The sequence below is a fragment of the Mycobacterium szulgai genome, assembly GCF_002116635.1.
Lineage (GTDB): Bacteria > Actinomycetota > Actinomycetes > Mycobacteriales > Mycobacteriaceae > Mycobacterium > Mycobacterium szulgai.
Window position 1 is genome coordinate 1 of the sequence record NZ_LQPW01000173.1, and the last position, 57,671, is coordinate 57,671.

The window sequence follows — 57,671 nt, forward strand, 5'->3', positions numbered from 1 at the left end:
CCTGCACACCAGAATCATCAACGACAACACACGACCACACCCGACCGCCACGCCGATTTATTCAGCGGACTCATATCAACTTTCAGACGGCACTATGGCCGGCCGAACGAGTCGAGGTCCGGCGCTGAGCGTTCAACTCGATGGCCTCGTTGATGAGTCCTTTGAACGCTTCGTCATCGAGCGTGTCGTCCTCGTGGATGTCGATGGCACGCCTGGTATTGCCCTCGAGGCTCGAATTGAACAGCCCGGCCGGGTCGTCCAACGAGGCGCCTTTGGCGAAGGTCACCTTGACGTGGTTTTGGTAGGTCTCGCCGGTGCAGATCATTCCGCCGTGCGACCAGACCGGAACCCCGCGCCACTTCCACTCTTCGACCACATCGCAGTCGACCTGCTTGATGAGGGTGCGGATCCGGGCGAGCATGTCGCCCCGCCAATCGGACAGTTCTTTGATTCGGGCATCGATCTTCTCGCCAGCGCTAGCGTGGCTCACGGCACCTCCTGGATGCGGACCATGTTGCCGGCGGGATCACGCAGGGCGCAGTCACGAACCCCATACGGCTGCTCCGTCGGCTCCTGGACCACCTCGGTATCGCCGGCCTGCAACCGCTCGAAGGTGCCGTCGAGGTCTTTGGTGGCCAGCAGCAGCGTGCCGTAGGTGCCCTTCGCCATCATCTCGGTGATGACGCGGCGCTCCTCGTCGGTGAGGCCGGGAGTGGCCGTGGGCGGGTACAAGACGATGGAAGTGTCGGGCTGGTCCGGAGGGCCAACGGTAACCCAGCGCATCCTGTCCTTGCCGACGTCGAGCCGCACCTCGAAGCCCAGGGTGTCGCGATAGAACGCCAGGGATTCTTCGGGGTCCTCGTGCGGAAGGAAGCTCGAGTGAATGGTGATGTTCATGACTCCCACGCTAGGTGGAGCCCGGTGCAGGGCGCTTCTCGATTCCTGATCGGTCTGGTCACCTGCTTTTCCACACAGGACGGTATGCCCTCGGTGACGTGCGCCGTCTGTTCCCGATAGGTGCTGGGAGGCATGCCAACGAGCTCGGTGAATCGGGTGCTGAAGGTGCCCAGGGACGAGCAGCCGACCGCGAAGCACACGTCGGTTACCGAGAGATCGCCACGGCGCAACAGTGCCATCGCACGCTCGATGCGTCGCGTCATCAGATACGAATACGGCGATTCCCCATAGGCGATCTTGAACTGGCGACTGAGGTGCCCGGCCGACATGTTCACCCCGCGGGCCAGCGCCTCGACGTTTAGCGGCTTGGCGTACTCCCGGTCCATCCGGTCACGCACCCGCCGCAACAGCTTGAGGTCACGCAGATGCTGGGCGTCCGCGGGTGTGCTCACGTGGCTACGAGGCTGATCAGGCCCGCTTGACTTCGAACGTCTCGCCGCACACCACTGCGTGTACGGGGCCGTCGAATTCGGCCTTGGCCTCGGTGATCACATCCTCACGAGAGGTCCACGGCGGGATATGAGTCAGCAGCAATTCGCGGACGCCGGCCTGCGCCGCGGCCCGCCCAGCCTCCGTGCCGGACAGATGCAGATCGGGCGGATTCTTCGGCGAATGCGTCCATGAGGCCTCGCAGAGAAAAACGTCAGCGCCACGGGCCAGCTCAACGAGTTGATCGCAAGCTCCGGTGTCGCCGCTGTACACCAGGCAGGCACCGCTGGGATCGGTGAACCGCATGCCGTACGACTCGGTCGGGTGCGCAACCACCCTGGGCATCACGGTGAGCGCACCCACCGTCACCGGCTCACCGTCGACCCAGTGGTGGATGTCGAAGATGTCGGAGCAGTCGTCGATCTCGCCGCCGTACGGCGAGGACGCCGCCCCCAACCGCGACCAGGTGTCGCTCGGCCCGTACAACAACACCTTGCCGTCCGGGCGCGATGGGTGATAGCGACGCCACACAAATAGTCCCGGCATATCCAGGCAATGGTCGGCATGCAGATGAGACAACAGCACGTGCACCGAACCCGGATCAGTGTGCCGTTGCAGCGCGCCGAGCACTCCCCCGCCGAAGTCGATCACGATCGGCGGCGTGTCCGGAGCGCGGAGCAAGTAGCCGGACGCAGGCGAATCCGGACCCACCACACTGCCCGAGCAGCCGAGTACGGTTATTCGCACGGACACTACTGTGCCATGCCCGATACCACGATGGTAAAAACATCGCCGCATTGGGTGACCAGAATCATTCCCATACCTATAAGACGTGGGTGTGACGCACAGGTTCAACGTTGGTAACAGCGGGCCCCAGGAAGCGTGCCGCCAGTCTTGTGAAGGCTTCGGGATCTCCCGTGGCTTCGAACACCCGCGTCGCCGGCGGCGCATCATGCGAACGCAGTAGGTCGGCTTCGGTGAGTACCCGGACCACTTGTTTAGCGGTCTCTTCGGCGCTGGAGACCAGCGTGACGTCCTCGCCCATCACCAGCTGAATCAGTCCCGACAGCAGCGGATAGTGCGTGCATCCGAGAACCAGTGTGTCGACCTCGGCGCGCTGCAGCGGCTCCAGATAACCCTCGGCCAGGCCCAGCACCTGACGTCCACTGGTGACGCCGCGCTCGACGAAGTCGACGAACCGTGGACACGCCACCGCGGTGATCTCGGTGTCGCGGGCAGCGGTGAATGCGTCCTGATAAGCGTGCGAGGCGATGGTGGCCTGGGTGCCGATAACCCCGATGCGGCCATTGCGGGTCGCCGCGACCGCTCGCCGTACCGCCGGCAGGATCACTTCGACGACGGGAACGTCGTAGCGTTCACGTGCATCACGCAGGCACGCCGCCGACGCCGAATTGCAGGCGATCACAAGCACCTTGACGCCGCGGTCCACCAAGTCGTCACCGATGGCCAGCGCGTGCGCCCGAATCTCGGGGATGGGCAGCGGTCCATACGGTCCGTTGCCGGTGTCGCCGACGTAGATGATGTCCTCGTCCGGCAGTTGGTCGATGATCGCGCGGGCAACCGTCAGTCCGCCGACGCCGGAGTCGAATACTCCGACGGGTGCCAACGGCGAGTTCATGTCTTGACGTGCGACGAACGGAGGGCCTTCTTCCGTTCGCGAGCCTTGCGCTCCGGGCCGGACAGCAGATACGCCGCGACCACACCCGCGATTGCCCCGCACAGGTGGCCCTGCCACGACACTCCCGGGGTGCCGGGCAGCACGCCGAGCAGGACGCCGCCATAGATGAACAACACGACGATGCCGACGACGATCTCCCACACCTTGCGGGTGAAGAACCCGAACACGATCAGGAACGCCAGCCAGCCGAAGATAAGGCCCGACGCGCCGATGTGATTGCTCTCGCAGTGCACGCCGACGTACGGGCAGTGCATCCCGACATTGCCGATCAGCCACGTGCCGAAGCCACCGAGAATCCAGACGATGGCCGTGGCGAAAACGAACCGCGACAAGCCCGCGAGCGTCATCAGGAAACCGAGCACCAGCGCCGGGACGGTGTTGGCGATCAGGTGATCCCAGTTCGCGTGGAGCAGCGGCGCGAGGAGGATGCCCCACAGCCCGTCGGCCTCCAGCGGTCGGATGCCGTTGTGGTCGAGGCGATGATTGGTCAGGCTGTCCCACAGCTCGATGACCCACAGCAGCACGACGAACGTGAGGATCGTGGCCCCGCCGACCATCCAGCGTGGCCGCTTCTCCGGCCGCGTCACCGGTGTGTTCGGGTGTCCCGTTATGCCCATAGCTGCCCTTCTAGCGCGTTTTCGGCATCATCCAGGCTACCGGCGTAGGCACCGGTGGACAGATACTTCCATCCGGCGTCGGCGACCACGAAGGCAATGTCGGCGCGCTCACCGACTTTGGCGGCGGCGGCCCCGACCGCGAGCGCCGCGTGCAGCACCGCACCGGTGGAGATGCCCGCGAAAATTCCCTCGGCATCCACCAGCTCGCGGGTGCGACGCACGGCGTCGGCGGCGCCGACCGAATACCGCGTGCTCAAAACCTCTTCGTCGTATAACTCCGGGACGAATCCCTCATCGATGTTGCGCAGCGCGTAAACCCCTTCGCCGTAGCGCGGTTCGGCCGCCACGATAGTCACATCGGGGACCCGCTCACGCAGAAACCGCCCGGTACCCATCAGCGTGCCGGTAGTGCCCAAGCCCGCGACGAAGTGGGTGATCTCGGGCAAGTCGGCAAACAGCTCGGGTCCGGTCCCGCAGTAATGCGATTCGGTATTGGCCGGATTGCCGTATTGGTACAACATCACCCACGACGGGTTCTGCGCGGCGAGTTCCTTGGCCGTGGACACCGCGGTGTTCGACCCGCCCTCGGCCGGGGAGAAGATGATTTGGGCGCCGTAGAGTTCCAAGAGCTGACGCCGTTCCACCGACGTGTTCTCCGGCATTACGCAGATCAGCCGGTAGCCCTTCAGCCGCGCCGCCAGGGCCAGCGAGATACCGGTGTTTCCGCTAGTGGGCTCCAGAATCGTGGCGCCCGGAGCCAGCTGGCCGTCCCGCTCAGCCTGTTCGATCATCCGCAACGCGGGTCGGTCTTTGATCGACCCGGTCGGATTGCGATCCTCGAGTTTGGCCCACAGCCGCACATGCGGCTCACCATCCCACTGCGGCGACAACCGCTGCAGACCGACCAGCGGCGTGTTGCCCAGGGCCTGCAACAGGGAGTCGTATCGCGTCATGCGCTCCCGCTTATCCGCCCGCCACGGCGGGCAGGATAGTGACCGAGTCGCCGTCGGCTATTGCGGTGTCCAGCCCGCCGGAGAACCGTACGTCCTCATCGTTGACGTAGACGTTGACGAAGCGGTGCAGCTTGCCGTTATCGATCAGGCGCTCGGAGATTCCTGAGTAGTTGGCCTCCAGATCGCTGATGACGGCGCCCAGCGTGTCGCCGTTCGCCGAGACACGCTTCTCGCCGCCGGTGTGGGGACGCAGGATGGTCGGAATTGAGACTGTGACGCTCATGACGGCCTTTCTCGGTCTGGTCAGTATTGCTCGGCGATCTCAACCGGTTCCTCGGTGACAACGCCGTCGACGATGCGGTAGCTGCGCAGCTCGTGCTGGTCTGGGTCGCGGGTGGACACCAGCACGTAGTGCGCGTCCGGTTCAGCGGCCAACTTTACGTCCGTACGACTCGGGTAGGCCTCGGTCGCGGTGTGTGAGTGATAGATGACGATCGCTACCTCGCCCGCCTCTTCCAGCGCACGCCACACTTTGAGCTGCTCGTGTGAGTCGAAGCGATAGAAGGTGGGCGAGCGCTCGGCGTTGGCCATCGGGATGTGCCGCTGGGGACGGTCGGAACCCTCCGGGCCGGCCAACACACCGCAGGCCTCGTCGGGATGGTCTCGGCGCGCGTGGGCGACCATGGCATCCACCAGATCGGCACGGATCACCAGCACCTCAACCATCGCCCTCTGTGGTCGTGGACAAGAATGCTCCGGGCAACATGTCGCGGTACGTCGGTATTCCGGCTACCGACTCGGCCGCGATCACTCCACCCAGGACGGCGCGGGCCAGGCAATCGGCCGCCGCCGCACCGACCGCGGTGACCAACTCCGTCTCCGGAGAAAGCGCAGCCGGCGTACCGACCGCCGGGGGCACCTCGACCGCGCCGGTCGCCAACGCGAACACGGTATCCCCGTCCAGCGGCGTGTGCGCGGGCCGGATCGTGCGCGCCAACCCGTCCTGCGCTGCGATAGCAACCCGTCGACACCCCGCGGGACTCAGCGCGGCATCGGTGGCAACCACCGCAATCGTGGTGTTGAGCGGCCGCAACGTGGACGGCAGCTGTGCCAGCGCGCTTATCTGCTCGGGCGGCGGGACGGTCAATCCGAACGTTTCGATCAGTTCCGCCATCCAAGGCAGGCCGGTGGCTGGGTCGACGACGTCGCCGACGGCGTTCACCACCACCACCGCGCCGACGGTGACGCCGGAAGGCAACGTCGTCGATGCGGTTCCGACACCTCCCTTGAGCGCACCGGCCCGGGCTCCCACTCCGGCGCCGACGGTTCCGACGGCGACGTCGGTGACACGACCGGCGGCGCTTTGCGCGGCCACACACGCCGCATAGCCGAACTCGCCCGTCGGCCGGCAATCCCAGCCGCCGACCGGCAGGTCGAAGATGGCCGCCGCAGGCACGATCGGCACCACACCGGCGCCCATCGCCACCCCGCGCTGCTGTTCTTCCAGCCAGCGCATGACGCCGTCGGCAGCGGCCAGACCGTAGGCGCTGCCACCCGCGAGCAGTACCGCGTCGACGTACCGCACGCTGTTGACCGGATCCAGCAGATCGGTCTCCCGAGTTGCCGGCGCGCCGCCGCGGCAGTCGACCGCACCAACCGTCCCGGGCGGCGTCAGCACCACCGTCACCCCGCTGGCCCAGCCGGAGCCGAGGGACGCATCGGGGGCCAGCCGCTGATAGTGGCCGACTCGGATGCCGCCGACATCGGTGATGCAGTTCATCTCGCCGCCATCAGGATGACCGAGACCCCATCAACACCAAGACCAGATACTCCTGCAACACGGTCAGCCACTGGTACACGTCGAAATGCGCGGCCAGCGGGTGGTCAGCGGGCAACCGCTCCGGTCCCTGCGGCCCGATCTCGAGCATGACCCCCAGCGTCAGCCGAAGGTCGTTGACCGCCGCGATCCAGGCGTTGGCGGCTTCTTCGGTCAGCTCGAACCGCCCGCCGTTAGGCGGCACCGTATCCAATAACAGCTGTGCGGCACCACGTTTGGCCTCGATGATCTCCGGCTCGTGCAGGCTGCGCAGGGCGGCGTTGAGGCTTTCGGCGCTATCGAGGGCCAACGGGTTGTCGTCGTCCTCGGGTTTATGGAAATCCGGCAGTAGTCGACTCAACGTGGGGTCGCCCGGGCGTTGCGCATGTCCGGTCCGTATCCCGGTGATCTCCTCGAGTTCGTCTGAGGGAGAGGAGGATTGGCGCTCGTCGAGCAACCCGATCATGGCGCCTACCAGGTTCTTGAGCAGGGCCGCCTCGTGTGCGGCCAACGAAGACCGAAAACGGGGACCGTTGCGGGTCTCAACGCGCTTCCATTTGCGCACGGTGGATCCGGATACCCTCGAATCTCACCGGTCCTGCTGCATCGTCGCCCACAAACCGGCGGCGTGCAGTTTGGACACGTCGACTTCCATGGATTCCCTGCTGCCCGCTGACACCACTGCCTTACCTTCGTTGTGCACCTGAAGCATCAGCTTGGTGGCATGCGGCTCGCTGTAGCCGAACAGCTTCTGGAATACATAGGTCACGTAGGTCATCAGATTGACCGGGTCGTCCCACACGATCGTGACCCATGGGGTGGCCGTCACGTCGACGGGCGCAGACTCGCGCTGGCCGGTAGAGCCCGGCTTGGCAGGCGCTGACGCCGCAACAACCATGGCCATAGGATACCGAGCCCCAGGCGTGGATACCGAGCCCACTTCGGCAACCGGATACCGTTGCCCGGTGAATGACTGGACCTCGGCTGGCCTGCTGACCGACAAGTACGAGTTGACGATGCTGGCCGCGGCCCTGCGCGACGGCACTGCCGAGCGAGCGACCACCTTCGAACTGTTCGCCCGCCAGCTTCCACCGGGCCGCCGCTACGGGGTGGTCGCCGGGACTGGCCGGCTGTTGGAGGCCTTGCCGCAGTTCAGGTTTGACAACGAGGCGTGTGCGCTGGCGGCGCAGTTCCTCGATCCCGATACCGTCGGCTATCTGCGCGACTTCCGGTTCAGTGGCGATATGGACGGCTACGCCGAGGGCGAGCTGTACTTCCCGGGTTCTCCGGTGCTGTCCGTGCACGGCAGCTTCGCTGAGTGCGTGGTGCTCGAAACGCTGGTGCTGTCGATCTTCAACCACGACACCGCGATCGCGTCCGCCGCCGCGCGCATGGTCAGCGCCGCGGGCGATCGGTCGCTGGTCGAGATGGGTTCGCGGCGGACCCACGAACACGCCGCTGTCGCGGCGGCCCGGGCGGCCTATATCGCTGGCTTCACCGCGTCGTCGAATCTGGAAGCGCAGCGACGATACGGCGTACCCGCCCATGGCACATCAGCGCACGCATTCACCATGGTGCACATCCAGGCCGGCGGGTCCACAGCGGCGGCCGAACTGGCCGCGTTCCGCGGCCAAGTCGATGCGCTGGGCCCGGACACCACGCTGCTGGTAGACACCTATGACGTCACGACCGGCGTGGCCAACGCCGTGGCGGCGGCCGGCGCAGCGCTCGGCGCGGTCCGCATCGACTCCGGGGAACTCGGGGTGCTGGCCCGCCAGGCGCGTGAACAGCTCGACCAGCTGGGCGCCACGCAGACCCGCATCGTGGTGTCCGGGGATCTCGACGAATTCAGCATCGCCGCGCTGCGCGCCGAACCCGTGGACAGCTACGGCGTGGGCACCTCCTTGGTCACCGGATCGGGTGCGCCGACGGCCAACATGGTCTACAAATTGGTCGAAGTGGACGGTATCCCGGTGCAAAAGCGCAGCAGCCACAAGGAATCCCGCGGTGGCCGCAAGGAGGCGCTGCGGCTTGCCCGGGAGACGGGCACCGTCATCGAGGAGATCGTGCATCCCGCGGGCCGCCCGCCGGCCGTCGACGAGCCGTGCCGCGTGTTGACGGCGCCGCTGGTCCGTAGCGGCCAGGTAGTAGGCGATACCGACCTGGGCGCGGCCCGGCAGCTGGTGGCCTCCGGATTGCGTAGCCTGCCCTGGGAGGGCCTGAAATTGGCCCCCGGCGAGCCGGCCATTCCCACCCAGACCATCCCGGCCTGAGCATGAGCATGAGCATGAGGAAGTAATCACGTCCGAGGTGTCTGACTCCGTCCCCGAGCTGCTGACCATTGCGGTGGCCGCGCTCGGTGGCAGCGAACGCCCCGGCCAGGTGCAGATGGCCACCGCGGTGGCCAACGCCTTCGAAACCGGTGAGCACCTTGTGGTGCAGGCCGGTACCGGGACCGGCAAGTCGCTGGCGTACCTGGTTCCAGCGATCGTCCGGGCGATCGGTGCCGAGGGACCGGTCGTGGTATCGACGGCGACAATCGCTTTGCAGCGCCAACTTGTCGATCGGGATCTGCCCCGCCTGGCCGACGCGCTTGCCGACGCGCTGCCCCACCCACCGCAGTTCGCACTACTCAAGGGCCGGCGGAATTATCTGTGCCTCAACAAGATTCACGGTGGCGGTGCAGGCAGCGGCGACTCCGAGGACGCCGACGAGCGGCCCCAGGAGGAACTCTTCAACCCGATGGCGGCCACCGCGCTGGGCCGCGACGTACAGCGCCTCACCGAGTGGGCATCGACAACCGGCACCGGGGACCGCGACGACCTCAAGCCCGGCGTACCGGACCGGTCCTGGTCCCAGGTGAGCGTTTCGGCGCGAGAATGCATCGGCGTGGCCCGGTGTTCCTTCGGCTCTGAATGCTTCTCCGAACGGGCGCGCGGGGCTGCCGCCCGCGCCGACGTTGTCGTCACCAACCACGCATTGCTGGCCATCGACGCCGTCGCCGACTCGGCCGTGCTGCCCGAACACACGCTGCTGGTCGTCGACGAAGCGCACGAGTTGACCGACCGGGTGACGTCGGTGGCTACGGCGGAATTGACGTCGGCCGCCCTTGGTGTTGCCGCGCGGCGCATTGTGCGATTGGTGGACCACGAACTCACCGAGCGGCTCGAGGCAGCGTCGGCCACCTTCTCCTCGGCAATCCACGACGCGACAGCCGGCCGTATCGACTATCTGGACCCGGAGCTGGCGACGTATCTGGCCGCGCTGCGCGACGCAGCGAGTGCGGCGCGCTCGGCGATCGACAGCACCAGCGACGCGAAGGCGGCCGCAGCCCGTGCCGAGGCCGCCGCGGCACTGACCGAGATCTCCGATACCGCTGCACGGATTTTGGAATCGTTCACCCCCGCTATCCCCGATCGCACCGACGTGGTTTGGCTCGACCACGAGGAAAACCGCGGTTCACCACGGGCCGTACTGCGGGTGGCTCCGCTGTCGGTGGCCGGGCTGCTGGCCAAGGAGGTGTTCTCCCGTTCGACCACGGTGTTGACGTCGGCGACGCTGACCGTCGGCGGCTCGTTCGAAGCCATGGCCGCGGCATGGGGCCTGACCGGAGAAACGCCCTGGCGCGGGCTTGACGTCGGATCGCCGTTTCACCATGCCAAGTCCGGAATCCTCTATGTCGCAGCACATCTGCCACCACCGGGACGCGACGGAAGCGGGTCGGCCGAGCAGCTGGCTGAGATCGCCGAACTGATCACCGCGGCCGGTGGACGCACCCTTGGCCTGTTTTCGTCGATGCGAGCTGCCCGGGCGGCCGCCGAGGCCATGCGCGAGCGGCTCTCTACACCGGTGTTGTGTCAGGGCGACGACAGCACCTCGGCTCTGGTCGAACAGTTCAGCGACGACGCCGAGACTTCGCTGTTCGGCACGCTGTCGCTGTGGCAAGGCGTCGACGTGCCGGGCCCGTCGCTATCGCTGGTCCTGATCGACCGCATCCCGTTCCCCCGACCGGACGACCCCCTGCTCAGCGCCCGCCAGCGTGCGGTCGCGGCACGCGGCGGCAACGGGTTCATGGACGTAGCGGCCGCCCATGCCGCTCTGCTGCTGGCCCAGGGATCCGGACGGCTGCTGCGCCGTGTCACCGACCGCGGAGTGGTCGCCGTGCTGGATTCGCGGATGGCGACCGCTCGCTACGGCGGTTACCTGCGTGCCTCGCTACCGCCCTTCTGGCAGACCACCGATGCCGCGAAAGTCCGTGCGGCGCTGCAGCGACTGTCTACCGGGGCGGACGCTAAGCCAGTGTGACCAGGCCGAGTTCGTTGCTGGCGGCCAGCATGGGATGGCGAGGAAGTACCCGCACGGTGTAGCCGAGCGCGCCCGCTAACGGCAGCGGCGTAGTCGTCGAGAAGACCTGACTGCCGCCTTCGGCGGTGCCGGCGTACGACATTTCGACGGTGACCGGATCCAGCAGCACATCGCTGGCATCGACCCGGCCCAGCACCGCCTCCACTATCACTTCGTCCGGCGATAGCCCGGCCAGCGCAACGGTGGCCGTCAGCGTCAGCTTGGACCCCAACAGCGGAGTATCGGGCAGGCCGGTGCTGTCGACATCGGTGATGTCGATCTTCGGCCACGCTTCTTCCACCCGCTTGCGGTACCCGGCCAGTTCCCGCGCCACGTCGAATTCGCTTCCTTCAGGCGGTATTTCCACAGTCTTGCGCAGCGACTGTGCGGCCGGTGTGTAGTAGTGCTCGACGTAGTCGCGCACCATCCGGGAGGCCAGCACCTTCGGGCCCAACGTCTGCAAGGTATGCCGCACCATCTCGATCCACCGCGGCGGTACCCCGTGCTCGTCGCGTTCGTAAAATTTCGGCGCCACCGCCTGCTCCAGCAGGTTGTAGAGCGCGGTGGACTCCAAGTCGTCGCGACGCGTCTCATCGACGATCCCGTCGGCAGACGGTATCTCCCAACCGTTTTCGCCGTCGTACCACTCGTCCCACCAGCCGTCGCGGATGGAGAGGTTCAGCCCGCCGTTGAGCGCGCTCTTCATTCCCGAAGTGCCGCAGGCCTCCAGCGGCCGCAGCGGATTGTTCAGCCAAACGTCGCAACCCCAGTACAGCAGCCGCGCCATCGACATGTCGTAGTTGGGCAGGAACGCGATGCGATGGCGCACCTCTGGCCGGTCGGCGAACCGCACCACCTGCTGAATCAGCGCCTTGCCGCCGTCGTCGGCCGGGTGCGACTTGCCGGCAACGATCAGCTGGACGGGCCGTTCGGAGTCCAGTAGCAGCTGTTCGAGCCGATCGGGGTCACGCAGCATCAGGGTCAGCCGCTTGTAAGTGGGAACCCGTCGCGCGAACCCGACGGTGAGCACGTTAGGATCGAATGCTGTTGCGATCCAGCCTAATTCGGCATCTGATGCACCGCGCTCCAGCCATGATTGACGGAGCCGCTTGCGGACGTCCTCGACGAGCAGCTCGCGCAATTGTGAGCGGATCCACCACAAATGCCCGGAATCGACCTGCTGTAGCCGCAGCCACACCGCGGGCTCGCTGAACGAGTCCTCTCCGGCCAATTCACGACCGAGCTGCAACCACTGTGGCGCCGCCCAGGTCCGCGCGTGCACGCCGTTGGTGATCGACCCGATCGGCACCTCCTCGGGGTCGAATCCCGGCCACAGCTCGTTGAACATCGCCCGGCTCACCCGGCCGTGCAGCAGCGAGACGCCATTGGCCCGTTGCGCCAGCCGCAGGCCCATGTGGGCCATGTTGAACTTCGTCGGATCGTCCTCGACGCCCAGAGCCATGACCCGTTCGGTCGGCACACCCGGCAACAGCGTGGACGCGCGTTCGCCGCCGTTGTCGTCGAAATAGCGCTGCACCATCTCCACCGGGAACCGGTCGATACCGGCGGGCACCGGCGTGTGCGTAGTGAACACCGTGCTCGACCGCACCACCGTCAGCGCGGTATCGAAATCCAATCCCGATTCGGTGATCAGCTCACGGATGCGCTCGGCTCCCAAAAACCCGGCGTGCCCCTCGTTCATGTGGAACACCTCGGGAGCGGGCAACCCCTGGACGGCGGTGTAGGCGCGGATCGCCCGCACTCCCCCGATCCCGGCCAGGATCTCCTGTTTGATGCGGTGTTCCTGATCGCCGCCATACAAGCGATCGGTGACGCTGCGCAATTCATGCTCGTTCTCCGGAACATCGGAGTCCAGCAGCAGCAACGGCACCCGGCCCACCTGCGCGACCCAGACCCGCGCTCGCAGCTGAGCGGAATCCGGCAGCGCCAGATCGACCAGCACCGGGTCCCCGGTGGCCATGGTGAGCAGCCGCAACGGCAGCCCTTGCGGGTCCAGCGAGGGATATGTCTCGTGCTGCCAGCCGTCGGCCGTCAGCGATTGACGGAAGTATCCGGACCGGTAGTACAGGCCCACCGCGATCAGGGGCACCCCGAGATCGGACGCGGCCTTCAGATGGTCGCCGGCCAGAATGCCCAAACCACCCGAGTAATTGGGCAATACCTCGGCGACCCCGAATTCCATCGAGAAATACGCAATACCGGTCGGCATCGCGACACCGGCTTGTTCCTGCTGCTGGTACCACAGCGGACGGTTCAGATAGTCGTCCAAGTCGGCCGCCAGCTCGTCGAGCCGGCGCAGGAACTCCTCGTCTAGCGCCAACTCGTCGAGGCGCGCGGGCTTTACCGCACCCAGCAGCGCCACGGGATCGTTGCCGCATTGCGACCAAAGGCTTGGGTCGATGGACGCGAACAGGTCCTGCGTGGGCTTTTCCCATGACCAGCGCAGGTTGGTAGATAGCTGGTTCAGCGCGGCAAGACGGTCGGGTAGGTGTGCACGGACAGTAAACCGGCGGAGGGCTTTCACGCAGCCTTAGCTTACTTAGGTTTCGGCCGCGCGCAGGGGTTGTCGGGTGACAGCTTTGGTGCCGTCGGTGTGGCAGGCCACTAGGGTGGGTATGGGGCGCAAAGAGACGAGCAGACAACGACACACGAAGGACACCCTGAACACGACCGCTGTAGCGGCCCGGGGTGATACCCAGAAACCAGAAACGGAGTGGTGTGTGCCCGGTCGTGTCGAGATCGATAACGTCCAGCCCGTCGTGTCATGCGGTGCGTACCCCGCCAAGGCGGTGGTCGGCGAGGTAGTCCCGGTCAGCGCCGCGGTATGGCGCGAAGGCCACGAGGCGGTGGCAGCGACCCTGGTCGTGCGTTACCTCGGGACGGACTACCCGCACGTCGGCGACGTGCGCCGGCTCAAGGCCGTGCAGGCCCCCGAGGCCAGCGCGGTTGCCAGGGTCGACGACCACCAACGCGTCAAGCCGCTGCTGCTGCCGATGACGCTGGGCGAGGAACCCTACGTGTTCCATGGCTTCTTCACGCCCGACCGGGTCGGATTGTGGAGCTTCCGGGTCGACGGCTGGGGTGACCCGATCCACTCTTGGCGTCACGGGCTGGCCGCCAAGCTGGACGCCGGGCAGGGCGAGACCGAACTGTCCAACGACCTGCTGGTTGGCGCCGCGCTGTTCGAGCGGGCCGCCGCCGGTGTGCCGCGTCAGCAACGCCACCCGCTGCTGGAAGCCGCGACGGCCTTGCGCACTCCCGGCGATCCGTTGACCCGCACCGCACTGGCGCTCTCGCCGGAGATCGACGAACTCCTGACCGAGTTTCCGTTGCGCGATCTGGTCACCCGGGGCGAGCAGTTCGGGGTGTGGGTGGACCGGCCGTTGGCTCGTTTCGGCTCGTGGTACGAATTCTTCCCGCGCTCCACCGGCGGCTGGGACGCCGACGGCAATCCCGTGCACGGGACCTTCGCCACCGCTATCACCGCACTGCCCCGCATCGCCGAAATGGGATTCGACGTGGTGTACCTGCCACCCATCCATCCGATCGGAAAGGTGCACCGCAAGGGGCGCAACAACAATCCCACCGCCGCTCCCGGCGACGTCGGATCGCCGTGGGCGATCGGCAGTGACGAGGGCGGTCACGACGCGGTCCATCCGAGCCTGGGCACCATCGACGACTTCGATGACTTCGTCGCCGCGGCGCGTGAGCTCGGCATGGAAGTGTCCCTGGATCTAGCGCTGCAGTGCGCGCCGGATCATCCGTGGGCGCGCGAGCATCGCCAGTGGTTCACCGAATTGCCCGACGGCACCATCGCTTACGCAGAGAACCCGCCGAAGAAGTATCAGGACATCTACCCGCTCAACTTCGACAATGACCCGGCGGGGCTTTACGACGAAGTGTTGCGCGTGGTGCGCCACTGGGTCGACCACGGGGTTAAGTTCTTTCGAGTCGACAACCCGCACACCAAGCCGCCGAACTTCTGGGCCTGGCTGATCGATCAGGTGAAGTCGGTCGACCCCGACGTGCTGTTCTTATCCGAGGCCTTCACCCCACCCGCCCGGCAGTACGGACTGGCCAAACTCGGCTTCACACAGTCATACAGCTACTTCACCTGGCGCACGGCCAAGTGGGAGCTCACCGAATTCGGCAACGACATAGCCGAACTCGCCGACTTCCGCCGTCCCAATCTGTTCGTCAACACTCCCGACATCCTGCACGCCATCCTGCAGCACAACGGTCCGGGGATGTTTGCCATCCGGGCGGTGCTGGCGGCGACCATGGGCCCGGCCTGGGGAGTGTATTCCGGCTACGAGCTGTTCGAGCACCGCGCGGTGCGCGAAGGCAGTGAGGAATACCTGGACTCGGAAAAATACGAACTGCGTCCGCGCGACTTCGCCGCGGCGGTATCCGAAGGCAGATCATTGGAGCCGTTCATCGCCCGGCTCAACGCAATTCGCCGGCTACACCCCGCCTTGCAGCAGTTGCGCACCATTCATTTCCACACCATCGACAACGATGCGTTGATGGCCTACAGCAAGTTCGATCCGGCCACCGGTGACTGCATCTTGGTCGTGGTGACACTCAATGCATTCGGCCCCGAGGAAGCGACGCTGTGGTTAGACATGGCCGCTTTGGGTATGGATTCCTATGAACGATTTTGGGTTCGCGATGAGATCACCGGCGAGGAATACCAGTGGGGTCAGGCCAATTACATTCGTATCGACCCCGGGCGCGCGGTGGCGCACATCATCAACATGCCGCTAATTCCGTACGAGGCCCGAACCGCGCTGCTGCGCAGGAGGTGACCCATGAGCCGAACCGACCAACTCGCCGGGACGCACCTGGCGCCTGACCCGGCCGAGCTCGCGCGCCTGGTAGCCGGCGCACACCACAATCCGCACGGCATTCTGGGCGCTCACGAGTACGGCGACCACACGGTGATCCGGGCTTTTCGCCCGCACGCGGTGAGTGTCGTCGCATGCGTCGGCGACGAGCAGTTCCCCATGCAGCACATCGATGCCGGGCTGTTCGCCGTGGCGTTGCCGTTCGTCGATCTCATCGACTACCGGTTGAAGGTGAGCTACCAGGGCGTCGAGCACACGGTCGCCGACGCCTACCGCTTCCTGCCCACACTGGGCGAAATGGACTTGCACCTGTTCAACGAGGGACGCCACGAACGACTCTGGGAAGTATTGGGCGCTCACCCTCGTTCATTCACCACCGCCGACGGCATCGTAGCCGGCGTCTCGTTCGCGGTGTGGGCGCCGAATGCCAAGGGCGTCAACCTGATTGGCGAGTTTAACGGGTGGACCGGAAGCGACGCCCCAATGCGGGTACTTGGCTCCTCGGGGGTGTGGGAGTTGTTCTGGCCCGGGTTCCCCGCCGACGGTCTGTACAAGTTCCGGGTGCATGGCGCCGACGGCGTGGTCAGCGAACGGGCCGACCCGTTCGCATTCGGCACCGAGGTCCCCCCACAGACCGCATCGCGGGTTAGTGTGAGCGACTACACCTGGGATGACCACAAGTGGATGCAGCGGCGGGCGCAGGTCAATCCGGTGTTCGAGCCGATGAGCACCTACGAGGTCCATCTGGGTTCCTGGCGCCCCGGTCTGACCTATCGTCAGCTTGCCACCGAACTCACCGATTACGTTGTGGAGCATGGGTTCACCCATGTCGAACTGCTACCGGTCGCCGAGCACCCATTCGCCGGATCGTGGGGGTATCAGGTCACGTCCTACTACGCGCCGACCTCACGCTTCGGCACGCCCGACGAATTCCGGGCGTTGGTCGACGCGCTGCACCGAGCCGGTATCGGCGTCATTGTGGACTGGGTACCGGCGCACTTCCCGAAGGATGCGTGGGCGCTGGGCCGCTTTGACGGCACGCCACTGTACGAGCATTCCGATCCCAAGCGCGGCGAGCAACTTGACTGGGGCACTTATGTATTCGACTTCGGCCGCCCGGAGGTGCGCAACTTCCTGGTAGCCAACGCGTTGTACTGGCTCGAGGAATTCCACATCGACGGGCTGCGGGTGGACGCGGTGGCCTCGATGCTCTACCTGGACTACTCGCGTCCGGAGGGCGGCTGGACCCCGAACATCTACGGCGGCCGGGAGAACCTGGAGGCAGTGCAGTTCCTGCAGGAGATGAACGCAACGGCGCACCGCGTGGCGCCCGGCATTGTCACCATCGCCGAGGAGTCGACGTCATGGCCAGGAGTTACCCGGCCCACCAACATTGGCGGCCTTGGCTTTTCGATGAAGTGGAATATGGGCTGGATGCACGACACGCTCGACTACATCAGCCGCGACCCGGTTTACCGCAGCTACCACCACCACGAGATGACGTTCTCGATGCTCTATGCCTTCAGCGAGAACTACGTGCTGCCGCTCAGTCACGACGAGGTGGTGCACGGCAAGGGAACGCTGTGGAGCCGCATGCCAGGTAACAACCACGCCAAGGCGGCCGGGCTACGCAGCCTGCTGGCCTACCAGTGGGCACACCCGGGCAAGCAGCTGCTGTTCATGGGCCAGGAATTCGGGCAGCGCGCCGAGTGGTCCGAGCAGAACGGCCTGGACTGGTTCCAACTCGACGAAAACGGTTTCTCCAACGGCATTTTGAGACTGGTGCGTGACATCAACGGCATCTACCGCAGTCATCCCGCGCTGTGGAGTCAGGACACCACTCCTGATGGCTATTCTTGGATCGACGCCAACGACTCGGCCAACAATGTCTTGAGCTTCCTGCGGTACGGCAGCGACGGCTCGGTGATGGCGTGTGTGTTCAACTACGCTGGATCCGAACACAGCAACTACCGACTCGGCCTGCCAGTCGCGGGCCACTGGCGTGAGGTCCTCAACACCGATGCAACGGTCTACAACGGCTCTGGCATAGGTAATCTCGGCGGTGTCGACGCCAGCGAGGATCCGTGGCATGGCCGCCCCGCTTCCGCGGTGATGGTGCTGCCGCCCACTTCGGCGCTGTGGCTGGAGCCCGCCGCCGAACCGCCTCAGTAAAAGACCGCCTCAGTAAAGGGCGTTAGCGAGGTTGCGCCGCCCGGCGATGACCTCGGGGTCAGCCGGATCGAAAAGCTCGAACAGCTCGATCAGCCGGGTGCGCACCGCGTTACGGTCGTCCCCAGATGTCCTGCGCACCAATGCGATCAGTCGTTCGAACGCGGCATTGACTTCCTGGTTGAGGATTTGCACGTCGGCGGCGGCAAAGGCCGCCTCGACGTCGCCCGGTGCGGCGTCAGCCACCCCAACGGCGTCGGGCCGCTGTGCGGTTGCACGCGCCAGGAATTCGATCTGCCGGATGGCCGCCTTCGCCTCCACGCTGGCCGGATTCGCTTCGAGCACCGCCTGATAGGACTCGCGGGCGGCGTCGAAGTCGCCGGCCTCCAACTCTTGTCGCGCCTGCGCCACGATCGGATCGACTTCGGCCACTTCCTCGGAATCCATTGGGCCCTTGAGCTTTCCGGCCGTCGCAGAAACGAGGGAGTCCACCCAGCGGCGCAACTGGTCGGCGGGCTGTGGACCCTGAAAGCTCGAGATCGGTTGCCCTGCAGCCAGAGCCACCACAGTCGGTACCGCTTGCACACCGAAGATCTGAGCCACTCTAGGTGCGGCGTCGACATTGACAGAAGCCAGTGCCCACGTGCCGTTGTCCTCGGCAGCTAGGGCGGCCAGCGTGTCCAGCAGCTCGACGCAGGCGTCGCTGCGCGGCGACCACAGCAACACCACGACCGGCACTTCGTCGGACCGGACGATCACCTCGTCTTCGAAATTGGCTTCGGTGATCTCGGCCGCCCCACCCGGCTGGGCCGCCGTCGCCCGGCGGGCATCCCCATCCGGCGCAGCCTGCTGCTGCGCTCGCTGCTTGAGGCCGGAAAGGTCGACCGCACCGGCCATGGCAGGCCCGATCGGGGGTCGCGGACGCGTCACGGCATCAAGTTTGTCACGAGGCCTCCGTCAGCGATGCACCCGGTGGCAGGCCGGTGCCGCGACAGATATGACCAATCTCACACCAGCGCCCACCATGCCGCGCCCCAGCAACTTCGCCGGGCCTAACCGGCACGCAGGATCAGCGCGTCGCCCTGGCCACCTGCCCCGCACAAAGCGGCAACGCCGTAACCCGAGCCGCGGCGCGCCAACTCCAGCGCGACGTGCAGCGTAATTCGCGCTCCGGACATGCCGATTGGATGCCCCACGGCAATCGCACCGCCGTTGGCGTTGACGATGTCGGGGTTTATTCCGAGCTCCTTGGTGGAGGCCAGCGCCACCGCAGCGAACGCCTCGTTGATCTCCACCACATCGAGCTGGTCGGCGGAGATGCCCTCACGGTCAAGCGCCTTCTTGATCGCATTGGCCGGCTGCAATTGCAGGGTCGAATCCGGCCCCGCAACCACGCCGTGCGCACCGATCTCGACCAGCCACGACAGGCCCAACTCCTGGGCCTTCTCCTTGCGCATCACCACTACTGCGGCCGCCCCGTCGGAGATTTGCGAAGCCGAGCCGGCGGTGATGGTGCCGTCCTTGCGAAACGCCGGCTTGAGCCCGCCCAACGAGTCCGCCGTGGTGTTGGCGCGAATACCCTCGTCCTCGCTGAACTGCAGCGGATCACCCTTGCGCTGCGGGATCGTCACTGGCACCACCTCGTCGGTGAAGACACCGTCCTTCCACGCCGCGGCCGCCTTCTGGTGCGACTGAGCAGCGTATTCGTCCTGTTCCTGACGGGTGAATTTGTCGACATCGTTGCGCTGTTCGGTCAGCGCGCCCATCGGCTGGTCGGTGAACACGTCGTGCAGGCCGTCGTATGCCATGTGGTCCAAGACCGTGACGTCGCCGTACTTGTAGCCCGACCGGCTGTCCATCAGCAGATGGGGCGCCTTGGTCATGGATTCCTGACCGCCGGCCACCACCACATCGAATTCGCCGGCCCGGATGAGCTGGTCCGCAAGGGCGATAGCGTCGATGCCCGACAGGCACATCTTGTTGATCGTCAGCGCCGGCACATCCCAGCCGATTCCTGCCGCGACCGCCGACTGACGCGCAGGCATTTGGCCCGCGCCCGCGGTCAGCACCTGGCCCATGATCACGTACTCGACCAGCGACGCCGGGACATTCGCTTTCTCCAGCGCGCCCTTGATCGCAACGGCACCCAGATCGCTGGCGCTGAAATCCTTCAGCGAACCCATTAGCTTGCCTATCGGCGTGCGAGCTCCAGCAACGATCACCGATGTCGTCATGACTACCTCCTCAGCGCACGGAACGGCCAATCCGGCCAACCCGGAGAAGCAGATTCTCTCCCGTCAGGTTACCGTTGTGTGATGACGACCGATCAAGTTGACGCCCGTCACGTTCTAGCCACCGCCTTGGTGACTGGTTTGGATCACGTCGGCATCGCGGTCGCCGACTTGGACGCCGCAATCGAGTGGTACCACGATCACCTGGGGATGATCCTGGTGCACGAGGAAGTCAACGACGATCAGGGGATTCGCGAGGCGATGCTGGCGGTGCCCGGCTCGACCGCCCAGATCCAGCTGATGGCCCCCAGCGACGAGTCGTCGGCTATCGCGAAGTTTCTGGAAAAACGAGGACCGGGCATCCAGCAGCTGGCCTGCCGCGTCACTGACCTCGACACCCTCTGCGAGCGCCTGCAAAGCCAGGGTGTGCGGCTGGTCTACGAAGCGGCCCGGCGCGGTACGGCAAACTCCCGGATCAACTTCATCCATCCGAAAGACGCCGGCGGCGTGCTGATCGAGTTGGTCGAACCGGCGCCCTAGGACCACTTCCGAGTCGGCCCGCGATTGGCGCGATTTGCCCAACACGGCGTGTGCCAGTGCCGCCGGTCTTGCACGGCTTCCGCGGATTCGGCCAGCCATACCACCACATGCGCCGTGCCGGAACGGATTTCGTGGTCACACCCAGGGCAGCGGTAGGTCTTGACGGCGCGGGCCGCCGCGATCGGCCGCACTTCATAGGGATGACCATCGGGCCCCGTCTCCACCCGGCTCAACAGCGGCGCCGGCGATACCGGCAGTTGCGCCCGCGGCGGCTTGCGGCGCCGGCCCATCAGAACAGCCGGTACTCGTCGCTGTCCATACCCCGCATCTGGTCGTAATCCAATGTCACGCAACGGATTCCACGATCGGTAGCCAGCGTGCGGGCCTGTGGCTTGATCTGCTGGGCGGCGAAGACCCCTTTGACCGGAGCAAGGACGCTGTCCCGATTGAGCAATTCGAGGTATCGGGTGAGCTGCTCCACGCCGTCGATCTCGCCCCGGCGTTTGATCTCGACCGCGACCGAGGCACCTTGTTCGTCGCGGCACAGTAGGTCGACCGGACCGATCGCGGTCATGTACTCGCGGCGCACCAACGTGTACCCCGGGCCCAGCAGCGAGACATGCTCGGCGAGCAACGCCTGTAGGTGAGCCTCGACGCCGTCTTTGACCAACCCGGGGTCTACGCCCAAGTCGTGGCTGGAGTCGTGCTCGACCCCCTCCACGGTGATGCGCAGCTGTTCTCCGGCCTTGTTCTGCACGACCCATACAGGTATGTCAGCGGCGAGCTCTTCGGTCATCCAGCACGGCGGACTCATCCAGTTCAGCGGCTTGTAGGCACGGTCGTCGGCGTGCACGCTGACCGACCCGTCGGCCTTGAACAACAGCAGCCTGCGCGCGGACGGAAGGTGAGCGGTGAGCCGGCCGACGTAGTCGACAGTGCATTGGGCAACAACTAGACGCACCCGACTCACCTTAGAGCGTGGTCGACGAATGTAGGCTGACGCCACCATGTCGCCCCAAGAAAGCATGGCGCACCGACTGGGCCGCGTGCTCGAGAAGGTGACCCGGCAAAGCGGCCGGCTGACGGAGACGTCCGAGTATGGCTCATGGCTGCTCGGGGGCCTCTCCGATAGCCTGCCGCGCCGGCGGCGGCGCATGAAGCTCATCGTGAACAGCTATATCCTGCTGTCGAATCTGACCGGCATCGGCGTCGCGGTATTGATACTCACTTTCGCCTTCCCGGCACCCAATATTTACACCGATGCACCGTGGTGGGTCACCTACGCTGTCTCGCCGGCCTACGCCACGTTCGCGCTGGCTCTGGGGACCTACTGGATCACCACGCGCATCGTCAACCGCTCCATCCGGTGGGCCATCGAGGAGCGCCCGCCCACCCAGGCCGACGAACGCAACACCTTGCTCGCCCCGTTCCGGGTGGCTGTTATCCACATCGTGTTATGGGATGTCGGAGCGATATTGCTGGCGACGCTCTACGGCATGGCGAACCGCCTGTTCATCCCCTTCATGTTGTTCACCGTATCCATTACCGGCGTCCTGGTGGCCACCAACAGCTACCTGTTCACCGAATTCGCGCTGCGGCCGGTGGCCGCGCAAGCCCTCGAAGCCGGACGAACGCCACAGCGTTTCCTGTCGGGAATCATGGGCCGGACGATGACGGTGTGGACCCTGGGTTCGGGCGCACCCCTGGCCGGCATCGGCCTCACGGCGCTCTTCACGCTTTTGGTGCGCGACCTGACCGAGACCCAGTTGGGGGTGGCGATCCTCATCCTGGCGACGGTAACCCTGATCTTCGGGTTTCTGGTGATGTGGATCGTGGCATGGCTGACCGCCACACCCGTTCGGGTCGTGCGCGCTGCACTCAAGCGCGTCGAGCAGGGCGATCTTCAGGGCGACTTGGTGGTCTTCGACGGAAGCGAACTCGGCGAGCTGCAGCGCGGTTTCAACGCGATGGTGAACGGCCTGCGCGAGCGCGAACGGATCCGCGATCTTTTCGGACGGCACGTCGGACGTGAGGTTGCTGCGGCCGCCGAACGCGAGCGACCGAAGCTGGGTGGCGAAGAACGCCATGTCGCCGTCGTCTTCATCGACATCATCGGCTCCACGCAGTTGGTCCGCAGCCGCCGGCCGGCCGACGTAGTGCACCTGCTCAACCAGTTCTTCACGATCGTCGTCGAGGAGGTCGACCGTCACCGCGGGCTGGTCAACAAGTTCGAGGGCGACGCCTCGTTGGCGATCTTCGGGGCCCCGAACCGCCTCGACTGTCCCGAAGACGCAGCGCTGGCCGCCGCACGGACCATGGCGCAGCGGCTGACGAGCCAGATGCCCGAGTGTCAGGCCGGCATCGGTGTGGCAGCCGGACAGGTCGTCGCCGGCAACGTGGGCGCGCACGAACGATTCGAGTACACCGTGATCGGCGAGCCCGTCAACGAGGCCGCCCGGCTGTGCGAACTCGCGAAGTCGCACGCGGACAGGCTGCTGGCGTCAGCGGCAACGGTGCACGGCGCAAGCGAAAACGAGCGCGCCCGTTGGTGTTTGGACCAGAGAGTCACACTGCGCGGTCACGACGAGCCCACCCAACTGGCCTGCCCTCGAAAAGAATTAGGCTGACGCCACGATGTCTCCCAAGCAGCCCGCCAAGAAAAGCACCGCGCAGCGCTTAGGCCGGGTGCTCGAGCGGGTTACCCGGCAAAGCGGCCGACCGGACACCCCAGCGTACGGATCGTGGCTGCTTGGGCGGGTCGCGGAGAGCCAGCAACGCCGGCGCGTCCGCATCCAGATCATCCTGACCGTGATGGTTGTCGGCGCCAACCTGCTCGGGATCGGCGTCGCCCTGCTGTTGGTAACTGTGGCCATTCCGGCTCCCAGCGTGTTCGACGACGAACTGTTGTGGATCACCTTCGGCGTCTCCCCGGCATACATCGTGCTTGCCCTCGTCGTGGGCACTTATTGGATCACTCGGCAGACCGTCCTCGCGCTGCGTTGGGCCATCGAGGAGCGCACCCCGAGCCATGACGACGAGCGCAACACCTTCCTCGCACCCTGGCGGGTCGCAATAGTCGATCTCATCCTCTGGGGAGTCGGGGCGGTGCTGTTGGCAACGCTCTACGGGATGGCCGACCGCTTGTTCATCCCGCGGTTTCTGGTCGCGGTGAACTTCTGCGGCCTGCTGGTCGCCACCGGCAGCTACCTGCTCGCTGAATTCGCCCTCCGACCGGTGGCGGCGCAGGCCCTCGAGGCGGGACCACCGCCCCGCCGACTCGCGCCGGGCATCATGGGCCGGACCTTGATGGTGTGGCTGTTGGGTTCGGCCGTGCCGGTGATCGGCATTGGGCTGCTGGCGTTCTTCCAACTCGTGCTGAGAAACCTGACCGAGACCGAGTTCGCGGTGGGAGTGCTGATCATCTGCGCGGCGACGGTGATCTTCGGCTTCATGCTGATGTGGATTCTCGCCTGGCTGACGGCCACCCCGGTTCGCGTGGTCCGCGCGGCGCTCAAGCGCGTCGAACAGGGCAATCTACGCGGGGACCTGGTGGTCTTCGACGGAACCGAACTTGGCGAGCTGCAGCGCGGCTTCAACGCGATGGTCGACGGCCTGCGCGAACGTGAGCGGGTACGCGATCTGTTCGGCCGGCACGTCGGGCGCGAAGTGGCCCTCGCCGCCGAGCGCGAAAGACCGAAACTGGGCGGTGAAGAACGCCATGTCGCGGTGGTATTCATCGATATCGTGGGCTCCACCAAGCTGGTGACCAGTCAGCCTCCGGCGGATGTCGTCAAATTGCTCAATCGGTTTTTCGCGATAGTCGTCGAGGAAGTCGATCGTCACCACGGGTTCGTCAACAAGTTCGAGGGCGATGCATCGCTGGCGATCTTTGGGGCCCCCAACCGACTCGACAGTCCCGAGGACGCGGCGCTGGCCGCCGCGCGAACGATCGCCGACCGGCTCGTCAACGAAATGTCCGAATGCCCCGCCGGTATCGGAGTGGCGGCGGGGCAGGTCGTCGCCGGCAACGTGGGCTCCAAGGAGCGGTTCGAATACACAGTCATCGGTGAGCCGGTCAACGAAGCCGCCCGGCTGTGCGAGCTGGCCAAATCGCGTCCGGGCAAGTTACTGGCTTCGGCGCAAACCTTAGAGGGCGCAAGCGAAACCGAGCGGGCCCGTTGGACTTTGGGCAGACACGTCAAACTGCGCGGGCACGACCAGCGGACCCGGCTCGCGTCCCCGGCCGAACCGGCCAAGCCAGCTCGGTAGCCAGCGAGGGCGCGCCACAGCGCGGCGATCGCCTCGGCTTGTTCGCGCGAGATCGTGGCGCAGTGGGACGAGACCCAAAATCGCTGCTGCCCCTAGCTCGCCCTACCAGCCGTCCACATTGATGTCGTTTTTCCGCCAGTCTTGTCGGTGGTCAGGTGTAACTGTGGAAGCGTGCATGACGATTTCGAACGCTGCTATCGGGCCGTCCAGTCCAAGGACGCCCGATTCGACGGCTGGTTCGTCATCGCGGTGCTGACCACCCGGATCTACTGCCGGCCCAGTTGCCCCGTCCGCCCGCCGTTCGCCCGCAACGTGCGGTTCCTGCCGACCGCTGCGGCCGCGCAACGGGAAGGCTTCCGGGCCTGTAAACGCTGCCGTCCGGATGCATCCCCAGGCTCACCGGAATGGAATGTGCGTGGCGACGTGGTCGCGCGGGCAATGCGGCTTATCGCCGACGGCACGGTGGACCGCGAGGGTGCCACCGGACTCGCCGCCCACCTCGGTTACACCACCCGTCAACTGGAGCGGCTATTGCAGGCCGAGGTCGGCGCCGGCCCCCTCGCGCTGGCCCGCGCTCAGCGCATGCAATCCGCCCGCATCCTCATCGAGACAACCGACCTGCCATTCGGCGACGTCGCGTTCGCGGCCGGGTTTTCCAGCATCCGCCAGTTCAACGACACGGTGCGCGTGGTGTGCGACAGCACGCCCACCGCGTTACGCGAGCGCGCAACCGCCCGGTTCGGGGCCGATTCCACTTCTGCGGGCACCATTTCGTTGCGTCTGCCGGTCCGAACGCCGTTTGCCTATGAAGGCGTATTCGGTCATCTGGCTGCGGGCGCCATACCAGGCTGCGAGGAAGTCCGCGACGGTGCATACCGCCGCACACTGCGGCTCTCCTGGGGCAACGGGCTGGTCGCTCTGACGCCGGCACCCGATCACGTGCGGTGCGTGCTGGTACTCGACGACTTCCGAGACCTCGCTGCGGCCACCGCGCGATGCCGACGACTGCTGGATCTCGATGCCGACCCGGAAGCCGTGGTCGAGGCGCTGAGCCGAGACCCCGAGCTGAATCCGGTAGTGGCCAAGGCTCCCGGCCAGCGCATTCCCCGCACTGTCGACGAGGCCGAGTTGGCGATTCGCGCGGTACTGGGCCAGCAGGTGTCGACCAAAGCCGCACGAACCCACGCGGCGCGGTTGGTCACCGCTTACGGGAAGCCGGTGCACGATGCCCAGGGTGCGTTGACACATACCTTTCCGTCAGTTGAGGACCTCTTGGAGAATGGGGCGATCGACCCCGCCCATCTGGCCGTTCCCAAGGCGCGGCAACGGACCCTGACCGCCCTCGTCGCCGGACTTGCTGACGGCAATGTCGTATTGGACCCCGGCTGCGACTGGACCCGCGCGCGCAGCCAATTGGAGTCGCTGCCCGGCGTCGGCCCCTGGACAGCGGAGATAATCGCGATGCGCGCGCTCGGCGACCCGGACGCCTTTCCAGTCACCGACCTCGGCGTAAAGCTGGCCGCCCGGCGACTGGGTCTACCCGAACGCCAAAGCGCGCTCACCGGACGCGCCGCGCAATGGCGTCCCTGGCGCTCTTACGCCACCCAACACTTGTGGACCACCCTCGATCACCCCGTGAACGTATGGCCCCCCTCGAAGGAGATTGCATGACTAGCTACCGCACCATCGATAGTCCGATAGGACCGTTGACACTGGCCGGGCAGGGCACGGTGCTGACCAACTTGCGGATGGTCGACCAAACCTACGAGCCGAGCCGTACCGGCTGGGCGCCAGACAACGAGTCATTTGCAGAGGCCGTCGATCAGCTCAACGCCTATTTCGCGGGCGAACTCGTGGAGTTCGATGTGCAACTCGATCTGCGTGGCACAGAATTTCAGCGGCGGGTATGGAAGGCGTTGCTCACCATCCCATACGGCGAGACACGCTCCTACGGCGAAATCGCCGAACAGATCGGGGCACCCGGCGCTGCACGTGCCGTGGGATTGGCGAATGGCCACAACCCGATCGCAATCATCGTGCCGTGCCATCGTGTCATTGGCGCCAGCGGCAGACTCACCGGCTACGGCGGTGGGCTCGAGCGGAAACAAGCCCTGCTCGAATTGGAAAGACGCCCGGCGCCGGCCGATTTGACACTATTCGACTAGAAATTCACCCCGAAAGCAAAAACACCCCCGGAGAACCGGGGGTGTTTTTGTATGTTCGGCGGTGTCCTACTTTTCCACCCGTGCGGGCAGTATCATCGGCGCTGACAGGCTTAGCTTCCGGGTTCGGAATGGGACCGGGCGTTTCCCTGTCGCTGTGGCCGCCGTAACTCTATTTAAATTTGTACTGGTGGCGGGGTGCGGTGTTTTACGGCTATAAGCCGTGAAATGGATTGTGGTTGCGATTTGTTGTGTTGGTAAGTTTTCGGCCGGTTAGTGCCAGTTCCCTTCACTCATTGCTGAGCTTCCAGGTCTGGCCTATCGATCCCGTGTTCTGCGGGGGGCCTTATCCCTCTAAAAGGGTGAGAAGCCTGATCTTGGAGAAGGTTTCCCGCTTAGATGCTTTCAGCGGTTATCCTGTCCGAACGTAGCTATCCAGCAGTGCTCCTGGTGGAACAACTGGTGCACTAGAGGTTCGTCCGTCCCGGTCCTCTCGTACTAGGGACAGGTTTCCTCAAGCTTCTGACGCGCGCGGCGGATAGAGACCGAACTGTCTCACGACGTTCTAAACCCAGCTCGCGTGCCGCTTTAATGGGCGAACAGCCCAACCCTTGGGACCTGCTCCAGCCCCAGGATGCGACGAGCCGACATCGAGGTGCCAAACCATCCCGTCGATATGGACTCTTGGGGAAGATCAGCCTGTTATCCCCGGGGTACCTTTTATCCGTTGAGCGACACCCCTTCCACTCGGGGGTGCCGGATCACTAATCCCGACTTTCGTCCCTGCTTGACTTGTAAGTCTCGCAGTCAAGCTCCCTTGTGCATTTACACTCAACACCTGATTGCCGTCCAGGTTGAGGGAACCTTTGGGCGCCTCCGTTACATTTTAGGAGGCAACCGCCCCAGTTAAACTACCCACCAGGCACTGTCCGTGAACCGGATATACGGTTCGACGTTAGGTGTCCAATACGATCAGAGTGGTATTTCAACAACGACTCCGCCCCAACTAGCGTTGGAGTTTCACAGTCTCCCACCTATCCTACACAAACCGTACCGAACAACAATACCAAGCTATAGTGAAGGTCCCGGGGTCTTTTCGTCCTGCCGCGCGTAACGAGCATCTTTACTCGTAGTGCAATTTCGCCGAGTCTATGGTTGAGACAGTTGAGAAGTCGTTACGCCATTCGTGCAGGTCGGAACTTACCCGACAAGGAATTTCGCTACCTTAGGATGGTTATAGTTACCACCGCCGTTTACTGGGGCTTAAATTCTCCGCTTCACCCTTACGAGTTAACGGGTCCTCTTAACCTTCCAGCACCGGGCAGGCGTCAGTCCGTATACATCGTCTTGCGACTTCGCACGGACCTGTGTTTTTAGTAAACAGTCGCTTCTCACTGGTTTCTGCGACCGGTTTCCGCTCCCACCGAAAAGGTGTTCACGGCATGCCGGTCCCCCTTCTCCCGAAGTTACGGGGGCATTTTGCCGAGTTCCTTAACCATAGTTATCTCGTACGCCTTGGTATTCTCTACCTGACCACCTGTGTTGGTTTGGGGTACGGGCCGTGTGTGAACTCGCTAGAGGCTTTTCTTGGCAGCAGAGGATCACCGAATTCGCCTCAATCGGCTATGCGTCACCTCTCAGGATTAATGAGCGACGGATTTGCCTATCGCTCTCCCTACGGGCTTGCCCCAGTATTACCACTGACTGGTACGGCTGCCTTCCTGCGTCACCCCATCGCTTGACTACTACCAACCCGGGTCCCACGCAGCCGGCGATCCTCGCACCCCGAAGGGATTGATAGACCACCATTTGGGTGGTTAGCAGAATTGATTCATCAGGGACGCGCACACACGGGTACGGGAATATCAACCCGTTGTCCATCGACTACGCCTGTCGGCCTCGCCTTAGGTCCCGACTCACCCTGGGCGGACTGGCCTGGCCCAGGAACCCTTGGTCTTTCGGCGGGCAAGGTTCTCACTTGCCTTATCGCTACTCATGCCTGCATTCTCACTCCCCCACCCTCCACCACCGGTTACCCGATGGCTTCGCTGAATGAGGGACGCTCCCCTACCCAACCTTGCGGTTGTCGCGGCTTCGGCGGTGTGCTTGAGCCCCGCTACATTATCGGCGCACAATCACTTGACCAGTGAGCTATTACGCACTCTTTCAAGGGTGGCTGCTTCTAAGCCAACCTCCTGGTTGTCTCTGCGACTGCACATCCTTTCCCACTTAGCACACGCTTTGGGGCCTTAGCCGGCGATCTGGGCTGTTTCCCTTTCGACGTACGGAGCTTATCCCCCGCCGTCTCACTGCCACGCTATACACCACGGCATTCGGAGTTTGGCTGACGTCAGTAACCTAGTAGGGCCCATCGGCCATCCAGTAGCTCTACCTCCGTGGTGAAACACGTAACGCTGCACCTAAATGCATTTCGGGGAGAACCAGCTATCACGGAGTTTGATTGGCCTTTCACCCCTACCCACAGCTCATCCCCTCAGTCTTCAACCTAAGTGGGTTCGGGCCTCCACGCGGTCTTACCCGCGCTTCACCCTGGCCATGGGTAGATCACTCCGCTTCGGGTCCAGAACATGCCACTACACCCCTTACGGGGATACGCCCTATTCAGACTCGCTTTCGCTGCGGCTACCCCACACGGGTTAACCTTGCGACATGTCCCTGACTCGCAGGCTCATTCTTCAAAAGGCACGCCATCACCCCACAAGGAGGCTCTGACGGATTGTAGGCACACGGTTTCAGGTACTCTTTCACTCCCCTCCCGGGGTACTTTTCACCATTCCCTCACGGTACTAATCCGCTATCGGTCATCGAGAAGTATTTAGGCTTACCGGGTGGTCCCGGCAGATTCACAGCAAATTCCACGGGCTCGCTGCTACTCGGGAATTGATACAAGGCAGGTGACGGGTTTTAACGTACCGGGCTCTCACCGTCTACGGCGGACCATCCCAGGCCACTTCCGCTAACCACGACACTTTTTGACTGCCCCTCAGCCAGGTAGAGCTGAGATGTATCCTCCCACGACCCCGCACACACAACCCCTACCCGGTTACACATGTGTGCGGTTTAGCCATATTCCGCGTTCGCTCGCCACTACTAGCGGAATCACTTTTGTTTTCTTTTCCTACGGGTACTGAGATGTTTCACTTCCCCGCGTTCCCTCCCGCACCCTATATATTCAGATACGGGTAACACGACATGACTCGTGCTGGGTTTCCCCATTCGGAAATCCTCGGATCCACGCTCGGTTGACAGCTCCCCGAGGCATATCGCAGCCTCCCACGTCCTTCATCGGCTCTCGATGCCAAGGCATCCACCATGCGCCCTTAGACACTTACAAACACAAAAACCAAAGAATTAAAATTGCACAAAAGAACACGCCACCACGAGGGCAGCGCATCCAATTGATGCTCGCAACCACTATCCAATTCTCAAACACCACACCCCACCACCAAGATGGTGGGACAACAGCTCTGGCCAAGCCTGAGTGTTGCCTCAGGACCCAATAGTGTGTCTGGCTTGTTCGTTGCCGCGCACCCGGCCCTCGTCCACTACAGACGAGAACCCCTCACGGCTCGCACCCCACCAGTTGGGATGCTTTTCGTGGTGCTCCTTAGAAAGGAGGTGATCCAGCCGCACCTTCCGGTACGGCTACCTTGTTACGACTTCGTCCCAATCGCCGATCCCACCTTCGACAGCTCCCTCCCAAGGGTTAGGCCACTGGCTTCGGGTGTTACCGACTTTCATGACGTGACGGGCGGTGTGTACAAGGCCCGGGAACGTATTCACCGCAGCGTTGCTGATCTGCGATTACTAGCGACTCCGACTTCACGGGGTCGAGTTGCAGACCCCGATCCGAACTGAGACCGGCTTTAAAAGGATTCGCTTAACCTCGCGGCATCGCAGCCCTTTGTACCGGCCATTGTAGCATGTGTGAAGCCCTGGACATAAGGGGCATGATGACTTGACGTCATCCCCACCTTCCTCCGAGTTGACCCCGGCAGTCTCTCACGAGTCCCCGGCATTACCCGCTGGCAACATGAGACAAGGGTTGCGCTCGTTGCGGGACTTAACCCAACATCTCACGACACGAGCTGACGACAGCCATGCACCACCTGCACACAGGCCACAAGGGAACGCCTATCTCTAGACGCGTCCTGTGCATGTCAAACCCAGGTAAGGTTCTTCGCGTTGCATCGAATTAATCCACATGCTCCGCCGCTTGTGCGGGCCCCCGTCAATTCCTTTGAGTTTTAGCCTTGCGGCCGTACTCCCCAGGCGGGGTACTTAATGCGTTAGCTACGGCACGGATCCCAAGGAAGGAAACCCACACCTAGTACCCACCGTTTACGGCGTGGACTACCAGGGTATCTAATCCTGTTCGCTCCCCACGCTTTCGCTCCTCAGCGTCAGTTACTGCCCAGAGACCCGCCTTCGCCACCGGTGTTCCTCCTGATATCTGCGCATTCCACCGCTACACCAGGAATTCCAGTCTCCCCTGCAGTACTCCAGTCTGCCCGTATCGCCCGCACGCTCACAGTTAAGCCGTGAGATTTCACGAACAACGCGACAAACCACCTACGAGCTCTTTACGCCCAGTAATTCCGGACAACGCTCGCACCCTACGTATTACCGCGGCTGCTGGCACGTAGTTGGCCGGTGCTTCTTCTCCACCTACCGTCAATCCGAGAAAACCCGGACCTTCGTCGATGGTGAAAGAGGTTTACAACCCGAAGGCCGTCATCCCCCACGCGGCGTCGCTGCATCAGGCTTGCGCCCATTGTGCAATATTCCCCACTGCTGCCTCCCGTAGGAGTCTGGGCCGTATCTCAGTCCCAGTGTGGCCGGACACCCTCTCAGGCCGGCTACCCGTCGTCGCCTTGGTAGGCCGTCACCCCACCAACAAGCTGATAGGCCGCGGGCCCATCCCACACCGCAAAAGCTTTCCACCCCAAGGCATGCGCCTCGGGGTCCTATCCGGTATTAGACCCAGTTTCCCAGGCTTATCCCGAAGTGCAGGGCAGATTACCCACGTGTTACTCACCCGTTCGCCACTCGAGTACCCCCGAAGGGGCCTTTCCGTTCGACTTGCATGTGTTAAGCACGCCGCCAGCGTTCGTCCTGAGCCAGGATCAAACTCTCCAAACAAAAACCCCTCGATAGCGAGGTGAATTTACAATCAGAGAAAATCTGACCTAACAAAAAGACACCAAAACTGGCATCTGAAAATACGACTACACCCACACACGGGGAGTGGTAGGTGCAGTCAAAAAAACAACAACAAACAAAAACACCAAACACACTATTGAGTTCTCAAACAACACGCACTTGCTTGTTTTTGCCCGATTCGGGGCAACCCTGCCAGCTTAATACAGCTCCGGCAGAGGTGTCAAGCCCCGGTTTTCGGTCAGTTTTCGTGATCGAGCCCGTCGGGCGTTGTTAGGAGCATACCCTCTCGATCTCAGCGCCCAAAATGCCCAGGTTCTCAACGAATAACGGGTAGCCACGGTCGATGTGGAAGACGTCGTGCACCTCGGTATCGCCGTCGGCAACCAGCCCCGCAAGCACCAGACCGGCACCGGCTCGGATGTCTGAGCACCACACCGGCGCGCTGGAAAGCTGCGGCAGTCCCCGCACCACGGCGTGGTGCCCGTCGGTGCGGGCGTCGGCGCCGAGCCGGATCATCTCCTCTACGAACCGGAACCGCGCTTCGAAGACGTTCTCTGTGATCATCGACGTACCGTCGGCGATCGAGGCCAGGGCGATGGCCATGGGCTGCAGATCCGTCGGGAATCCCGGAAAGGGCAGTGTCGCAACATTGACGGCCTTCGGCCGCTCGTACTGCACCACGCGGAAACTGTCGTCGGTCTGGGTGACAGTGGCGCCCGCATCGTGCAACTTGTGCAGGACCAACTGCAGGTGAGACGGGTCGATGCCGGTCACGGTGATGTCACCGCGGGTCATGGCGGCGGCGATGCCCCACGTGGCCGCGACGATGCGGTCCCCGATCACGCGGTGCTCGGTCGGGTACAGCCGCGGAACACCGGTGATAGTCATGGTCGGCGAACCTGCACCTTCGACCTGGGCGCCCATTTGGTTCAGCATCGTGCAGAGGTCCACCACGTCGGGTTCGCGCGCCGCGTTATGAATCGTGGTGACACCCTCTGCGACCACCGCGGCCATCAGAATGTTCTCGGTGGCGCCAACCGAGGGGAACTCCAGCTGAATCTCCGCTCCGCGCAACGTTTCTGCCTGAGCCACTACGCAGCCATGCTCGATATTGCACTGTGCGCCCAACTGTCGTAGCCCTGCTTGGTGCATATCGAGCGGGCGCGACCCGATCGCGTCCCCACCGGGAAGTGCGACCCGGGCCTGCTTGCACCGCCCCACCAGCGGCCCCAGCACACACACCGAGGCCCGGAACTGTCGCACCGCCGCGAAATCGGCGTCGTACTTGGGTTCGTCGGGTGAGGTGATGCGGGCCACGTCACCGTCGAGCTCGACGGTGGCGCCCAGGCCTCGCAGTACCTCCGCCATCAGCGGCACGTCGAGGATGTCCGGGCAGTTGGTGATCGTGCTGGTGCCCTCGGCGAGCAGGGTCGCGGCCATGAGTTTGAGCACGCTGTTCTTGGCGCCCCCGACGGCGACTTCGCCTGACAACCGGTTCCCGCCGGTCACCACGAAACGCTCCGCCACCCGGGTCAGTGTAGTGAAGCAGTTTCGGCTTGTCAGTCAGCCAAGACATGACCCCTGCCCAGGCAGCGGTACGGTTTTTGCTCATGGGAATCCATCTGACCCGCATCTATACCCGCACCGGCGACGACGGCACCACGGGACTGAGCGATTTCTCACGGGTTTCCAAGACCGATCCGCGGCTGGTGGCTTACGGCGACTGTGACGAGGCCAACTCCGCGATCGGTGTTGCCATTGCATTGGGTGGCCCTGACGAGCAGGTCGCCGCGGTACTGCGCCACATTCAGAACGACTTGTTCGACGCCGGCGCGGATCTCTCGACGCCGGTGGTGGCAAATCCCGAGCATCCACCGCTGCGTATCACCCAGTCCTACATCGACCGGCTGGAAGGCTGGTGTGACACCTACAATGAGGACCTGCCTGCGCTGAATTCCTTTGTGTTGCCAGGCGGTTCGCCGCTGTCGGCGCTGTTGCACGTCGCCCGCACGGTAGTCCGGCGGGCCGAGCGCTCGGCGTGGACGGCGGTCCAGGCCCATCCGGACGGGGTCAGCGACTTGCCGGCGAAGTATCTGAACCGGTTGTCGGATTTGCTCTTCATCCTGTCGCGGCTAGCGAACCCCGCCGGTGACGTGCTATGGCGTCCCGGCGGCGGCAGCCCGAGCGAAAAGGCCTGACATGAAGCACAATCGGTCGATTCCTCCGGCTGCCGTGATTCCGGTGCTCGTCTATCCCGATGTGCGTGCGGCAGTGGGGTGGCTCACCGCAGCGTTCGGTTTCATCGAGCGCACGCGGATCGGAGAGAGCCACCGAGCCCAGATGAGCATCGGGGCGGAGGCGGCGATGATCGTCGCGGACATCGCCGGTGAGCGGCAACCGCCGACTGCCGGCATCGTCACGCACGAAATCAAGGTGCGGGTCGGCGACGTGGACGCTCAGTATGAGCGTGCCCGGGCGGCGGGGGCCAAGATACTGGAGCCGCCCGTCGACCGCGAGTACGGAGAACGGGAATGCACCGTCGAAGATCTCGCCGGCCATCGCTGGCAATTCAGCGAAACGCTGCGCGACGTCGCGCCCGAAGAATACGGATGCCAGACCGTTACGCCATGGCCCGGCGAGAGTTAGACGCTGCGGCGACGGGCCCGCGGCGACGGCCGTGACTCCAGCCACGATTGAAATGCGGTCAATGCGCCTCTGTCCAAAGCGATTTCGTAGCCGACCCGCCGCTCCTGTGTGGTATCGCGCAATTCCAGCACCACGATCTCGTCGGTCATGATGTCGAATTCGTCGCCCCGTGGCGCGCGCCGGCCCACCACCTCCAAGCCCCGCCTGCTGAGCCGGCGGTCCGGCCACAGCCGCAGACTGGACAGCCGGTAAAACGCGGCTTCGCCGCCGCGATAGCGGATTACTCCGTGGCGCCAGCCGTGACCTCCGACGGCCGGGATATCGCGCATGATTCCGGCCGTTCCACCTTGCCGTAGCTTCCACAACCGGTAGCTCAGCGCTAGGACGGCGACGCCCAACAGGACGACGAGCACGACCATGCCGACCATGGGCGCGCTCATCGGGTTACTTAGTCGATCGCGCCGACGGCGCGCAATCTGGCGCGGCCCCTGGCGGCGATCTTCGGGTCATCGGACTCGGCGTCCTCTTTGGCGGCGTGCTCGTCGATGTCCTTCTCGAACTCGGCGGACTCGGCAAGGATGCTGACGCCGTCTTCGGTTACCGAAAGAAACCCGCCGTCCACCGCGATGCGAAGATCGTCATCGCCTTCGCGCGCCACCCGGACCATCGCGTCGTCGACCAGCTGCGCTACCAACGGAATGTGGTGGGGCAAAATGCCGATCTCGCCAACGGTGGTGCGGGTGAAGAGAAACGTCGCCTCTCCCGACCAGATCTTCCGATCGACAGCCACGATCTCAACGTTCAATTCGGCCATGCCACACCACCTTTCGCCTCTGCAGGATCCTCTTTAGAGCTTGACGTCGAAGCTCTCGGCCTTCTTGGCCAAGTCGTCGAGGCCACCGATCAGGAAGAAGGCCTGCTCGGGCACGTGGTCGAAGTCGCCCTTGGTCAAGCGGTCGAACGCTTCAATGGTCTCCTTGACCGGAACCGTCGAACCGGGCTGACCGGTGAACTGCTCGGCCGCCATCATGTTCTGCGACAGGAACCGCTCGATGCGTCGCGCCCGGTTGACCAGCTGCTTGTCTTCTTCGGACAGCTCGTCGATACCGAGAATGGCGATGATGTCCTGAAGGTCCTTGTAGCGCTGCAGGATTCGAATGACTTCCTGCGCGACGCGGTAGTGCTCGTCGCCCACGACGCTGGGGTCCAGGATGGTCGAGCTGGACGCCAGCGGGTCCACGGCCGGGAAGATACCCTTGGAGAACACCGACCGGGAGAGTTCCGTGGTGGCGTCCAGGTGGGCGAACGTGGTCGCCGGTGCGGGGTCGGTGTAGTCGTCGGCGGGCACGTACACCGCTTGCATCGACGTGATGGACCGGCCGCGCGTCGAAGTGATGCGCTCCTGCAGTTCACCCATCTCGTCGGCCAGGGTGGGCTGGTACCCCACCGCCGACGGCATACGACCGAGCAGCGTGGAGACCTCCGAACCGGCCTGGGTGAACCGGAAGATGTTGTCGATGAACAGCAGAACGTCCTGTCCGGCCTCGTCACGGAACCACTCGGCCATTGTCAGCGCGGACAGCGCGACCCGCATACGGGTGCCGGGCGGCTCGTCCATCTGACCGAACACCAGCGCGGTGTCTTTGAGCACATCGGCTTCCTTGAGCTCGACCCAGAGGTCGTTGCCCTCGCGGGTGCGCTCCCCCACCCCGGCGAATACCGAAGTGCCACCGAAGTTTCGAGCGATACGGTTGATCATCTCCTGGATGAGCACCGTCTTGCCGACGCCGGCACCACCGAACAGGGCGATCTTGCCACCACGCACGTAGGGAGTCAGCAGGTCGACGACCTTAAGACCGGTTTCGAGCATCTCGGTGCGAGGCTCCAGGTCCTCGAAGGCCGGCGGCTTGCGGTGAATCGACCAGTGCTCGAAGTCTTCTCCGTATCCCGGCTTGTCCAGGCAGTACCCCAGCGCGTTGAACACGTGGCCCTTGACCGCCTCACCGACCGGCACTGAAATCGAGTTGCCGGTGTCGGTGACCTCGACGCCGCGCACGAGTCCGTCGGTGGGCTGCAACGAGATCGTGCGCACCAGGTTGTCACCCAGGTGCTGAGCCACCTCAAGCGTCAGGGTCTTGGCAAGCGCCTCGAACTTGATTTCCGCGTGCAGCGCGTTGAACAGCTCTGGGACGGATCCACGCGGGAACTCGACGTCAACGACGGGTCCGGTGACCCGAACGACGCGACCGCTGGTGTCCGAGTTTGTCTTGTCGGTCTTTTCGGCTGTGGCAGTCATAGTCTTTCGCTTCCTCGTGGGCCTATTACTTAGCGGCGTCGGCGAGCGCATTTGCGCCACCGACGATTTCGCTGATTTCCTGGGTGATCTGGGCCTGACGCTCGCGGTTTGCTTCCAGCGTCAGGGCTTTGATGAGGTCGTCGGCGTTGTCGGTGGCCGACTTCATCGCGCGTTGGCGTGAGGCCAACTCCGATGCCGCCGACTCCAGCAGCGCCGCGTAGACACGGGTGGTCAGATACCGCGGCAGCAGCGCCTCGAAGAGCGTCGTCGCATCCGGTTCGAACGAGTACAGCGTGTGCGGCCCGGTGTCTTCCTCGACGTACTCCACCACCAGCGGAGCGATCCGGTGGGCCACCGCCGTCTGCGACATCATCGACTTGAACTCCGAATAGACGATGTGCAATTCGTCAACACCCTGGTCCTCATCGGAGGGACTATCCTCCTCGCCCGCGCCCTTCATGAACGTTTCGACCAAGGTCTCGGCAATCTCTGCGGCGTTCTCGGCCTTGGGCTGCTCGGAGAAACCCGTCCAGGACTCGGTGATGTTCCAGTTGCGGAACTTGAAGTAGTTCAGCGCCTTACGGCCCACTGTGTACAGAACCGGCTGCTTTCCTTCCTCCCTCAGCAGGGAGAACAGCTCTTCGGAGCGACGGAAAATGCTGGAGTTGTATGCGCCGCACAGACCACGGTCGGACGACACCACCAGTACGCCGGCCCGCTTCGGTTCGGCCCGCTCGACCAGCAGCGGATGGTCCAGAGCAGCCTCGGCGGACAGAGTGGTGAGCATCCTGGTGATCTCGAATGCATAGGGCCGCGCGGATTCCAGCCGAGCCTGCGCCTTACCGATGCGCGATGTAGCGATCAGCTCCTGGGCCTTGGTGATCTTCTTGATCGACCCCGCCGAGCGAATCCGACCGCGTAGTTCGCGAAGTGTGGCAGCCATTGTTAGCTACTTCTTGTCCTTCTTCTTGGAATCCTTGTCCTTGGGCTTTTCCTTCTTGACCTTCACGGATTCCTTGCCGACCTCGTCCTCGTCCATCGCCTCGACATGCTCATCGGGCACCACCGAGCCGCCGCCACTGGCGGCGAAGCCCTTCTTGAAGTGCTTGATGATTTCGACCAGCTTCTCTTCGTCTTCCTCAGAAAGCTTCTGGGTCTTACGAATGCCTTCGAGGAACTTCTCCTCGGAAGCTCGCATGTGGTCAAGGATCTCGGATTCGAATCGCTTGACGTCTTCGACCGGCACCGAGTCCAGGTGACCGCCGGTGCCCAAGAAGATCGAAATCACCTGCTCCTCAACGGGCATCGGCTGGAATTGCGGTTGCTTGAGCAACTCCACCAGCCGCTCACCGCGCTCCAGCTGTGCCTTCGATGTGGCATCCAGGTCAGAAGCAAATGCTGCGAAGGCTTCCAGTTCGCGGTACTGGGACAGGTCCAGACGCAGCGAGCCGGCCACCTCCTTCATTGCCTTGATCTGCGCGGCACCACCCACCCGGGACACCGACACACCGACGTTGATGGCGGGGCGGACACCCTGGTTGAACAGGTCGGTTTCCAGGAAGCACTGGCCGTCGGTGATCGAGATGACGTTGGTGGGAATGTAGGCCGAAATGTCGTTGGCCTTGGTCTCGATGATCGGCAGCCCGGTCAGCGAGCCCCCGCCCAGCTCGTCGGACAACTTGGCGCAGCGCTCGAGCAACCGCGAGTGCAGATAGAAGACGTCGCCCGGGTAAGCCTCGCGGCCGGGCGGACGGCGCAGCAGCAGTGAAATCGCGCGGTACGCCTCGGCCTGCTTGGTCAAGTCGTCGAACACGATCAGCACGTGCTTGCCCTCGTACATCCAGTGCTGGGCAATCGCCGAACCCGTATAAGGCGCAAGCCATTTGAACCCGGCGGAGTCCGAAGCCGGGGCAGCGACGATCGTGGTGTAGTCCATCGCGCCGCCTTCTTCCAGCGCGCGCTTAACCGACGCGATCGTGGTGCCCTTCTGGCCGATGGCCACGTATACGCAGCGCACCTGCTTCTTCTCGTCGCCGGTTTCCCAGTTCTGCCGCTGGTTCAGAATAGTGTCGACGCAGACCGCGGTCTTGCCGGTCTTACGGTCGCCGATGATCAGCTGACGCTGACCACGGCCGATCGGGGTCATCGCGTCGATCGCCTTGATGCCGGTCTGCAGCGGCTCTTTCACGCTCTGCCGCTCCACCACCGACGGTGCCTGCAGCTCCAATGCCCGGCGGATATCGGTGTCGATGTCGCCGCCCCCGTCGATCGGCTGGCCGAGCGGGTTGACCACGCGGCCCAGGAAGCCGTCGCCCACCGGTACCGAAAGGACTTCGCCGGTGCGCTTGACCTGCTGGCCTTCTTCGATGTTCTCGAAGTCACCGAGGATGACCGCGCCGACGCTGTGCTCATCGAGGTTGAGGGCGACGCCGAGCACGCCGCCGGGAAATTCGAGCAGCTCCTGGGTCATCACCGACGGCAGACCCTCGACATGCGCGATACCGTCCCCGGCATCGACGACGCTGCCGACCTCCTCGCGAGCGGTGTCCGAGGTGAAGGAACCTACGTACTCTTCGATCGCGCTCTGAATGTCATCAGCGGAGATTGTCAACTCGGCCATGGCTTTTCGTCTTCCTACTTCGGGGTTTGGTGATGACTAGTTCGGGTGTTTCAGTGGGGCTTAATCCGGCAATTGGGCTTCGGCAGCGGCCAACCGGGACTTGAGCGTGCCGTCGATCACCTCGTCGCCGACCGAGATCAAAAGGCCACCCAGCAGCTCGTCGTCGATCTGCAGCTGGACCGCCACCGGATGACCGTAGATGCGGCTGAGGACATCTGTGACGCGTGTGCGCTGTGCGTCGCTGAGCTCAGCGGCGGCGCTGACCTGGGCCACGACTTCGCCGCGCCGGGCCACCGCGACTTCGGCAAGGAACAGCGCGGCCTCTTCGGCCGGCTCACCCCTGAGCAGCTCGACTGTGTGCGACAGCAGGGACACGACTACCGGGTTGACCCTGGCGCTCGAGCTTTCCAGCACCTTGCGCAGCAAGCCGACCCGGCCCTCGGCGGGGCTCGTGTATTCGCCCAGCAGAATCCCGAGGCGGGGCTGGGCGTCGAGAATGCGGGAAAACCGGAACAACTGGTCTTCGACTTCGTCGACCTTGCCGTCACGTTCGGCGACTTCGAGTAAGGCCTGCCGGGAGACGTGCTCTATTGCATCAACCAGATCGGAGTTCGCCGACCAGCGTTCAGAGACAGCGGCGCGCATCACGTCCAGCGTGGCATCACCGACCTTGCCGTTCAGCAGACGTTCGATCAACTTGACCCGGGGTGCCGAATCTTCCGCGGGCACAGTGAGATAACGCGTGACGACGATTTCGTTGTCCAGCAGCTTGGCCACCGAGACCAGCTCGTCGGCCAGCGTCGACAGACCGTTGGTGTCGAGGTCCTTGGCTATGGTGTCGAATCGACCCACCAGGCCGGCCAACGCCCGCCGGCTCGCCGAGCGCATCTTTGCCTGTAGCGGGTATTCGACATCAACCGCCTGCGGCGCCATTTCATCGAGCTCGTCGAGGAACCGATCGACGGTAGCCGACTGCTGCTGGTCGTCGGCGATGTAGTTGCGCACCAATTCGCCTGCCTGGCGCACTGATTCATGGCCCAACTCGAGTCGGAGCTGACGGGTCAATTGTGCCCGCAACAGCTCGACCTGACGGTCGCCCTGCACCTTGATGCGTTCCGCCTCGACTTCGGCCTGCGCCTGCAACTGCTCGGTGATGCGCTCGGCATCGGCCTTGGCCTCTTCGACGAGGCGCTCGGCTTCCTCCTTGGCGGTTTGTACGGCCTTGCTGTGCGCCGTAGTCGATTCGGTGAGCCGCTTGGCGGCGTCGGCCGAATCCTTCAACTGCTGACGCACCGTTTCTTGCCGGGCGGTCATCAGCCGGCGCACCGGTGGCACCACATAACGCCACACCAGCAACACGATGGCCGCGAAGCCCACCAACTGTCCGATGAAAGTCGACATTGTTCAGCTACCTCGTCTACCTCGTCGCAGCTGATTGGCTGACGTCGACACCGAGGATCCGACTGGCCAGCGTGGCCGACATGTTTCCAACGTTGGCGCGCAGATCCATTTCCACGGCGTCCCTCTCCCGCTTCAATTGCTCGCTGGCAATTTGCACTGTCAATGCCACCTGCTGCTCGGCACGGGCGCGCGCGTCATCGATGACCTTGCGGCCCTCGGTACGGGCGTTGTCACGGAACGACCCCGCCTGAACGCGAGCTTCCTTCATGGCTTCTTCGTAATCGGACTCGGCGGCGGCGAACTGCTCAGCCGACTTCCTGTTGTCGGAGGCCGTCTTGGCAACCATCGCATCGCGTTCCCGCAATACCCTCAGGATCGGCGGCACCACAAAAGTACCGATGACACCGAGTACCACCAGGAAGATGGCCAGCACGAAGAAAAAGGTGCCGTTGGGTATGAGGAAGTTGCTGTTCTTGCCACCTTCCTCTGCTGCCTGGCTCGAGGCCAGAACAATAGAGTTCAGGTCACCCATCGCAGCGAATTACTTGACGGGGGTTGCGAAGACGAATAGCGCCATGAACGCCAGGTTGATGAAGTAGGCCGCCTCGACCAGACCGACGGTGATGAAGAACGGCGTGAACAACCGTCCCTGTGCCTCGGGCTGCCGGGCGACGCCGGAGATCAGCGCGTTACCGGCGACACCGTCACCGATACCGGCACCGATGGCGCCACCGGCCATGATCAGTCCGCCGCCGATGAGGGCGCCGGCCGCGATTGTGGGATCCATATTCCTTATCCTCCTTGATAACTCCGCTAGCGATTTAGTGGTGGTCCTCTTCGAGCTCCATGGCCTGACTGAAGTACAGAATCGTCAGCAATGCGAAAATGAAGGCCTGGATTGCGCCGACGAACAAGTCGAACGATTTCCAGATCGCATTCGGCAGCCACAAGATATAGGGCGGAAAGAGTGCGATCAGCGCAACCAGGATCCCGCCGGCGAAGATGTTGCCGAAAAGCCGGAGCGACAACGAGATCGGCTTGGCGAGTTCTTCGACGACGTTGATCGGCGCCAGTATCGCGACGTGGCCCTTGAGGACCTTGATCGGGTGACCGATGATGCCGCGGCGCCAGATGCCGGCCGCGTGATAGCAGACGAACACGAACAGGGCCAGCGCCAGCACATAGTTGATGTCGGCCGCCGCCGAGGAGAGGACCTCGGTGGTCTTGCCGTTCTTCTCGGTGTACTGCAGCGGCAGCACCGACAGCCAGTTGGAGATCAAGATGAACACGAAGATGGTGACCGCGAGCGGCAGCACGAACGGTGCGATCCGCATACCAATGGCACCCTCGACCTGGTTGCGCATCTGAATGGTGATCGCCTCGAAGAACAACTGCACCCCACCCGGTACGTCGGTCGAGGTGACCTTGCGGCGCAGATAGAAGGCCAGCGCGATGACGATCAACCCGGCGATCGCTGTCGACAGGATGGTGTCGGTGTTGACGGTCATCCCGAGCCAGGTGGCCGTGTGGTGCTCGCCGACCTCGATCTGGGCGGCCAGGATCGACTCAGTCATCGCTGGTGTTCCTCACTTCCGTCCCTTCCGATTCCGCCGCCGGGTCGCCGCTGCGCAGCTTCTTCCAGACCGGCAGGGCGGTTGATATCACCAGCACCACCTGGAACAGCGCAAGTCCGAAAACGACACCCAACCCGGCGGGCCGGAAAATGAAGGCGATGATCAGCCCGATGATGGTGATGATCGCCAGCCGTGACGCCGAGTTCAGCGCCATAGAGCTTTTCATCGGATGCTCTTTGGCGGTGATCGTCTCCACGGAACGCCGGACCAACAGCGCGTTGAGCAAACCCAGTAGCAGCCCGATACCGAAGAAAACCCCGACCATGAGGTGCCCGGCGAAGCCGGCGGCCAGCATCGCCACCGCCGTCAGCCCGACACTGATCACAAAGAGGCGTACCGGACGAAAGGCAACAGCGGGAAACACCAACGGCGCGTCCTGCGCTGGTGTCGTCACTGCAGCACCTCAATCCCAGGTCGGTGGAGCGGGAACCGCCCGATCGACTGATCGGTGGCCCGCCGAGCGTATCGCAAGGGTCGCGCTGGAATCACCCAAGGGGTAGCTCCCTGTGTCGGTCGTAATCCGGCGCGCTCGGAAACGGGTCCGACGGGCCGGGTGGCCGGCAACCCGCGAGGTTTATTTCGGGGTTCTAGCTGCACCGTACCACAGCGCCGGGACCACTACTACTCGCTGTCGTAGTCGTCGTCTTCCTCGTCGTCGCGGCGGCGCAGCAGCGGGATCACCGTCGTGATGCCCGCGACGAAAATCGCCCCCAGCATCACCGCGGCGGTATGGCGCGGGTCGAAGAAGATCGTGCTCGCCGCCCCGAAGGCGACGATGCCCACCCAGAGATAGATGATCAGCACCACCCTGCGATGCGAGTGGCCGATCTGCAGCAACCGATGATGCAGGTGCATTTTGTCCGGGCTGAACGCACTGCGGCCCGCGCGGGTGCGGCGCACGATCGCCAGCAGCAAGTCCAGCATCGGTACGAACATCACGGCCACCACCAGCAGGAACGGCGACAGCAGAGCAAACACATCACGGGCGCCGTAGGCGTTCTGCGAGATCGGGCCTGCAGCCGTCGTGGAAGCAGCGGCGAGCATCAAACCGATCAGCATGGAACCGGAGTCGCCCATGAAGATCTTGGCCCGGTGGAAGTTGTGCGGCAGAAAGCCCAGGCAGGCACCGGCAAGCACCACCGAAATCACCGCCGGCGGGTAATAGAGGACGTCGCCGCCGTGGTCACGAAGCAGACCCACCGAGAACATGCAGATGGCCAGCGCCGTGATGAGACCCAGGCCGGCGGCCAGTCCGTCCAGACCGTCGACGAAGTTCATTGCGTTGACGATCGACACGGTCAGCGCCAGGGTAAGCAGGATCGAGGACGCCTGGTCCAGCACGATGGTTCCGACGCCACCGATGGGGATATAGAGGACACTCCAGGCGACACCCATGGTGACCAGCACGCTGGCCGCGGTGATCTGACCCGCGAACTTCGTCAGCGCGTCCAGTCCCCACCGGTCGTCGATCAGGCCGATTCCCATGATCACCGCTCCGGCTACGAGTACCGCGGGCATACCGGTGGAATACACGAAGCCGCGCGTCAGAGCCGGAAGCTGGGAAGCCAGGAAGACGGCCGCGACGACACCGAGGAACATCGCCAGGCCGCCCATCCGGGGGGTCGGCTTGACGTGCACATCCCGTTCCCGGGGATAGGCGACGGCCCCCAAGCGGGTTGCCAGGACCCGCACCGGCCCGGTCGCGAAATAGGTGATGATCGCCGCGGTCAATCCGACTAACGCGAGCTCGCGTAATGGAACACCGGCGCTGCGATCAGACAGGGCGAGCAGACCACCGGCAACGCTGGCCACATCGCTGGACACCTCGAGACCCTACTTCACGCGGTCAGACTCGCGGCGTCCACGCCTAGCACTTCGGCGATCCGCTCGGTGCTGACCGGCCCGGGTCGCAGCACCCGCGGCGTTGCTCCGGTCAGATCAACGATCGTCGAGGCGGCCTGCTGGGCCGCGGGACCGCCGTCGAGATAGACGTCGACGAGGTCGCCGAGCTGCCGGCGTGCTTCGTCGACGTCGACGGCCGGCGGTTGGCCGGAGACGTTGGCGCTGGAAACAGCCATGGGCCCCACTTCGCGCAACAGCTCGATGGCCACCGGGTGCAACGGCATTCGCAGCATCACGGTGCCGTAGGCATTGCCGAGATCCCACTGCAGCGACGGCGCCTGCACCACTACCAGGCTCAGCGCGCCCGGCCAGAATGCGCGAATCAGGTCGCGCGCACCGTCGGGCATCGAATACACCAGGCCCTCGATCGTGTGCCAGGAGCCGACCAGCACCCCGACCGGCATGTCGCGGCCCCGGCCCTTGGCGGCCAACAGCGCGTCGACCGCGACACTGTCGAAGGCGTCGGCTCCGATGCCGTACACGGTGTCGGTGGGCATGACCACCAGCCGGCCGGCTTTGAGCATCCCCGCGGCGGCCTCGATTCCGCGCGAGCGTTGGTCGGGGTCAGCGCAGTCGTACATTTCAGCCATGTCGGCCGGGCCTCCTTCGGGCCGTCACGAATCTGGGCCGTCCGGCGAGATCGTTGTGTGCCGCTATGTCGTCGAAAAGATCTGTGCTGCTGATGGTTTCGACAGTTAGGTCCGACGTGGTGTCGTCATGCTCGACGGCGAACAGGCCACCAGGACGCAGCCAGCGCGCGGCGAGCCCGACGATGGCCGGGATCACCGCCATTCCGTCCGGGCCGGCGAACACCGCGTGGGCCGGATCATGCTGTGCGACTTCAGGTTCCAGGGGCGTTCCGTCGGGAACATAGGGCGGGTTGGCGACCAGCAGATCGACCAGGCCGTCGAGTTCGGGTAGCAGAGCCCCTGCGGTGACGTCGGCCTGCAGTAGTTCCACCCCGGTGCCCGCGGCGTTGCGGCATGCGTATTCCAGGGCAGCCCGGGAGTCGTCGACGGCGAGGACTCGCGCGTGCGGGCGGTGGACTGCCAGCGCAACCGCCAACGCGCCCGATCCAGTACACACGTCGACGATCACCGGCTGTGTCGGAAGTTGTTGCGCGGTAGCCCATTCGAATATGGCCTCGGTCTCCGGCCGTGGGATGAACACGCCAGGGCCGACGTTCAGCTCCACCGGCCCGAAGGACACCGTCCCGGTGAGATGCTGCAACGGCACTCGGTGCGATCGCTTTTCGACGATCTCTCGGTAACGCCTGAAGAACTCTTCGTTCGGTGTTTCGATCAGCGGCAACCGGCCGCGTTCGGTGCCGGCCAAGTGCGCGGCCAACTGTTCGGCATCAAAACGCGCGGAGTCGACGCCGGCGCCCGCGAGAGTTGCTGTCGCAGAGTCGATCGCGTGCCGCAGTTTCGTCATGTCTGCTGTTGCAGCCGGGATTGCTTGTCGGCGGCGCCGAGTGCGTCGAACAGCGCATCCAGGTCGCCGTCGAGGACCTGGTCGAGGTTGTGCGCCTTGAAACCGATGCGGTGATCGGTGATCCGGTTCTCCGGAAAGTTGTAGGTGCGAATACGTTCGCTGCGGTCCACCGTGCGGATCTGGCTAGCGCGATCCGCCGAAGCGTCGGCCAACGCCTGCTCCTCGGCCAGCGACTGCAGTCGCGCGGCCAGCACCTGCAACGCCCGGGTCTTGTTCTGCAGCTGCGATCGTTCGTTTTGACAAGTGACCACAATCCCAGTGGGCAAGTGAGTAATTCGCACCGCGGAGTCGGTGGTATTGACACCCTGGCCGCCCTTGCCGGACGACCGATAGACGTCGACGCGCAGATCCGATTCGTCGATCTGCACCTCGCCGACCTCTTCGGGCTCGGGGTAGACCAGCACACCGGCGGCCGAAGTATGCACGCGGCCTTGGGATTCCGTCACCGGGACCCTTTGGACCCGGTGCACTCCGCCCTCGAATTTCATCCGCGACCACACCCCGTCGGCACTATCCCCTTTACTGCCGATGGCCAGCGTTGCGTCCTTGTAACCGCCGAGATCCGAGGTGGTTTCGTCCAGCACCGTCACCGTCCAGCCGTGCCGCTCGGCGTATCGGATGTACATCCTGGCCAGGTCGGCGGCGAACAACGCCGATTCCTCGCCCCCCTCACCGGATTTGACTTCCAGTACGATGTCGTCGGCGTCGTGCGGATCGCGCGGTGCCAGCATGTCGGTGAGCTGGGTGTCCAGTTCGGCCACCCGCGCCTCCAGGTCGGTGACCTCCTCTGCGAACGAGTCGTCGTCGGCGGCCAATTCGCGCGCCGTTTCCAAGTCTTCGCGCGCGGACACCAGCTTGCGATGGGTGGCGACGATCGGTGCCAATCGGGCGAACCGGCGTCCGGCTTTGCGCGCCTCGTCGGGCTTGCTGTGCAGCTCGGGATCGGCAAGCGCCTGCTCCAACGCGGCATGCTCGGCAACCAGGACGTCAATCGTCTGCACGGGCTGCGTCATGTCCCACCTCCTGCCGCGCTCTTTACCCCAAACACCAACCGACGCCCGGCCTGTGCAACATCGGGCACAGTTCGGGCGTCGGCAAGCAAGCTATTTGTCGGCTTGGCTGGTTTCAGAGCCCTTGTCGGCTCCGACCTTGCGCTTGCCGTATCGCTTCTCGAAGCGCGCCACGCGGCCACCGCTGTCGAGGATCTTCTGCTTGCCTGTATAGAACGGGTGGCACTGCGAGCAAACCTCGACCACGATGCGCCCACCGGGCTTCGTGCTACGAGTCTCGAACGTGTTGCCACACCCGCACACCACGGTGGTTTCCTCGTAGGCGGGATGAATCTCAGTCTTCATTTTGTCCTCTTCGATCCTGAAGTCGAGGCTCGATTATGCCAGGTCAATTACTGTCACCCCAAAACACCGGGATGGGCTCGGGCATTCCCGGCTGTGGGTTAATCGTTGTCCATGTTGCCCGGTGTCGTCTTGGACACCTGGACTAGGAACTCGTAGTTGTTCTTCGTCTTGCGCAGCTGCGACATCAGCAGGTCGATGGCCTGGTGGGAGTCCAGCCCGGACAGCACCCGGCGCAGCTTGTGCACGATGGCGAACTCGTCGGGCGACAACAGCAACTCGTCCTTACGGGTGCCGGACGGGTTGACGTCAACCGCGGGGAACACCCGACGCTCAGAGATCTTGCGGTCCAGCTTGAGCTCGGCGTTGCCGGTGCCCTTGAACTCCTCGAAGATGACCGTGTCACCGGTAGATCCGGTCTCGACCATCGCGGTGGCGATGATGGTCAGCGACCCGCCTTCCTCGATATTGCGGGCGGCACCCAGGAAACGCTTCGGCGGGTACAGCGCGGTCGAGTCGACACCACCGGACAGGATTCGGCCCGATGCCGGCGAGGCGTTGTTGTAGGCGCGGCCCAGCCGGGTGATCGAGTCGAGCAGCACCACGACGTCCTTGCCTTGCTCCACCAGCCGCTTGGCGCGCTCGATAGCCAGCTCGGCGACCGAGGTGTGGTCTGAGGGCGGACGGTCGAACGTCGAGGCGATGACCTCGCCCTTGACCGAGCGAGTCATGTCGGTGACCTCTTCAGGCCGCTCGTCGACAAGCACGACCATCAGATGGCATTCCGGGTTGTTGCGGGTGATCGCGTTGGCGATGTCCTGCAGGATCGTGGTCTTACCGGCCTTGGGCGGCGACACGATCAGGGCCCGCTGGCCCTTGCCGATCGGCATGATGAGGTCGATGACGCGGGTGGTCAGCCGCTCGCTTGTGGTTTCCAGGCGAAGCCGCTGATTGGGATACAACGGTGTCAGCTTGCTGAAGTCGGGCCGCTTCTTGGCGTCTTCGATCGATCCGCCGTTGATGCTGTCGAGACGCACCAGGGGGTTGAACTTCTGCCGTTGGTTGGGCTGTTCGCCTTCCTTGGGCACCCGGACCGCGCCGGTCACCGCGTCGCCGCGGCGCAAACCGTTCTTGCGCACCATATTCATGGACACGTAGACGTCGTGCGGGCCGGCCAGGTAGCCGGAGGTGCGAACGAAGGCGTAGTTGTCCAGGACGTCGAGGATGCCGGCTACCGGCTGGACGACGTCGTCTTCACGCAGTTCGGCCTCGGTGCCTTCGCCGGTGCGTTCACCGCGGCGACGACGGTCACGAAAGCGGCGTCCCCGCCGGCCCTGGCGTCCCTCACCGTCGTCGTCACCGCCGCGGGATTGCTGTCCTGAACTTTGCTGGTCGCCGCCCTGGTCGCCGGAGTCGGTTGCACGCTCGTCGGACTTGTCGTCGCGTTGCTGGCGAGCTTCAGTGCCCTCGGCGGGTGATCCGGACTCGCGATTGGCTGTGCGCCGTTCCCGGCGGGGCGCCTCACCCGATGAATCACTGCGGCCCTCCTGCTCGGCGGCCTCTTGAGTGGGCTTCTCAGCCTCGGCGGCGGCCTCTTTGGGAGCCTCTTGGGTGGCTTCTTTAGGAGCCTCTTGCGGGGCCGAGTCTTGCTGGCCGGAGTCCTTCGGGGTGTCGCCGGAGTCCTTCGCGGTGTCGGGGGCCGAGACGCCGTTGGCCTTCCCCCGGATTTCCTGGATCGCGGCGATCAGCTCGTTCTTGCGCATTCCCGACGTGCCCTTGACGCCGGCTTGATTAGCCAAGGCCCGCAGTTCGGGCAGCACCATGGTGGACAGTGAGCCGGTTGGTGCGCTGGCCTTTGCCTCTGGATTGGATTTAACATCCGAAGTATCTGTGGTGGCGGAATCCGACTGCTTTTCGGCGTCGGTTCCTTCGCCAGCCGTGATGAGGTCCGTATCAGTCACGGATTTCCTTTCTTTCCCCCGCTGATCACGTCATGCGAGGGGTTCTTGCATTGGCCGAGCATTCAGCCAAATTGCCGAGTGCACCCAATGGTCGACTGTGCAACGGTGATCGCCTGGGTCGGCGAAGACGGCGAACCTCGTCCACGAGAAGAATTGGTGTTGTCCTAGCGGCATGGCAGTTGTTTGCAGATGCAGATGCTGCGATTGCTGGACGGCTCCGAGGATAGCCCGCTTCCTGGCCGGAAGCAAGCAAACCCGTCCGCCACGCTGTGGATTAACTGGGAACTGTGACTCCGGGGCTCCAGCGAACTCCGTCGCCGGCGGTCATCGCAGTGATGGTGAATCCATTTGCAGCTCCGTAGTGCACCGCTTCTGGGGGCAACTCTGGCTCAGTGGCCAATGCGATCAGCGAAGGACCGGCCCCAGAAAGCGTTGCTGCCACGTTATGACGCCGTAGCAGACGTAAATATTCCGCCGAGGCCGGCATCGCCGGCGCACGCTGGGGCTGATGAAGCACGTCTTCGGTGGCCGCCATGAGTAGATCGGGCCGTTGGGTAAGCGCGACGACCAGCAATGCGGCGCGGCTGACATTGAACCGCGCATCCTCGTGACTGACTTGCTCGGGCAACAGCACCCGGGTCTCCGCGGTGGACGACCGCTCCTCGGGTATCGCACAGAACAGGTGTATATCGGGATGGAGACGCAACGGTGCCGCGAAGTAGGCGGGTCGTCCCGTACTGAGGTCCGTCCAGGAAACCACCGCACCGCCTAGGACAGCAGCCGCGGCGTTGTCGGGATGCCCCTCGAACTCGGAGGCCAGCTGGATCAGCTGCTCCGGAGTCAGGGGCCTCGAATCCGTTTGCGCAACAAGTCCATTGACCGCGGCAAGTCCGCTGACCACGGCGGCCGCGGAGGAGCCCAGACCGCGGGAGTGCGGGATGTCGTTGCGGCAGCGCACCACCAAACCGTCCGCGCTGACGTTAACCGCCCGCAGCCCATGTTGGATCGCGCGCACCACCAGGTGATCTGGGCCCAGTGGAACTTGGTCGGCGCCCTCCCCCTCGACCTGCACCTGCAAGCCGGAAGCCGTTGTCTCCACGACGATCTCGTCGCAGAGGTGAAGCGCCAGTCCGAGACTGTCGAAACCCGGGCCCAGATTGGCACTGGATGCCGATACGACGGCACTCGCCACGAGTCCGGCGGGCAGCTTCAACGCCACTAGGTAAGCCCCAACTGTTCCACGACGGCGACCGGATCGACCGGCAGCGGCGACACTTTGGGCATGTCCTTGAGAGCGGTGTCGGGGTCCTTGAGGCCGTTGCCGGTTACCGTGCAGACCACCGTCGACCCGCGGGCCACCCAGCCGTCGTCAACGGCTTTGAGCAAGCCCGCGATGCTGGCAGCCGACGCCGGCTCGACGAAGACGCCTTCGGCCTGGGCCACCAGATGGTAGGCCGCCAGGATTTCTTCGTCGGTAGCGGCCAGGAAGCGGCCCTTGGACTGCTGTTGGGCTTCGACGGCTGAGGTCCACGAGGCGGGTGAGCCGATGCGGATCGCGGTGGCGATCGTCTCGGGATGGCTCACCGGTTCGCCGAGCACCAGCGGCGCCGCGCCCGCGGCTTGCGTGCCCAGCATCCGCGGCAGATTCTCGATCACGCCGTCGCGGTGATACTCGGTGTATCCCTTCCAGTAGGCGGTGATGTTGCCGGCGTTGCCCACCGGAAGGGCGTGCACGTCGGGTGCGGTGCCCAGCGCGTCGACGATTTCGAACGCGGCGGTTTTCTGCCCCTCGATGCGCACCGGGTTGACCGAGTTGACCAGCGAGATCGTCGGAAAATCGGCGGCCATCTTGCGCGCCAGTTCCAGGCAGTCGTCGAAGTTGCCGTCGATCTGGATGATCTTGGCGCCGTGCATTACCGCCTGAGCCAGCTTGCCCATGGCGATCTTGCCCTGCGGAATGAGTACCGCACAGGTAATTCCGGCCCGCGCGGCGTAGGCCGCCGCCGAGGCCGAGGTGTTCCCGGTCGACGCGCACAACACCGCCTGCTGCCCGCGGGCCAGCGCATCGGTAACCGCCATCGTCATGCCGCGGTCCTTGAAGGAGCCGGTGGGGTTGAGGCCCTCCACTTTGAGGTGGATGGTGCAACCGGTCTGCTTGGAGAGCCGGGGGGCAGCGATCAGCGGCGTGCCACCTTCGAGCAGCGTGACGGGGGTCCAGTCGTCGCCGACCGGCAGGCGGTCCCGGTATGCGGCGATCACACCCGGCCAAGGGTGATGGACGGCCGTGTGGGGGGCGCTCATAAACCGGTTCCTTCCAGTCGCAGCACGCTCGTCACGGCCTGCACGGCATCTAGATCCGCAAGCGCTTCAACGGTTTCCGACAGCGCAGCGTCGGTAGCGGTGTGGGTGACCACCACGATCCGGGCGCCCACCCGGTTGCCGCCATCGTCGACTACACCCTCCTGGCGCACCTCGGCGATGCTGACCTCGCGCTTACCGAATTCGGCAGCGACCGCCGACAATACGCCTGGCTTGTCGGCGACGTTCATGCTGACGTAGTAGCGGGTGGAAATGAAACCCATTGGTGCTACCGGCAATTGCGCGTACTTGGATTCACGCGGTCCACGACTCCCTAGAACACGGTTGCGGGCGGCCATCACCAGGTCTCCGGTTACCGCAGATGCGGTGGGTGCGCCGCCGGCGCCCTGGCCATAGAACATCAGCCGCCCGGCGGCTTCGGCTTCGACCACCACGGCGTTGAAGGCGCCGTTGACCGTCGCCAGCGGATGGGTCAGCGGCACCAGGGCCGGGTAGACCCGGGCCGAAACACGTTGCTGTCCTTCGTCTGTGGTGATCCGCTCACAGATGGACAGCAGCTTGATGGTGCAACCCAACGCGCGGGCCGACTCGAAGTCGGCCGGGGTGATCTTGGTGATGCCCTCCCGGTAGACGTCGTCGGCGGTCACCCGGGTGTGGAAGGCGATCGAGGCCAGAATCGCGGCTTTGGCGGCGGCGTCATAGCCTTCGACGTCCGCGGTGGGGTCGGCTTCGGCATAGCCCAGGGCGCTCGCGTCGGCCAGGGCGCTTTCGTAGTCGGCGCCGGTGTTGTCCATTTCGGAGAGGATGTAGTTGGTGGTCCCGTTGACGATTCCGGCCACCCGCCGCACGGTGTCACCGGCCAGCGACTGCGTGAGCGGGCGGATGACCGGGATCGCCCCGGCGACGGCCGCCTCGAAATACAGGTCTACATGCGCACTTTCGGCGGCCTGGGCCAATGCGCCGGTGGACGTCGAGAGCAACGCCTTGTTCGCTGTGACGACGGACTTACCGTGCGCGAGTGCGGCCAGGATCGCCTTGCGTGACGGTTCCACCGGACCCATCACCTCGACGACGATGTCCACGTCGTCACGTGTGACCAGTTCTTCGATGTTGTCGGTGAGCAACTCGATCGGCACACCGCGGTCGGCCGCGACACGGCGCACTCCGACGCCGCGCAGCACCAGCGGGGCGCCGATGCGGCCCGCGAGATCGTCGGCGCTGTCCTCGATGATGCGGACAACTTCGCTGCCGACGTTGCCCAACCCGAGTACCGCTACGCCCACTGGCTTTTCATTACCGGGCACGGGTCACCTCACCTCCAGACTCAACAGATCGTCAACCGTCTCCCGGCGCAGGACCAGGCGAGCCTTTCCCGCTTTGACGGCGACTACTGCCGGACGGCCAATCATGTTGTAACGGCTCGACAATGAATAGCAATAGGCGCCGGTGGCGGCGACTGCGACCAGGTCGCCCGGTTGTAGGTCATCGGGCACCCAGGTGTCGCGCACGACGATATCGCCGCTCTCACAATGCTTTCCAACGACACGGGCTTGCGCGGCGGGAGCGTCGCTGAGCCGTGAGACCAGCCGGACGTCGTACTGCGCGTCGTAGAGTGCAGTGCGGATGTTGTCGCTCATGCCGCCGTCGACACTGACATAGCGCCGGTTGGCCGTGGCACTGATGTCGACGTCTTTGACGGTGCCGACTTCGTACAGTGTGACGGTGCCGGGGCCGGCGATGGCGCGTCCGGGCTCGACCACGAGCTTGGGTACGGGCAGGCCGACAGCCGCCGATTCGTTGCTCACGATGGCACTCAACTTGGCCGCCAGTTCGCTGATCGGCGGTGGATCATCGGGCGCCAGGTACGAGATGCCAAGTCCGCCGCCAAGGTCGATGGTCGACACTTGTGCGGTCTTTTCCGCGCCGAACTCGCCGACGATGTCGCGCAGCAGCCCGATGACCCGGTGTGCGGCGATCTCGAAGCCGGCGACGTCGAAGATCTGCGAACCGATGTGGCTGTGCAAGCCGACCAGTCTCAGGTGATCGGCGGCAAAGACCCGGCGCACCGCCGCCATGGCCGCACCGCTGGCGATCGACAGGCCGAACTTCTGATCTTCGTGCGCGGTGGAGATGAACTCGTGAGTGTGCGCCTCGACTCCGACGGTGAGACGCACCAGCACGTCTTGGACTACGCCGGCTTCGCCCGCGATGGCGTCGAGGCGCTCGATTTCGAGCATCGAATCGACCACAACGTGGCCGACGCCGGCTTTTACCGCGGCGTTGAGTTCGGCCACCGATTTGTTGTTGCCGTGGAAGGTGATTCGCTCTGGCGGAAAGTTTGCGTGCAGTGCGACGGCCAGCTCACCGCCGGTGCACACATCGAGAGAGAGGCCCTCTTCGTCGATCCAGCGCGCTATTTCGGTGCACAGGAAGGCTTTTGCGGCATAGTGCACGTTGGCTCCCCCGCCGAATGCTGCGGCGGTCTCGCGGCAGCGCGCGCGAAAGTCGTCCTCGTCGATGACGAATAGCGGCGTGCCGTACTGCTGAGCCAGATCGGTCAGTTTCACCCCGGCGATGCTGGCCACACCGGTCTCATCACGAATTGTATTGCGCGGCCATACATTTGATGCCAGATTCAGCAGTTCATCGGCAGACTGCGGGCGTGACGGGCCGGCGGCGGGGCGGGTGTCTTCGGCGTGCCGGGGACCGGCGGGGTGAACGTTCACATCCGCTCCGGGGCGGTGACGCCGAGTATTGCCAGTCCGTTGGCGATGACCTGGCGGGTGGCCTGGCACAGCGCAAGACGCGCGATATGCAGATCGGTAGGCTGCTCATCGCCCTGGGGCAGTACTCGGCACGAGTCGTAGAACCGGTGGTAGTCGCCGGCGATGTCTTCGAGGTAGCGGCACACCCGGTGCGGTTCTCTTAAGGCCGCCGCGGTTTTGAGCACCTTCTGGAAGTCGCCGATGGTGCGCAGCAGGGTGCCCTCTTTGTCGTGGCTGAGCAGCTCGAGGTGGCTGGTGTCGGCGATGAGTCCGAGTTCGGCGGCGTTGCGGGCCAGCGCCGAGAGCCGGGCATGCGCGTATTGCACGTAGTAGACCGGGTTTTCGTTCGACGCCGAGGACCACAAGGCCAGGTCGATGTCGATGGGGGTGTCCACCGAGGAGCGGATCAGGCTGTAGCGCGCGGCATCGACACCAATGGCCTCGACCAGGTCGTCCAGGGTGATGACGGTGCCGGCCCGTTTGCTCATCCGGACCGGCTGGCCGTCGCGCACCAGGTTGACCATCTGCCCGATCAGCACCTCCACGGTGGCCGGGTCCTCGCCGAACGCCGCTGCGGCGGCCTTGAGCCGGGCGATGTAGCCGTGATGGTCGGCGCCGAGCATGTAGATGCACAGGTCGAAACCGCGTTCCCGCTTGTCCAGGTAGTAGGCGAGATCACCGGCGATGTAGGCGGGCTTGCCGTCGCTCTTGATCACGACGCGGTCCTTGTCGTCGCCAAAAGCGCTGCTGCGCAACCAAGTTGCGCCATCCTTTTCGTAGATGTTGCCGGTTTCGCGCAGTTTCGTGATTGCTTGATCGACGCGGCCACTGGTGTGCATCGAGTCTTCGTGGGTGTAGACGTCGAAGTCGGTGCCAAACTCATGGAGCGATTCCTTGATGTGGCTGAACATCAAGTCGACGCCGATTTCGCGGAAGGTCTCGTGCATCTCTGTTTCGGGGAGGTCGAGGGCGTCGGGCGCCTTCTGCAGAACCTGCGCGGCGATGTCGGAGATGTAGGTGCCCGCGTAGCCATCTTCCGGGGGCGGTTCACCCTTGGCCGCGGCGACCAGGGAGTTGGCGAAGCGGTCGATCTGGGCGCCGTGGTCGTTGAAGTAGTACTCGCGGACCACGTCGGCGCCCTGGGTGGTCAGGAGGCGGCCCAGCGCGTCGCCGACCGCGGCCCAGCGGGTTCCGCCGATGTGGATGGGCCCGGTGGGGTTGGCCGAGACGAATTCCAGGTTGACCTTGTGACCGGTCAACTGGTGGGAGTTGCCGTAGGTTTGGCCAGCGCCGATGACGTCGTTGACGATCTTGGCCTGCGCCGAGGCTTCCAGACGCATATTGATGAAGCCGGGTCCGGCCACTTCGGCCGAGGCGATGCCGTCCGCCTTGGTCAGTGCCTCGGCGAGCCATCCGGCCAGCTCACGCGGGTTTGCACCGACCTTCTTGCCGAGTTGCAGCGCCAGGTTGCTGGCGTAGTCGCCGTGTTCGGGGCTACGCGGACGTTCCACCGTGACCGTCTGCGGCAACGCCGACACGTCGAGGTCATGCTCGGCCAGCACCGCAGCGGCGGTGATTTTGAGCAGCTCAGCGAGGTCGGCGGGGGTCACGAGCGTCCATCCTATTGGCTGGGGTGCTCCCGCTTCGAATCCATCGCGGTGGCGGGCCGGTTACCGTGATGCGCTACTCTGGGCGGGCCCAATGGCGCAGCATGTTTCCAGTGCGCCCCCGTAGCTCAGGGGATAGAGCGTCTGCCTCCGGAGCAGAAGGCCGTAGGTTCGAATCCTACCGGGGGCACCACCCAAAACACCCTCTGACCTGCATCTTTGCGAATCGCCCTCGAAGCGGCTCGGGCCCAAAACGGCCTCCGTGTCACGACGTTGTCACAACTGCGCCCAAACTCCTCGCGGCGTCCTTCAACGCGTCGTCCTGGCTGTGGGCGTACAGGCGCGCCGTGATCGAGGCGTCGGCATGGCCCAGCCACTTCGCGATCACGGCCAGCGGCACGCCGCGCAGGTGCATCGCGGTCCCGCACGAGTGGCGGGCGTCGTGCAGCCGGATCGGGCGCACACCGGCCGCCTTGGCGAGCTTGATCCACATTCGCGTGATCGCGTCGGGCGTGTATGGCTCGCCGATCGCGTTGCACGCCACGTAGCCGCTATCGGCGTGCGCTGGCCCGAGCGACAGCCGTTCTTCCGCGGAGCGCGCCGACGCCCGTTTGAGAACGCCGACCAGGCCCTCGTCGAGCGGCAGCACCCGGCGCGACGACAGCGTTTTCGGATCGCCCTCGACGACCGTGCCCGCACCCGCCTGCACCCGGTTGCGCGCAATGCTGATCGTCCCGGCGTCGAGGTCGATGTCCGACCACCTCAGCCCGGCGATCTCACCGCGGCGTAGGCCGCTCAAAGCGAGGTACCACAGGTGTCCGTTGCGGTCCTTGTCGGCGGCGCGCAGCACGCGGCGAATCTCGGCGGGTGTGTATGTCGCCATCTCCCGGTGCACGCGCGCAGCCTTGCGCATCGACGCGGCGACATTGTGTGAAAGCTCCCGGCGCTCGACGCCATACGCGAGGACCGCGCGCCACGTGTCGACCGCCTTGTTCAGCGACCGCGGCAGCCACGGCCGGCGCGGGTGACCTTTGGCCGTCAACGTGCCGCCGTCGCGAAGGTCGACGAGCAGCTTGTCGAGGTCTGCACGCGTCAACTTCTGGGCCGTCAAGTCGCCGTGACGCTCGCGCAGCGGGGCCAGTGTGTACGTGTAGGCGTTGACCGTGGTCGGGCGGGCGTTATGCAGTGACGCCAGCCAGTCGGTGCACAACTGCTCCACCGTCACCGCCTTGCGCGGAACGAACGTGTCGGCGGTGGTCTGCTCGGTGATCCTGCCAAGCTCCTCGCGCGCCTCCCGCTCCGTCTTGAACCGGCGGCGCACCTGTCGACGCCGGCCGCTGATCGGGTCGCTACCGGCGTCGACCGTAACCTGGTATCGCGCAACGGTTTTGCCCGTCTTGCGGTCGGCCACAGTGACTTTCTTGATCTGTGGGGGG

The 57,671-nt window shown here is 64.3% G+C and carries 51 protein-coding genes, 1 tRNA gene and 3 rRNA genes; 12 read left to right on the forward strand and 43 right to left on the reverse strand.

Annotated features, from left to right (window positions below; translation table 11 throughout):
* Nucleotides 1-82: 82 nt before the first annotated feature.
* The 12 genes from AWC27_RS27470 to clpS form a co-directional block, all read right to left on the reverse strand.
* Nucleotides 83-490, reverse strand: coding sequence for a DUF1801 domain-containing protein (locus AWC27_RS27470; protein WP_245847553.1), 408 nt, complete (start codon nucleotides 488-490; stop codon nucleotides 83-85).
* On the reverse strand, nucleotides 487-897 hold the full coding sequence (locus tag AWC27_RS27475; RefSeq protein ID WP_085673915.1) for a VOC family protein: 411 nt from the start codon (nucleotides 895-897) through the stop codon (nucleotides 487-489). Before AWC27_RS27475 ends, AWC27_RS27470 begins: the two co-directional genes overlap by 4 nt.
* On the reverse strand, nucleotides 894-1,283 hold the full coding sequence (locus AWC27_RS27480; RefSeq protein WP_139837267.1) for a helix-turn-helix transcriptional regulator: 390 nt from the start codon (nucleotides 1,281-1,283) through the stop codon (nucleotides 894-896). Before AWC27_RS27480 ends, AWC27_RS27475 begins: the two co-directional genes overlap by 4 nt.
* 82 nt (nucleotides 1,284-1,365) lie before the next feature.
* A complete protein-coding gene (locus tag AWC27_RS27485) occupies nucleotides 1,366-2,139 on the reverse strand; it encodes a cyclic nucleotide-degrading phosphodiesterase (RefSeq protein WP_085673783.1) in 774 nt (257 codons plus the stop codon).
* 70 nt (nucleotides 2,140-2,209) lie between these two features.
* Nucleotides 2,210-3,025, reverse strand: a complete 816-nt coding sequence (gene murI / locus AWC27_RS27490; protein WP_085673785.1) for a glutamate racemase — start codon at nucleotides 3,023-3,025, stop codon at nucleotides 2,210-2,212.
* On the reverse strand, nucleotides 3,022-3,702 hold the full coding sequence (locus AWC27_RS27495) for a rhomboid family intramembrane serine protease (protein WP_085673787.1): 681 nt from the start codon (nucleotides 3,700-3,702) through the stop codon (nucleotides 3,022-3,024). Before AWC27_RS27495 ends, murI begins: the two co-directional genes overlap by 4 nt.
* Complete coding sequence (locus AWC27_RS27500; RefSeq protein ID WP_085673788.1) at nucleotides 3,693-4,655, reverse strand: cysteine synthase; 963 nt, start codon at nucleotides 4,653-4,655, stop codon at nucleotides 3,693-3,695. Before AWC27_RS27500 ends, AWC27_RS27495 begins: the two co-directional genes overlap by 10 nt.
* A 10-nt stretch (nucleotides 4,656-4,665) precedes the next feature.
* Entirely contained in the window at nucleotides 4,666-4,938 is a 273-nt protein-coding gene (locus tag AWC27_RS27505; RefSeq protein ID WP_085673790.1) for a MoaD/ThiS family protein, read from the reverse strand.
* Between the two features lie 20 nt (nucleotides 4,939-4,958).
* Nucleotides 4,959-5,381, reverse strand: a complete 423-nt coding sequence (locus AWC27_RS27510) for a M67 family metallopeptidase (protein ID WP_139837258.1) — start codon at nucleotides 5,379-5,381, stop codon at nucleotides 4,959-4,961.
* On the reverse strand, nucleotides 5,374-6,435 hold the full coding sequence (locus AWC27_RS27515; RefSeq protein WP_085673792.1) for a P1 family peptidase: 1,062 nt from the start codon (nucleotides 6,433-6,435) through the stop codon (nucleotides 5,374-5,376). The genes AWC27_RS27510 and AWC27_RS27515 overlap by 8 nt, the downstream gene beginning before the upstream one ends.
* A 10-nt stretch (nucleotides 6,436-6,445) precedes the next feature.
* The gene (aosR, locus tag AWC27_RS27520; RefSeq protein ID WP_085673794.1) at nucleotides 6,446-7,036 is read right to left on the reverse strand and encodes an oxidative stress transcriptional regulator AosR; all 591 of its coding nucleotides are present in this window, start codon (nucleotides 7,034-7,036) and stop codon (nucleotides 6,446-6,448) included.
* 24 nt (nucleotides 7,037-7,060) lie between these two features.
* A complete protein-coding gene (gene clpS / locus AWC27_RS27525) occupies nucleotides 7,061-7,369 on the reverse strand; it encodes an ATP-dependent Clp protease adapter ClpS (RefSeq protein ID WP_139837259.1) in 309 nt (102 codons plus the stop codon).
* On the opposite strand from clpS, the gene AWC27_RS27530 reads away from it, so the two are divergent.
* Both AWC27_RS27530 and AWC27_RS27535 read left to right on the forward strand, forming a co-directional pair.
* Entirely contained in the window at nucleotides 7,368-8,744 is a 1,377-nt protein-coding gene (locus tag AWC27_RS27530) for a nicotinate phosphoribosyltransferase (RefSeq protein ID WP_085673798.1), read from the forward strand. The genes clpS and AWC27_RS27530 overlap by 2 nt on opposite strands.
* A 25-nt stretch (nucleotides 8,745-8,769) precedes the next feature.
* Nucleotides 8,770-10,776, forward strand: a complete 2,007-nt coding sequence (locus AWC27_RS27535; protein ID WP_085673800.1) for an ATP-dependent DNA helicase — start codon at nucleotides 8,770-8,772, stop codon at nucleotides 10,774-10,776.
* On the opposite strand, the gene AWC27_RS27540 is transcribed toward AWC27_RS27535, so the two are convergent.
* Complete coding sequence (locus tag AWC27_RS27540; RefSeq protein ID WP_085673802.1) at nucleotides 10,763-13,360, reverse strand: glycosyltransferase family 1 protein; 2,598 nt, start codon at nucleotides 13,358-13,360, stop codon at nucleotides 10,763-10,765. The two genes, AWC27_RS27535 and AWC27_RS27540, sit on opposite strands and share 14 nt — an antisense overlap.
* 196 nt (nucleotides 13,361-13,556) lie before the next feature.
* Between AWC27_RS27540 and AWC27_RS27545 the strand changes: the two genes are divergently transcribed.
* Both AWC27_RS27545 and glgB read left to right on the forward strand, forming a co-directional pair.
* Nucleotides 13,557-15,644, forward strand: coding sequence for an alpha-1,4-glucan--maltose-1-phosphate maltosyltransferase (locus AWC27_RS27545; protein WP_211281721.1), 2,088 nt, complete (start codon nucleotides 13,557-13,559; stop codon nucleotides 15,642-15,644).
* A 3-nt stretch (nucleotides 15,645-15,647) separates the two neighbouring features.
* Complete coding sequence (gene glgB, locus AWC27_RS27550) at nucleotides 15,648-17,855, forward strand: 1,4-alpha-glucan branching protein GlgB (protein ID WP_085673806.1); 2,208 nt, start codon at nucleotides 15,648-15,650, stop codon at nucleotides 17,853-17,855.
* Nucleotides 17,856-17,864: 9 nt separating this feature from the next.
* Here the strand turns inward: glgB and AWC27_RS27555 are convergent, their stop codons facing one another.
* Together AWC27_RS27555 and AWC27_RS27560 are read right to left on the reverse strand one after the other, a co-directional pair.
* Nucleotides 17,865-18,782, reverse strand: coding sequence for a tetratricopeptide repeat protein (locus AWC27_RS27555; RefSeq protein WP_085673808.1), 918 nt, complete (start codon nucleotides 18,780-18,782; stop codon nucleotides 17,865-17,867).
* Between the two features lie 122 nt (nucleotides 18,783-18,904).
* Entirely contained in the window at nucleotides 18,905-20,086 is a 1,182-nt protein-coding gene (locus AWC27_RS27560) for an acetyl-CoA C-acetyltransferase (protein WP_085673810.1), read from the reverse strand.
* Nucleotides 20,087-20,164: 78 nt separating this feature from the next.
* On the opposite strand from AWC27_RS27560, the gene mce reads away from it, so the two are divergent.
* Nucleotides 20,165-20,623: a methylmalonyl-CoA epimerase gene (gene mce / locus AWC27_RS27565; protein ID WP_139837260.1), complete on the forward strand. Its 459-nt coding sequence runs from the start codon at nucleotides 20,165-20,167 to the stop codon at nucleotides 20,621-20,623.
* On the opposite strand, the gene AWC27_RS27570 is transcribed toward mce, so the two are convergent.
* Entirely contained in the window at nucleotides 20,620-20,913 is a 294-nt protein-coding gene (locus AWC27_RS27570) for a hypothetical protein (RefSeq protein WP_085673814.1), read from the reverse strand. The genes mce and AWC27_RS27570 overlap by 4 nt on opposite strands.
* Nucleotides 20,913-21,584 carry an endonuclease NucS gene (gene nucS / locus AWC27_RS27575; protein WP_085673816.1) on the reverse strand — a complete coding sequence of 224 codons (672 nt, stop codon included), beginning with the start codon at nucleotides 21,582-21,584 and terminating at the stop codon, nucleotides 20,913-20,915. Before nucS ends, AWC27_RS27570 begins: the two co-directional genes overlap by 1 nt.
* A gap of 46 nt (nucleotides 21,585-21,630) precedes the next feature.
* Here nucS and AWC27_RS27580 point away from each other — a divergent pair, with 46 nt between their 5' ends.
* The 4 genes from AWC27_RS27580 to AWC27_RS27595 all read left to right on the forward strand — a co-directional run bounded on the left by AWC27_RS27580 (nucleotide 21,631) and on the right by AWC27_RS27595 (nucleotide 27,057).
* Nucleotides 21,631-23,250 carry an adenylate/guanylate cyclase domain-containing protein gene (locus tag AWC27_RS27580; RefSeq protein ID WP_085673818.1) on the forward strand — a complete coding sequence of 540 codons (1,620 nt, stop codon included), beginning with the start codon at nucleotides 21,631-21,633 and terminating at the stop codon, nucleotides 23,248-23,250.
* Nucleotides 23,251-23,257: 7 nt separating this feature from the next.
* A complete protein-coding gene (locus tag AWC27_RS27585; RefSeq protein WP_085673820.1) occupies nucleotides 23,258-24,892 on the forward strand; it encodes an adenylate/guanylate cyclase domain-containing protein in 1,635 nt (544 codons plus the stop codon).
* A gap of 171 nt (nucleotides 24,893-25,063) precedes the next feature.
* Nucleotides 25,064-26,563, forward strand: a complete 1,500-nt coding sequence (locus AWC27_RS27590; RefSeq protein ID WP_085673822.1) for a DNA-3-methyladenine glycosylase 2 family protein — start codon at nucleotides 25,064-25,066, stop codon at nucleotides 26,561-26,563.
* Nucleotides 26,560-27,057, forward strand: a complete 498-nt coding sequence (locus AWC27_RS27595; protein ID WP_085673824.1) for a methylated-DNA--[protein]-cysteine S-methyltransferase — start codon at nucleotides 26,560-26,562, stop codon at nucleotides 27,055-27,057. The genes AWC27_RS27590 and AWC27_RS27595 overlap by 4 nt, the downstream gene beginning before the upstream one ends.
* A gap of 53 nt (nucleotides 27,058-27,110) precedes the next feature.
* On the opposite strand, the gene rrf is transcribed toward AWC27_RS27595, so the two are convergent.
* The 4 genes from rrf to murA all read right to left on the reverse strand — a co-directional run bounded on the left by rrf (nucleotide 27,111) and on the right by murA (nucleotide 33,765).
* Nucleotides 27,111-27,223, reverse strand: a 5S ribosomal RNA gene (gene rrf / locus AWC27_RS27600).
* Between the two features lie 84 nt (nucleotides 27,224-27,307).
* Nucleotides 27,308-30,409, reverse strand: a 23S ribosomal RNA gene (locus AWC27_RS27605).
* 277 nt (nucleotides 30,410-30,686) lie between these two features.
* Nucleotides 30,687-32,217 (reverse strand): 16S ribosomal RNA (locus AWC27_RS27610).
* The 16S, 23S and 5S rRNA genes sit together here, the layout of an rRNA operon.
* 291 nt (nucleotides 32,218-32,508) lie before the next feature.
* On the reverse strand, nucleotides 32,509-33,765 hold the full coding sequence (murA, locus tag AWC27_RS27615) for a UDP-N-acetylglucosamine 1-carboxyvinyltransferase (protein ID WP_085673826.1): 1,257 nt from the start codon (nucleotides 33,763-33,765) through the stop codon (nucleotides 32,509-32,511).
* A gap of 83 nt (nucleotides 33,766-33,848) precedes the next feature.
* Here murA and AWC27_RS27620 point away from each other — a divergent pair, with 83 nt between their 5' ends.
* Both AWC27_RS27620 and AWC27_RS27625 read left to right on the forward strand, forming a co-directional pair.
* The gene (locus AWC27_RS27620; protein WP_085673828.1) at nucleotides 33,849-34,436 is read left to right on the forward strand and encodes a cob(I)yrinic acid a,c-diamide adenosyltransferase; all 588 of its coding nucleotides are present in this window, start codon (nucleotides 33,849-33,851) and stop codon (nucleotides 34,434-34,436) included.
* A gap of 43 nt (nucleotides 34,437-34,479) precedes the next feature.
* On the forward strand, nucleotides 34,480-34,884 hold the full coding sequence (locus AWC27_RS27625; protein WP_211281722.1) for a VOC family protein: 405 nt from the start codon (nucleotides 34,480-34,482) through the stop codon (nucleotides 34,882-34,884).
* Here the strand turns inward: AWC27_RS27625 and AWC27_RS27630 are convergent.
* The 21 genes from AWC27_RS27630 to argS form a co-directional block, all read right to left on the reverse strand.
* Nucleotides 34,881-35,324: a DUF2550 domain-containing protein gene (locus tag AWC27_RS27630; RefSeq protein ID WP_085673832.1), complete on the reverse strand. Its 444-nt coding sequence runs from the start codon at nucleotides 35,322-35,324 to the stop codon at nucleotides 34,881-34,883. The two genes, AWC27_RS27625 and AWC27_RS27630, sit on opposite strands and share 4 nt — an antisense overlap.
* Nucleotides 35,325-35,332: 8 nt before the next feature.
* Nucleotides 35,333-35,698 (reverse strand): F0F1 ATP synthase subunit epsilon, encoded by a 366-nt coding sequence (locus AWC27_RS27635; protein ID WP_085673834.1) that lies wholly within the window; start codon nucleotides 35,696-35,698, stop codon nucleotides 35,333-35,335.
* A 33-nt stretch (nucleotides 35,699-35,731) separates the two neighbouring features.
* Entirely contained in the window at nucleotides 35,732-37,180 is a 1,449-nt protein-coding gene (atpD, locus tag AWC27_RS27640; RefSeq protein WP_083113419.1) for a F0F1 ATP synthase subunit beta, read from the reverse strand.
* Between the two features lie 25 nt (nucleotides 37,181-37,205).
* The gene (locus tag AWC27_RS27645; protein ID WP_085673836.1) at nucleotides 37,206-38,123 is read right to left on the reverse strand and encodes a F0F1 ATP synthase subunit gamma; all 918 of its coding nucleotides are present in this window, start codon (nucleotides 38,121-38,123) and stop codon (nucleotides 37,206-37,208) included.
* Nucleotides 38,124-38,129: 6 nt separating this feature from the next.
* Nucleotides 38,130-39,800, reverse strand: a complete 1,671-nt coding sequence (atpA, locus tag AWC27_RS27650; protein WP_085673837.1) for a F0F1 ATP synthase subunit alpha — start codon at nucleotides 39,798-39,800, stop codon at nucleotides 38,130-38,132.
* 60 nt (nucleotides 39,801-39,860) lie between these two features.
* A complete protein-coding gene (locus AWC27_RS27655) occupies nucleotides 39,861-41,201 on the reverse strand; it encodes a F0F1 ATP synthase subunit B/delta (RefSeq protein ID WP_085673839.1) in 1,341 nt (446 codons plus the stop codon).
* Nucleotides 41,202-41,217: 16 nt separating this feature from the next.
* Nucleotides 41,218-41,733 (reverse strand): F0F1 ATP synthase subunit B, encoded by a 516-nt coding sequence (locus AWC27_RS27660; protein WP_085673841.1) that lies wholly within the window; start codon nucleotides 41,731-41,733, stop codon nucleotides 41,218-41,220.
* A gap of 9 nt (nucleotides 41,734-41,742) precedes the next feature.
* A complete protein-coding gene (locus tag AWC27_RS27665; protein ID WP_003406686.1) occupies nucleotides 41,743-41,988 on the reverse strand; it encodes a F0F1 ATP synthase subunit C in 246 nt (81 codons plus the stop codon).
* A gap of 34 nt (nucleotides 41,989-42,022) precedes the next feature.
* A complete protein-coding gene (gene atpB, locus AWC27_RS27670; protein WP_085673842.1) occupies nucleotides 42,023-42,775 on the reverse strand; it encodes a F0F1 ATP synthase subunit A in 753 nt (250 codons plus the stop codon).
* Nucleotides 42,768-43,229, reverse strand: a complete 462-nt coding sequence (locus tag AWC27_RS27675; protein ID WP_085673844.1) for an ATP synthase subunit I — start codon at nucleotides 43,227-43,229, stop codon at nucleotides 42,768-42,770. The genes atpB and AWC27_RS27675 overlap by 8 nt, the downstream gene beginning before the upstream one ends.
* Nucleotides 43,230-43,456: 227 nt before the next feature.
* Nucleotides 43,457-44,659 carry a UDP-N-acetylglucosamine--decaprenyl-phosphate N-acetylglucosaminephosphotransferase gene (rfe, locus tag AWC27_RS27680; protein WP_085673846.1) on the reverse strand — a complete coding sequence of 401 codons (1,203 nt, stop codon included), beginning with the start codon at nucleotides 44,657-44,659 and terminating at the stop codon, nucleotides 43,457-43,459.
* A 14-nt stretch (nucleotides 44,660-44,673) separates the two neighbouring features.
* Nucleotides 44,674-45,327, reverse strand: a complete 654-nt coding sequence (locus AWC27_RS27685; protein WP_085673848.1) for an L-threonylcarbamoyladenylate synthase — start codon at nucleotides 45,325-45,327, stop codon at nucleotides 44,674-44,676.
* Entirely contained in the window at nucleotides 45,320-46,171 is an 852-nt protein-coding gene (gene prmC / locus AWC27_RS27690) for a peptide chain release factor N(5)-glutamine methyltransferase (protein WP_085673850.1), read from the reverse strand. The genes AWC27_RS27685 and prmC overlap by 8 nt, the downstream gene beginning before the upstream one ends.
* Nucleotides 46,168-47,244 (reverse strand): peptide chain release factor 1, encoded by a 1,077-nt coding sequence (prfA, locus tag AWC27_RS27695; protein WP_083113409.1) that lies wholly within the window; start codon nucleotides 47,242-47,244, stop codon nucleotides 46,168-46,170. Before prfA ends, prmC begins: the two co-directional genes overlap by 4 nt.
* A gap of 90 nt (nucleotides 47,245-47,334) precedes the next feature.
* Nucleotides 47,335-47,586, reverse strand: a complete 252-nt coding sequence (gene rpmE / locus AWC27_RS27700; protein WP_085673852.1) for a 50S ribosomal protein L31 — start codon at nucleotides 47,584-47,586, stop codon at nucleotides 47,335-47,337.
* A gap of 98 nt (nucleotides 47,587-47,684) precedes the next feature.
* Nucleotides 47,685-49,544 carry a transcription termination factor Rho gene (gene rho / locus AWC27_RS27705; RefSeq protein ID WP_085673854.1) on the reverse strand — a complete coding sequence of 620 codons (1,860 nt, stop codon included), beginning with the start codon at nucleotides 49,542-49,544 and terminating at the stop codon, nucleotides 47,685-47,687.
* Between the two features lie 274 nt (nucleotides 49,545-49,818).
* On the reverse strand, nucleotides 49,819-50,763 hold the full coding sequence (gene thrB, locus AWC27_RS27715) for a homoserine kinase (RefSeq protein ID WP_085673856.1): 945 nt from the start codon (nucleotides 50,761-50,763) through the stop codon (nucleotides 49,819-49,821).
* The gene (gene thrC, locus AWC27_RS27720; protein ID WP_085673858.1) at nucleotides 50,763-51,845 is read right to left on the reverse strand and encodes a threonine synthase; all 1,083 of its coding nucleotides are present in this window, start codon (nucleotides 51,843-51,845) and stop codon (nucleotides 50,763-50,765) included. Before thrC ends, thrB begins: the two co-directional genes overlap by 1 nt.
* Nucleotides 51,842-53,167 carry a homoserine dehydrogenase gene (locus AWC27_RS27725; RefSeq protein WP_085673860.1) on the reverse strand — a complete coding sequence of 442 codons (1,326 nt, stop codon included), beginning with the start codon at nucleotides 53,165-53,167 and terminating at the stop codon, nucleotides 51,842-51,844. Before AWC27_RS27725 ends, thrC begins: the two co-directional genes overlap by 4 nt.
* A 3-nt stretch (nucleotides 53,168-53,170) precedes the next feature.
* The gene (lysA, locus tag AWC27_RS27730) at nucleotides 53,171-54,505 is read right to left on the reverse strand and encodes a diaminopimelate decarboxylase (RefSeq protein WP_245847559.1); all 1,335 of its coding nucleotides are present in this window, start codon (nucleotides 54,503-54,505) and stop codon (nucleotides 53,171-53,173) included.
* A gap of 80 nt (nucleotides 54,506-54,585) precedes the next feature.
* The gene (argS, locus tag AWC27_RS27735) at nucleotides 54,586-56,238 is read right to left on the reverse strand and encodes an arginine--tRNA ligase (RefSeq protein WP_085673864.1); all 1,653 of its coding nucleotides are present in this window, start codon (nucleotides 56,236-56,238) and stop codon (nucleotides 54,586-54,588) included.
* 114 nt (nucleotides 56,239-56,352) lie between these two features.
* On the opposite strand from argS, the gene AWC27_RS27740 reads away from it, so the two are divergent.
* A tRNA-Arg gene (locus tag AWC27_RS27740) sits at nucleotides 56,353-56,428 on the forward strand.
* Nucleotides 56,429-56,500: 72 nt separating this feature from the next.
* On the opposite strand, the gene AWC27_RS27745 is transcribed toward AWC27_RS27740, so the two are convergent.
* Entirely contained in the window at nucleotides 56,501-57,646 is a 1,146-nt protein-coding gene (locus tag AWC27_RS27745; protein WP_342744612.1) for a tyrosine-type recombinase/integrase, read from the reverse strand.
* Nucleotides 57,647-57,671 lie beyond the last annotated feature (25 nt).

Bases quoted from the DNA above. Each gene is read 5' to 3' on its own strand.
- atpD (WP_083113419.1), bottom strand. From the start codon at position 37,180: ATGACTGCCACAGCCGAAAAGACCGACAAGACAAACTCGGACACCAGC.
- AWC27_RS27595 (WP_085673824.1), top strand. From the start codon at position 26,560: ATGACTAGCTACCGCACCATCGATAGTCCGATAGGACCGTTGACACTG.
- prmC (WP_085673850.1), bottom strand. From the start codon at position 46,171: ATGACGAAACTGCGGCACGCGATCGACTCTGCGACAGCAACTCTCGCG.
- AWC27_RS27630 (WP_085673832.1), bottom strand. From the start codon at position 35,324: ATGAGCGCGCCCATGGTCGGCATGGTCGTGCTCGTCGTCCTGTTGGGC.
- AWC27_RS27660 (WP_085673841.1), bottom strand. From the start codon at position 41,733: ATGGGTGACCTGAACTCTATTGTTCTGGCCTCGAGCCAGGCAGCAGAG.
- AWC27_RS27645 (WP_085673836.1), bottom strand. From the start codon at position 38,123: ATGGCTGCCACACTTCGCGAACTACGCGGTCGGATTCGCTCGGCGGGG.
- prfA (WP_083113409.1), bottom strand. From the start codon at position 47,244: ATGACGCAGCCCGTGCAGACGATTGACGTCCTGGTTGCCGAGCATGCC.
- thrC (WP_085673858.1), bottom strand. From the start codon at position 51,845: ATGAGCGCCCCCCACACGGCCGTCCATCACCCTTGGCCGGGTGTGATC.
- AWC27_RS27585 (WP_085673820.1), top strand. From the start codon at position 23,258: ATGTCTCCCAAGCAGCCCGCCAAGAAAAGCACCGCGCAGCGCTTAGGC.
- AWC27_RS27580 (WP_085673818.1), top strand. From the start codon at position 21,631: ATGTCGCCCCAAGAAAGCATGGCGCACCGACTGGGCCGCGTGCTCGAG.
- AWC27_RS27530 (WP_085673798.1), top strand. From the start codon at position 7,368: ATGGCCATAGGATACCGAGCCCCAGGCGTGGATACCGAGCCCACTTCG.
- AWC27_RS27500 (WP_085673788.1), bottom strand. From the start codon at position 4,655: ATGACGCGATACGACTCCCTGTTGCAGGCCCTGGGCAACACGCCGCTG.
- AWC27_RS27570 (WP_085673814.1), bottom strand. From the start codon at position 20,913: ATGGGCCGGCGCCGCAAGCCGCCGCGGGCGCAACTGCCGGTATCGCCG.
- atpB (WP_085673842.1), bottom strand. From the start codon at position 42,775: ATGACTGAGTCGATCCTGGCCGCCCAGATCGAGGTCGGCGAGCACCAC.
- AWC27_RS27655 (WP_085673839.1), bottom strand. From the start codon at position 41,201: ATGTCGACTTTCATCGGACAGTTGGTGGGCTTCGCGGCCATCGTGTTG.
- AWC27_RS27515 (WP_085673792.1), bottom strand. From the start codon at position 6,435: ATGAACTGCATCACCGATGTCGGCGGCATCCGAGTCGGCCACTATCAG.
- AWC27_RS27665 (WP_003406686.1), bottom strand. From the start codon at position 41,988: ATGGATCCCACAATCGCGGCCGGCGCCCTCATCGGCGGCGGACTGATC.
- AWC27_RS27685 (WP_085673848.1), bottom strand. From the start codon at position 45,327: ATGGCTGAAATGTACGACTGCGCTGACCCCGACCAACGCTCGCGCGGA.
- rpmE (WP_085673852.1), bottom strand. From the start codon at position 47,586: ATGAAGACTGAGATTCATCCCGCCTACGAGGAAACCACCGTGGTGTGC.
- glgB (WP_085673806.1), top strand. From the start codon at position 15,648: ATGAGCCGAACCGACCAACTCGCCGGGACGCACCTGGCGCCTGACCCG.
- AWC27_RS27510 (WP_139837258.1), bottom strand. From the start codon at position 5,381: ATGGTTGAGGTGCTGGTGATCCGTGCCGATCTGGTGGATGCCATGGTC.
- AWC27_RS27560 (WP_085673810.1), bottom strand. From the start codon at position 20,086: ATGACGACATCGGTGATCGTTGCTGGAGCTCGCACGCCGATAGGCAAG.
- atpA (WP_085673837.1), bottom strand. From the start codon at position 39,800: ATGGCCGAGTTGACAATCTCCGCTGATGACATTCAGAGCGCGATCGAA.
- AWC27_RS27505 (WP_085673790.1), bottom strand. From the start codon at position 4,938: ATGAGCGTCACAGTCTCAATTCCGACCATCCTGCGTCCCCACACCGGC.
- AWC27_RS27475 (WP_085673915.1), bottom strand. From the start codon at position 897: ATGAACATCACCATTCACTCGAGCTTCCTTCCGCACGAGGACCCCGAA.
- AWC27_RS27495 (WP_085673787.1), bottom strand. From the start codon at position 3,702: ATGGGCATAACGGGACACCCGAACACACCGGTGACGCGGCCGGAGAAG.
- AWC27_RS27480 (WP_139837267.1), bottom strand. From the start codon at position 1,283: ATGGACCGGGAGTACGCCAAGCCGCTAAACGTCGAGGCGCTGGCCCGC.
- clpS (WP_139837259.1), bottom strand. From the start codon at position 7,369: ATGGTTGTTGCGGCGTCAGCGCCTGCCAAGCCGGGCTCTACCGGCCAG.
- AWC27_RS27635 (WP_085673834.1), bottom strand. From the start codon at position 35,698: ATGGCCGAATTGAACGTTGAGATCGTGGCTGTCGATCGGAAGATCTGG.
- AWC27_RS27620 (WP_085673828.1), top strand. From the start codon at position 33,849: ATGGGAATCCATCTGACCCGCATCTATACCCGCACCGGCGACGACGGC.
- murI (WP_085673785.1), bottom strand. From the start codon at position 3,025: ATGAACTCGCCGTTGGCACCCGTCGGAGTATTCGACTCCGGCGTCGGC.